A 57,671-nucleotide genomic window follows, 5' to 3' on the forward strand; every position below is an offset into this window, starting at 1 on the left:
CGATGGAGCGCAGATGGTCGAACAGGCCAGCGCCCTGTTCGACCCGCAGGTCGTCGGCGACCCTCTTGCACACGGGGCCCACGCTCTTCCAGTCGACGCGAGTCAGGGCCGACACGGCGCTTCTGGGCGCGTGCACGCTCAGCCACGCGACCTGCTGCTCGAAGTCATACGTGTACGCGCTCTTGCGTCTCGCCCACGGCACCATCGCGACCGTCACGCCATGCCCGGCGCAGGTCACGCGCCGAGGCGCGTACTCCAGGAAAAGCCTCGCGCAGCCGATGTCGAGATGCCGCCATCGTCGCGTGGGCAGACGGTCATACGGCCGGCCATGCCCGCCGCATTCAGCGCACCGGCCCATGACACTCGCATACGGGCGGACCGGGACGACGACGCTCTCACGGCCGGCGTGATCCCGTTCGACGCGGGGCGTGCCGATCACGACGTTGGCGGGCAGATGCAGCATGCGCTTGAGCGCGCCGGCTGATATGGTGGGCATAGGCGTTCCCCTGTTCTTCGGTTCCATTTCTTGGCGGAAACAAACCTAACAGGCGAACGCCCCTTCCATACCCGCACACGAAAAAGCCCCGGCCACGACGCCAAGGCTCAACACCCCACCACACAAACTGGCGAAGGCTCTTATTAATTCCCTACCCCTCAGACCCGCTTCGCGGGCCGGTTCCCCTAACAAGGGGAGCCAAAAATATAATCAACGAATTAATGACGCGGCATACTAGTATGCCACGTCAGAAGTTCGTTGATTAATTCACTACCCCCTCAAACCAGCTTCGCGGGCTAGCTCGTCCTGCAATCACGGACGCACTTCGCGCGTGTTCTGCTGGCTTGCCTGCCGGCTTGCATGTTGCCGGCAAATAGCTCCGCTGTCTGTTTCACGGCAACGTCCTGACGAAGGGAGCCAACGATATAATCAACGAACTTCTGACGTAGGCCACTAACAATCCGTCAATCACCAGTCGGGCTCTCGGACTCAAAGCACGGACGCACACCCTCAACGGAATAATCCCAGCGGAATGTCCCCAGTGCCACTACATGGCACCGCCCTGTGACCCACATCGCACCCGCATCGTGTATCGCCTCTGGCGAATGATGGCCCCTACAGACTACGCTGGGCACCATGAATGAATCCATTGCCTGGAGCAATCCACTGCGCGATTCGCGCGACCTGCGACTGCCCCGCATCGCCGGACCTTGCAGTCTCGTCATCTTCGGCGTCACGGGCGACCTGTCGCAGAAGAAACTGCTTCCCGCAGTCTACGATCTGGCCAACCGTGGCCTGCTGCCGCCCAGCTTCGGTCTGACCGGTTTCGCCCGCCGCGATTGGACGCAGGAGCATTTCATCGAATTCGTCAAAACCGCCGTACAGGCCCATTGCCGCACGCCATTCAAGGAATCGACCTGGAAGAACCTCGCGGCCGGCATCCGATTCGTTCGCGGCACCTTCGACGACGCTGAGGCCTTCGAACGTCTGAGCGCCACCGTGCAGGAGCTCGACCGCGACCGCGGCACGCGCGGCAACCACGCCTTCTACATGTCCGTGCCGCCGCGCGCCTTCCCGGTGGTGGCCAAGCAGCTCGCCGCCTCGGGACTGTCCCGTTCGTCCGAGGGCGCGTGGCGTCGCGTGATCATCGAGAAGCCGTTCGGTCACGACCTCGCCAGCGCCAAGGAGCTCGACCATGTGGTATCCGAGGTGTTCGACCCGAGCTCGGTGTTCCGCATCGACCACTACCTCGGCAAGGAGACCGTGCAGAACCTGCTGGCCCTGCGCTTCGCCAACGCGATGTACGAGCCGATCTGGAACGCGAACTACGTCGATCATGTGCAGATCACGATGGCCGAGGACATCGGCATCGGCGGCCGCGCCGGCTACTATGACGGCATCGGCGCCGCACGCGACGTGATCCAGAACCACCTGCTGCAGCTTATGGCCTTGACCGCCATGGAAGAGCCGGTGAGCTTCACCGCCAAGGATCTGACCGCCGAAAAGACCAAGGTGCTTTCCGCCGTCCGTCTGCCCAAGGATCTTTCGCTGCATACCGCGCGCGGCCAATACGCCAGAGGCTGGCAGGGCTCGCACGAAGTCGTCGGGTATCTGGAAGAAAAGGGCATCGATCCCAAGAGCACCACGGAAACGTATGCCGCCATCGAACTGGACATCGATACCCGCCGTTGGGCCGGCGTGCCGTTCTACCTGCGCACCGGTAAGCGCCTGGGCAAGCGCGTGACCGAGATCGCCGTGGTCTTCAAGCGCGCGCCGCATCTGCCGTTCGAGCAGACCGCCGTACGCGAGCTCGGCAAGAACGCCATCGTGATTCGCGTGCAGCCGGACGAGGGTGTAACCATGCGCTTCGGCGCCAAGGTGCCCGGCGGCACCACGATGGAGGTCCGTGACGTGAACATGGACTTCAGCTACGGCCGCTCCTTCACCGAGAACTCGCCGGAAGCCTACGAGCGACTGATTCTGGACGTGCTGCTCGGCGATCCGCCGCTGTTCCCGACCACCGAAGAGGTGAACCTGAGCTGGGAGATCCTCGATCCGATTGAAGAATTCTGGTCCACACTCGGCCAGCCGCAGCCCTATCGTTCGGGAACCTGGGGCCCGGCCGAAGCCGACGAGATGCTGGCGCGCGAAGGCCGTCACTGGAGGATGCCATGATCATCGATCTGCCCAATACCCGCACGCGCGAAATTGCGCATAAGATCGAACAGCTGCACGAGGAACGCGGCGAATCCGCCACCGGACGCGTGCTGACGCTGCTGATCGCCACGGATGACAGCGAACTCGAGCACGCGCTGGAAATCGCCAACGCTGCCAGCCGTGAGCACCCCTGCCGAGTCATCGCAATCGTGCCGGATACCGAACATCATGACGACGGCGACGCGAATGACGCCGACCATGCTGGCACGGAGGCTTCCGCCGACAGCACCGGCGCGAAGCCGATGGAGAAGACCGACAACCCGGCGATCGACCTTACCGACGGCCCTGCCGAGTCGAACCTCAACGCCCAGGTGCGTTTCGGCGCGGACGCCGGCGCTGGAGAAATCATCATTCTCCGCCCGCGCAACGGGCTGATCAACCACCCGGATACGCTGGTCATCCCACTGCTCGTGCCGGATGTGCCGGTGGTGGCGTGGTGGCCGACGAATCCGCCGTCCAACCCATCCAAGGATCTGATGGGCGCGATGGCCCGCAGCCGTCTCACCGATGCGATGCGCTCCAACAACCCGGAAGCCACCATCGAACGCCTGCGTCGCAATTGGACGGCAGAGGACGTCGATCTCTCATGGACGCGCCTGACCGTATGGCGTGGTCTACTGGCATCGATGCTCGACCAGCCGCCGCACCTGCCGATCACCGCCGTGAAGGTGAGCGGCCCCAAGGAATTCCTGCCGATGGATCTCCTGTGCGCATGGCTGCGGTTGAAGCTGGGCGTGAATGTGGACGTCGAGTATGTGGATGACGCTGAAGCCGTGACCGGCGTGTACCTGACTCGCTCGGACGGCGTGGTTTCGCTGGAACGCCCGTACGAGGATCAGGCGCTGATCTCGATGCCCGGCCAGACACCGCAGGCGATTTCCGTGCCCGTGCGCACCATCGAGGATTGCCTGACCGAGGAGCTGCGCCGCATCGACCCTGATGAGGTGTACGCCGAGGTCATCAATGAGGGATGGGATCTGATTCGGCATTGATTCGGCACTGATTCCATCGACTCTGCCGCAGATGAATCGGCCGCACAATCGGCAACTACGAGCCGGTTCGTGGGTATCTGTACTTGCAGGAAACCTCGCGGACCGGCTCTTCTGTTTCATGAGCATGGCGCAGCGCCAACAACCGTCATGACCGCTATGAGTCGCCACTGAGAGAGAAACTATCGAGTGGTTTAATGAAGGAGCATCACATGGCAAATCGCAGACTCATCGTCTATCCGAATACCGATCTGATGATTCAGGCCGGTGCGCAGCGCTTGGTATTGACGCTGCTCGACCTGCTCGCCGAGCGTCTGCCGGATGGGAAGCACCGCGAGCGCGTGGATGTTGCGCTTTCCGGCGGCTCGGCTGCGAAGCCACTGGGTTTGGTGCTTGACGACCCGCTGTCGGCTTCGATCGACTGGACGCGCGTGCATTTCTGGTTCAGCGACGAACGTTTCGTGCCGGCCGACAGCGCGGATCGCAACGCTGTGGCCGCTCGTCGGTTGCTGCTCGACCAATTGGTGGCTGAGGGTAAACTGCCCGAATCCAATATCCATGAGATGCCGGCCGATGTGCGCTCCGCTGATGATATTGCGGCTGCGACCGCCGCCGCATCCGGCGACGACGAGGAGGCGCGCGCGGCCGCAGACGTCGCCAACGATGCTCTGCTGGACGCCGCCGCCCGCTCCTATGAGTCCAAGCTCATTCGCGAACTCGGCCCTGAGCCGGTCATCGATCTGATGATTCTGGGCATGGGACCGGACGGTCATTACGCGTCGCTGTTCCCGGCCTCCTCCGGGCACCACGAGGTGCTGGTGCGCAATCGTCTGACGGTAGGCGTCAGCCACTCTCCCAAGATGCCGCCGTTGCGCGTGTCTCTCACCGCGCCGCTGATCGCCCGCTCCCGTCACACCTGGTTCTTCTCGGCAGGTGCGGGGAAGGCCGATTCCTTGGCGCATGTGTTCGCCGCGCCTACTGATGGCGATGGCCTCACTGGCGACCCGGAGTATCCGTCGTCGTTTGCCGGCGGCGTGGACGAGTTCGTCTGGTTCTCCACCGAAGAGACCGTGGTGAAGCTCTGAACCGACGAACTGAAGCGGCATGCCGAAGCCGCCGCATACCAAAAAAGGCTTAGGACGGCCCACTGGGCCGTCCTAGATTCTCTCCCGTTTGGCTATCGCCAAACCCGAACCGGCCGCCCGGTTCACCTCCGGCCCCAGCAATTATGGACTCGCTCTACGAGCGAGGCTCAACGTTGGCTCGGCGGCAAACCGCCTCGCACCGAAGAAGGCCGGACGGCCCACTGGGCCGTCCTAAGCCTGAGATTGAGGAGTATTACTCCTCAATCTCAGGCTTGCCTTCTTCGGCCCACAACGTGTGGAACACGCCGGGCTTGTCTACGCGGCCGTAGGTGTGGGCACCGAAGAGGTCGCGCTGGGACTGGGTCAGGGCGGTGGGCAGGCGCTTGGAGCGCAGGCCGTCGTAGTAGGCCAGCGAGCTGGAGAACACCGGGGTCGGAATGCCGGCCTCGACGGCCTTCACAATCACGCGACGCCATGCATCCTGGGATTCGCCGATGATCTTCTCGAAGTACGGATCGAACAGCAGGCTCTCCGGCGGGTTGTCGCCCTTGAAAGCCTCGGTGATGCGGTCGAGCAGGAACTGGGCGCGGATGATGCAGCCACCACGCCAAATACGGGCTACCTCGGACAGGTTGATGTCCCAGCCGTACTCCTTGGCACCGTCCTGAATCTCGTTAAGGCCCTGCGCGTAGGCCACCACCTTGGAAGCGAACAGCGCCTTGCGCACGTCCTCCACGAACACCGCGCGATCCTCGCCCTCCAGATCGATGGTCTTGTTCGGACCAGCCAGACCCTCGCGCTGGGCGGCCTCACGCAGCTCGCCGTGCGACGACAGGGCGCGGGCGAACACGGCCTCGCCGATGGAAGCCACCGGGGAACCGAACTCCAGACCAGTCTGCACGGTCCAAGTGCCGGTGCCCTTCATGCCAGCGTGGTCAACCACCACGTCCACGAACGGCTTGCCGGTCTCGGCGTCCTTGTGGTGCAGGATCTCGGCGGTGATCTCGATGAGGTAGGAATCAAGATCGCCCTTGTTCCACTCCTCGAACACGTCGCCGATCTCTTTGGCATCCATGCCCAAGCCGCGGCGCAGAATGTCGTACGCCTCGCCGATCACCTGCATATCGGCGTATTCGATGCCGTTGTGCACCATCTTGACGAAGTGGCCGGCGCCGTCGGTGCCGATGTGGGTCACGCACGGCTCGCCATTGACCTTCGCGGCGATCGACTCAAGAATCGGGCCGAGCGTCTTCCAGGACTCCACGGTGCCGCCGGGCATCAGGGACGGGCCGTTGAGCGCGCCCTCCTCGCCGCCGGACACGCCGCAGCCCACGAAGTGGAAGCCCTTGGCGCGCACTTCCTTCTCGCGCTTGATGGTGTCCTTGAAGAAGGAGTTGCCGCCATCCACGATGATGTCGCCCGGCTCGAACACTTCTTCAAGCTGCTCGATCACGGCGTCGGTCGGCGCACCGGCCTTGACCATGATGATGGCGGTGCGCGGGCGCTTCAGCGAAGCCGCGAACTCCTCCAACGTCTTGGTCGGCACGAAGTCGCCCTCGGTGCCGTGCTCCTCCATCAGCTTCTCGGTGCGGGAGTAGTGACGGTTGAACAGGGCCACCGTGTTGCCGTGGTGGGCCAGATTACGGGCCAGATTGGAGCCCATCGCAGCCAGTCCGATGACACCGATATTTGCAGTAGCTTCGGCCATATGCCTTGCCTTTCTTGACCGTAGGACGCCCGCGAGCGCCCTGTGAATCGGCGACGTGCGCGCAGATGGCCCGCCTGGCCGCCGACGTCCCCTTTCGGAGACCCGGATTTCGTTCAAACACTGCCAGTCTATCGTTCGGCATGACGCGATGCACGGCACGTCTTACGCTGCCCGCGTATTGGTCGCGCGGGATGAGGAATGAGGGATGAGACAGGCGACCTTGCATGCAGACGTCCGCCATGCAGGTGTCCGCCATGCAAGCGAGCCGGCATGCAGACAGCCAGTCCGCGGACGGCCCTCACCACCGATACCGTGCGCGCGACCGTAAGCACCGCGGACGACCATCACACTGGGGTCGCGCGCACGTCATCGCCGCGACAAAGATGGGCACCAGGGACGGGCCACCGCACTGGCGGCCACATACGCGACGCCCGACGCGCTCAGGGGCAACCTACCTCCGCTACATGCGGCCGGCCTTGGACGGGTCGATGTTCATGGTCTGGAAGCGCTCGGCCATGTAGTCGTTGCCGAAATGCTCGCCGAACCACATGGCGGCCGGGGAATCCTGCGGCTGGCCGGCGATGCGCCCGTACCAGCAGTCCAACGCCATCAGCGTGAATACGATGTCAATCACCATGAGCACGGCGCACACCGTGGTCAGCGAATAGCGCACCTTCCAAGGAATGCGGTTGATCAGCGCCAGCATGCGCGGCAGCAGCCATCGCACCCATACCACGCCGATCAATCCCCAGAAGAACATGTACTTGCCCGATGTGCGGCCGTCGATGGAGAGCCACTGGCCGGTGTAGTCCCATGCGGTGATGCCGAACGCCACCTCCATGAACCAGCTGGTGGCGTATTCGAACGCGCCGCCGATCACCGCGGAGGCGCAGAAGATCAGGAACGGGTTGGCCTTCCACAGTCGGTTCAGGCACACGGTCACCAACACCGCGCCACAGCCGTAGATCGGCGAGAACGGCCCCCACAGCAGTCCCGCGCGGTCCTGCAATTCGCCGTGGTACAACGCCATGTGGTAAATCGTCTCGATGGCGAGGCCACCCACCGACGCGATGGTGAACAGCCAGAAGATATTGAAGAAGTCCAGCTGTATGTAGCCTTTGCCGGATTGGTCGCGGCCCAGCATGCCCGCGGCCACCGCGGATTCGTAGTCGTCGCGTTCGTCCATGCGCCTGAGTGCCCGTTGCAGCCGGCGTTCCTCGCGCAGCGACGGGTCCGCCGTCACCGAAATCACGATGAGGATAATCATCTGGATGCCCGGCATCACGATGTTCCAGCCGAGGCCCTGCAGCGCCAGCGACAGCATGCCGTCGGCCAAGGTGAGCGGCATGAGCACGTAGGCCCAGCGAGCCGCGTATCGACGACGATTGCGTACCAACAGGATGCCGAACACCGTCAGGCACACGGCGTTGACGATAAGCACCACCGCATGCAGCGACGTGAGGATGAACGTCAGGCTCATGGCGTCGACGTGGACCCGCCCCTCGAGGATCTCGCGCAGGGAATACACGGTGGACAGTACGAGAATCGGCAACGTGGCGAGGCCGTCGAGCAGCACGAGCACGCCGTAGACCCGCGCAAGGATCGGCAAACGTTTGGCATCGAGGTCCAGATCCGCGCCGTCCAGCTCCGTGGCTGCGAGTTCCGCTTCGAGGGCCGATTCACTGCCCGGGTTGGCGCCAGCGGCACCGGCAGCGGCGTCAACAGCGTTATCGACGGCGACCGCTTCGGCGGCATGATCCTCGCCGAGTTTCCCGGACGTGTGATCGGTCATAGCGCACCCCTTCCAGTACGTACCCGTTCAGGCCTTTTCCATTGTGGCATGTCCCGTGGCTTGCAGCCTAACTCGCCCTGCGACACTCATGGCCGACACGCCCAAGACGACCGCCACTGGGCAAAACACCCGCAGCGCCCATCCATCCCAATCGCGGCCCCTTCGTATGCAACCGCTTTCAGGAAACATCCAAAAATCATCCAGAGACTCTTGCCGGAAGTCGCAGGGACCCTTTCGCACCACCCAAGGCCCCTTTGCAGCGGCGGCGGTGTACTTGAACCATCAACAAACCAGCGAACGCACGACAGGCGCCCACCGCAAGCGCGGGCCGTCTCCGTCATGCACTGCGAAAGGAACGGCCATGACCAGCGACAACACCAACATCCCCGGCACCAACAACAGCACGAACCGTAACCTTGCACAGGACACACCCGCTGCGCAGCCGCCGGTTTCCGGAAGCACCGCCCCCGCCACACCGTCGGCCACATCGGCGCCAGCCACCACTGCGCAGGGCGTTCCCGGCCCGTCCGCCAGCCGTCCCACCGCTCAAACCGCCGGTCAGGGAATCCCTGGAACGTACACTGCGCCGAGCCAGCCGAACAGCAATGCCAACGCGTACTGGCAATCTGCAGCGGCCACGGCGCCTGTGGCACCGGCCGTTCCGGGAAGCGGTGATGGCTCTGCCGGTGCGACGGCCGGCTTCTCCGGCAAGGCCATCGCACTGATTGTGGGCATCAGCTTGGCATGCGGATTGGTGGGCGGTCTCGGAGGCGGGCTGGCTTACGGCGCAATCGCCGGCACCGGCTCTTCCTCATCCAGCAACAGCCAGCAGATGCAGATGCCCGGCGGATCATCCTCAGGCCACGGCGGCATGGGTGGCCAGGGATTCGGCCAGTCCGGCAATGGCGGACAATCCGATGGGCAGAGCCTGCCGGGAGGCCAGTCCGGACAATCGGATGGCGACAACTCATCCGGAGAATCCACCGATTCGCAGTCCTCCGGCAGTGACGGCCAGTCCGGAACCATGCCGCAAGCTCCCGGCGGACAGTCGGGTTCCGGCTCGGGCTCGGGCTCCGGGGCTGCCAGCTCCTCAAACGGCCAATCGGACCAGTCCAGCCAGCTGGACGGCACCTCCACCGATTCCGACACCATCGAAAGCTGACCTCCAGCCGACCGGCGGCACAGCCCCACGGTGTAGGGGGCCGTCCACCGTGTAGGAATCACCCCACCATGTAGGGATTTGCCCACCGTGTAGGGAACACAATCTTCACATCCGCAGAATTCCGCCATTTTGCATCCCTACATCATGGGGAAATCCCTACACCGTGCAAAGTTCCCTACACGGTGGGACGTTCCCTACATGGTGGAGTGTCGTCCACACCGCGAAACGCCCCTACCGGCCATGACTTGACTGCCGCACGCCATGTGCAACACACCTCCGAACGCCCCGAACCAGCTCAGGTCGGTTTGCCGCGTATCGCATCACATCATTCACACCCCGTCGGCCCCATCCACAACCACAAATTAGTCAGACTGCCCAGCGGCGCACGATATGCGGCTGGGCAGTCTGCGTTTCCGCGCGCAATTTCCCGGCACCGCGCTACGCTACTTACGGCGTAGCGCTACGGTTATCGTATCGCTACGGAAAACGTAGCCCTTGACTGACAGGCATGGCACGAAGCCGGCCGCCACAAACACGACCGACCGAGCCAACCAGCCAAGCCAGCCCGCCAAACCGGTCAGGTCCGACAGACCAAGTCCACCAAGCCCGACTCGCCGAGCAGGCCAGGCCCGACAAGCCAGGTCCACCGGATCAGCCGCAGACCGGCCAGCCCGCCGAACCGGTCAGGTCCGACAGGCCAGGCCCGACAAGCCAGACCTGCCCCGCCGAACCGTTCAGGCCAGCCCGCAGACCGGCCAGGCCACCGAGCCAGGCCACCGCGAGCCAGCACGCGGGCCCACCACGCCAGCCAAGCCGCAACCGTCGCCAACCGCCGCCAACCAACCAACCAACACAAGCCGGGAGTATGCAGTGCGCAATATCTTCAAGGTCTTCAAGCGGGACGTCCTGCGCCTGCTCAAGGTGCCGACCGCATGGGTGATCCTGTTCGGCATGGTGTTCATCCCGCCGCTGTACTCCTGGTACAACATCGTGGGCTTCTGGAACCCCTACGGCAACACCAACGGCATCAAGGTGGCCATCGCCAATAACGACGCCGGCACCGACAACGCCCTCATCGGCAAGCAGAACCTCGGCGACCAGATCGTGGCCCAGATGAAGCAGAACACCCAGCTCGGCTGGACCTTCGTCGATCAGGCCGAAGCGATGGACATGGTGGAATCAGGCAAGGCCTACGCTGCCATCGTCATCCCCAAAAGCTTCTCCGACGACCTCGCCGGCGTGGTGACCGGCGGCAGCGACCGCCCCACGCTGGAGTACTACGTCAACGAAAAGGCCAACGCCGTGGCACCCAAGGTCACGGACGTGGGCGCCTCCACGCTGGACCGCACGGTCAACTCCACGTTCGTCTCCACCGTGTCCAAAGTGCTCACGGACACCATCAACCAAGCCGGCGACAAGGCCCTCGCCAGCACCGACCAGACCAAGGGCAAGGCGCTCAACGCCCTGAGCGAGGCCTCCGGCGACGTCCAGTCCACGCGCGACACCATCGCCAAGCTCAATACCGCGCTCGACAAGGCACCCACGCAGACACGCACGGCACGCGAGGCCATCGAGGACGCACGCAAACTCGGCCTCGACGCCGCACAGGGATTGGCCGGCACCTCCAAACTCATCGGCACCACGCAGAACAGCGTAACCGACTTCGTCGTGAACACCTCCGGCACCATCGACCAAGGCTCCAGCCTGCTCAGCCAGGCCGCGAACAAGGCCAACCAGAGCGTGGGCACGGTGACCGGCGCCATCAACTCGGCCAACCAGCAGGTGGGCGGACTGATCAATACCGCAACGGACATCAACGAAGCCAACGCCGAGATCATCGCCCAGCTGCAGGCACTGCCGGACGCGGACAAGGAGCCGCTCAAGTCGGTCATCGACAAGCTGGCGGACCGTAACAGCCGGCTGGCCGGCACGCTGGGCAATCTGAACAGCCTCAACACCACCATCGGCAACGCCGCGACGCACACACAGGGACTCGCCGACAACCTCAACAGCGCCACGCAGACCACCATCGGCGCGATGGGTGACGCCCGCAAGACGATGGTCTCCGGCGCGCTGCCGCAGCTCAACAGCGGACTCAACACGCTGAGCACCACCGCGGGCGTGCTGTCCAACGGCATCACCTCGCAGGACTCGCTCATCGACCAGTCAAAGAAGGTGCTGGACCAACTGGACAGCGCGGTTTCCTCCACCAAAACCGCGCTGAAAGACACGGACAACGCGCTGGCGAGCGTGCAGGACAAGCTCTCCACCCTTGCCACGGACATCAAGGCGCTGTCGATCTCCAGCACGTTCAGTGCGCTTATGGACACCGACGGCAAGCTGGATGCCGCCAAGATCTCCAATTTCATGCTCTCCCCCACCGTGATCAGCGAGAAGACGCTCTATCCGGTCAGCTCATACGGCTCGGGCATGGCGCCGCTGTTCACCGCGCTGGCGCTGTGGGTGGGCGCGTTCGTGCTGGTGGTGATTCCCAAGATCGAGACGGACAGCGAAGGCATCGACGGGCTCACCCCCACGCAGGGGTATCTGGGCCGTCTGATGCTGCTGTCCGTGCTGGCCGCCACGCAGGGCGTGGTCACGGGCATCGGCAATCTGGTGCTCGGCATGCAGTGCGCGAACATCCCCGTGTTCCTCCTCACCTGTCTGATCACCTCGCTGGTGGATATGTCATTCATCTTCGCGATGGCCACCACGTTCATGCATGTGGGCAAGGGCCTGTGCGTGGCTCTGGTGATCCTGCAGGTGCCGGGCGCGTCCGGACTGTACCCCATCGAAATGATGCCGGGCTTCTTCCGCGCCATCTACCCGCTGCTGCCGTTCACCTACGCGATCGACGCCATGCGCGAGGCCATCGCCGGCTTCTACGACGGCAACTGGTTCCACTACATCGGCAAGCTGCTCATCTTCGCGGTGCTCGCCTTCCTGCTGGGCTTGGTGGCACGCCCGCGCCTGGCGAACCTCAACCGCCTGTTCGCGCGGGAGATCGAGGAGAGCGACATCATCATCGGCGAGAAAGTGCATCTGCCCGGCAACGAATACCGCATCACGCAGGCCATCGCCGCACTGGCCGACCACGAGGACTACCGTCACGCCATCGAACGGCGTGCGGCAACGTTCCAGCGTCATTACCCGCGTCTGCTCACCGGCGCGCTGGTGGCCGGGTTCGTGGTGCCGGCCACGCTCATCATCGTGTTCTCGCTGACCGCCAGCGAGAAGATCGTGGTCATGGCCACCTGGCTCGCGTGGGTGATCATCATCATCGGATTCCTGATGGTCGTGGAGTTCATGCGTGACTCGATCCGACGCCAGACCGAGCTCGGCAACCTGTCCGACGAGTCGATTCGCGCGATGCTGTACGGGCACCGGGCAGGAGCCGGACATGCGGCGCGCAAGACCGTGGGGCTGGTCGGCGCAGCGGTGGCCGTAGGCGGGGCAGTCGCCGCGGCCGGCAATACCGCCGAAGCCGCTGACGCCAGCAACGCTGGCAATGAACCCGGCGACACGACCGGCGACATAAAAAGCAACGCCGCCGACGCCGCTGAAACCGTACGCATCACGCCATCGCCGCTGCATCAGAAGGAAGGAAGGCACGCACGATGAAGACGATCTGGAAGCTGTTCATCGGCGATATCAAACGACTGACCAGCAACGTGGTCTCCATCATCATCGTGATCGGACTGGTGATGATCCCGGGTCTGTTCACCTGGTTCAACGTGGCCGCCTGCTGGGACCCGTTCTCCAACATGAAGAATCTCAAGTTCGCGGTGGCGAACGTGGATGAGGGCTACAAATCCGACCTGATCCCCCTCAAGATGACCGTCGGCGACCAAGTGGTCAACGCCCTGCGCGCCAACAGCCAACTCGACTGGACGATCACCACCAAGGAAGACGCCATCGAGGGGGCGAAATCCGGCAAGTACTACGCGGCCATCGTGATTCCGAAGTCCTTCAGCAAAGACATGATGACCTTCTTCTCCAGCGATGCCAAGAACGCACAGCTCACCTACTACCGCAACGAGAAGAAGAACGCGCTGGCCCCGAACCTGCTCAACGAGGGCGCCGACGAGGTCGCGGCCGAGATCAACACCACGTTCGCCAAGACGATCACCTCCTCCGCCCTGGAGATCGCCTCTTCTCTGGCCGACCAGCTCGATGAGCCGGAGGCCAAGGAGAAGCTGGCCAACTTCAACACGAACATCACTGATTTCGCCGCCCGTCTCAACGACACGGCGGATATGCTCGGCACATACGATTCACTGGCCGAATCGGCGCAGCTGCTGCTGGACACCTCGAACGGCCTCATCGCGCAGGCCTCGGATTCGGCCGAGCAGGCGGGCAAGGACCTGTCCGGAGCCAAGGACGGCGTCACCGATGTGGCCGGCGCGCTGCAGACCACCACATCGGCCATGACCGAGGCGCTACAGACCAGCGCGGACAGCTTCGGCGCGGTCTCCGATTCCATCGACTCGCTGTACGATGACGCGGCCGCCGGCTCCTCCACCGCGGCCAGCGAGCTGGACAGTCAGGCGGCGGCCGTGGGCGAGCAGATCGCGCACTACACGGAAATCCGCAACACGCTGGCCGGCATTCTGGGCGACAACGCACTGACCGTGCGCATGCTGGACCGCTCGATCGCCCGTCAGACCAAGCTGCAGAACGCGCTGACCGGCGCTGCGGAGAAGATCCGTCAAGGCAACCAGAACGCGCAGGACCAGCGCGAGCAGGTCAAGGAGCTCGCCGCGCAGGCCAAGGAAAGCGTGGAGGGCGTCAAAACCGACTTCGCCGAGAACGTGAAGCCGCAGATCGAGTCGCTGTCGGGCTCGGTGAAGGACGCGGCCGGACTGCTGAACAACAACGCCGACCAGCTCAAAGGCACACTGGGCGAACTCAAGGATTCGTCCGCCGACGCGGGTTCCATGCTCAAGGACGCGCGCACCACGCTCGCCAAGGTGTCATCCAAGCTACGCACGGCAGCCGACGAACTGAACTCGTTCACCGGCAAGATGGGCGAAGCGCTCGACACCGGCGACATGAGCATGGTCAAGGATGTGCTGGGCTCCGACCCGGAGACGCTGGCCGGCACGCTGGCCGCACCGGTGCAGCTCAAACGCAAGGCCGTCTTCCCGGTGGCCGACTTCGGTTCGTCAATGGCACCGTTCTACACGCTCATCCCGCTGTGGGTGGGGTCCCTGCTCATGGTGGTGACCCTGAAGACCACCGTCTCGCGCCGCATCCGCCGCGAACTGGGCGACCCGCGCCCGCATCAGCTGTATCTGGGCCATTACGGGGTGTTCGGGCTGATCGCGCTCATCCAGGCCACGGTCTCGCTCGGCGGCGACCTGCTGTTCCTGCATGTGCAGGCCGTGCATCCGATGCTGTTCATGCTCTCGGGATGGCTGTCGGCGCTGGTGTACTCGTTCTTCATGTACACGATGGTGGTGAGCTTCGGCAACGTAGGCAAGGCCATAGGCGTGCTCATGCTCATCGTGCAGATCACCGGCGCGAACGCCGCCTACCCGGTGCAAATGCTGCCTGATTTCATCTCGAAGCTCACCCCCATGCTGCCGATGAGCGGTTCGGTCACGATGATGCGCGCGGCCATCGCCGGCATCTACGACATGGATTACTGGAAGGCCACCGGAATGCTGCTGGCGTTCATCCCGCCGCTGCTCCTGCTCGGCCTGCTGCTGCGCAAGCCGCTGGTCAAGTTCAACCAGTGGTATGTGGCCAAGGTGGAGAGCACGAAGGTGCTGAGCTAGTCGGACAAGCTACAGCCAACGACGGAATCACGAGAAGAGTACGAGAAGAAGGACATATGGATACGGCATCGGGTCTTCTGGCGAGCGTGGCCCCTCGCGCCAAGCGCAGGCGTGAGGCCACCGATCGGAAGCTTATGAAGGCCACCTTGCAGATTGCGGTGGAACGCGGTATCAGCGGCGTGACCATCGAGGAGGTGGCCCGGCGTTCGGGCGTGGCCAAGACCACCATCTATCGTCGGTATCACAATGCCAACGACCTGCTGCGCGAGATCAGCGCGCGATACCTCGTGCACGACATGCCCACGGAACCGCCAAGCCCCACGCGCGAGCACTTCACACAGATGCTGCGGCAGCTGGTCGATTGGGTGCAGGACAACGACATCGACATCAAAAGCGTGGGCATCGTGCTGTCGAGCGAAGCGGAATTCTTCCGGCATATCGTCGATCAGGTCGTCACGCCGTGGCTTGAGATGCTGACGGCGTTCCTTCGGCGCGGCGCCCGGGAGGGCGTGTTCCGGCAGGGTCTCGACGGACGGCTGCTGCTCTCCACCATCATCGGATCACTGGTGGCGTACGAGGCGATTGGGGAGACAGGTGCCGTCTCCTCCGATTGGATGCATGCACCGGTGGACGGCGCGACTAGCGCAACCGACGCAACCGACGTCAAGACTCTCTGGGCCGATCATATGGCCGACCTGCTGTGGCCCGCGCTGCTCAAGTAACGGGATAGACCGGCCCGCGCCGTGTTGCGGCCGCCTACCGGCAGTCCGGCAGTGACACAACGCTGGAACCCACTCGGCGTCGATAATCCGCCAACTATGGCCCCTACCGGCAACGAGACAACGCCCAGACGATCATTCCATAGGGGAACCCCGTGCCGCGTGCCGCTACTCCTGGATGGAGGCCTCCTGACGAGCGATCTCCAAAGCCTTGTTGAAGGCATCGGAGGTCCAGCTGGCACCGGCGACCTTATCCACTTTGAGGTCCTTCAGCGGCTTGCCATCCACCACACCGTTGATGGCCTTGGCGAAGTCGTCCTGATGGGTTTTGGAGATGGTGGTGAACGGGTGGCCGACGATGTCCACATGCTCGACATTGCCATCCTTGATGGTCAGATGCACGTCGATGGAATCCTCGCCAACCGGGCCGTACTGGCCGTTGATCGAGTAGTCGCCGTCCTTGTAGTTGCCCGTGTCCTTCTTGTCGGATGTGGTGGACGACGAGTCGGACGACCCGGAATCGGACTGGGACGCATCGGATGACGCATCGGAGCCACCGGACTGCGACTGCTCCTCCTGGGACTGCTGGGTCTCGCCCGAGTTGCCGGCATAGGAATCGTCCATCGGCGTGGCCTTGGATTCGCCGCAGCCGGCGAGCAATGCACCGGTCACCACCAATCCGGCGGCGGCCAGCGTGGCGGTCTTCCGCAATGTCTTGCTATCAGTCATATCCACCATCCTATTGAATCATGCGAATTACGTCCGGTACGGGGTACGGGACGGACGAAGTCAACCAGTGTGCTACGCCAGAAATTCATTGACGAAATGACTACCCCTCAGTCCCGCTTGGCGGGCCAGCTCCCCTGACAAGGGGAGCCAGAACATAATCAACGAACTTACGAAGACCACTAGTCCTCACCACCGGTTTTGGCGGCCTTGGTGGGGTCAGCGAAGCCGATGGCGGTCTCGCCGGTCTGTGCTCCTTCGACCTGGGCGCCGGTGGATGCAGGCTTGCCGCCGACCGCCTCGTACGCCGCACGGGCCTTCTCGTCGTTCCACTTCTCACCCACGAGCACGCCGTGGTTGAGCATGATCTCGCGCTCGGCGCAGCTGGCGACCAGCGCGTCATGCGTCACCACGATGATCGTCGTGCCCTGAGCATGCAGCTGGCGGAACAGGTCGAGGACGATCTTCTCGTTCTTCTCGTCCAAGTTGCCGGTCGGCTCGTCGGCCAGAATCAGTTTCGGCTCGTTGATGAGCGCACGGGCCACGCACACGCGCTGCTGCTCGCCACCGGACAGCTGACTGGGCAGGTGGTGGGCGCGGTCCTTGAGGCCCACGCGCTCCAGCGCGGCAAGCGCCTGCTTCTCATCGACGACCGAATGGTAGTACTGCGCCACCATCACGTTCTCGACGGCGGTCAGGTGCGGCACGAGGTAGAACTTCTGGAACACCAGACCGATCATGTTCTTGCGCACATCCGCCAGCTGGCCGGCGTTCAGGTCCTCCAGCTTGCGGCCTTCGAGCTTGACCGAGCCCTTGGACGGGGTGTCCATGCAGCCGATCATGTTCATCAGCGTGGTCTTGCCGGAGCCGGACGAGCCGACGATGGCGAGCCATTCGCCCTGCGGCACGGTCAAGCTCAGGTCGTCCACGGCATGCAGGTCGCCGTAGATCTTCGAGATGTGGTCGAGTTCAAGCAGCATATCCATGGCTGTTTCCTCTCCTGGGATTCATTATCAACTCACGTATTCAACCGGGATTGGGAGGAGACGTCCTCCGCCTGCTCCCGTGTGCGGGCCGTCGTCCGTCGTCCGTCGGCTGGCGGATGGCGGATGACGGATACGGCATCATTCCTCGCGCAGCACCACGGCGGGGTCGATGCGGGTGGCGCGGTGGACCGGCGGGATGGAGGCGACCACGGCGACGAGCGCGGCGAGCACCACGGAGGCGGCGCCGAGCCACCAGTTGAAGCCGATGGACCGTTCGAAGACGGCCACGCACAGCCATTGGGCCAGCCCGTAGCCGATTGCGGTGCCGATCAGGCCGCCGATCAGGCCGTACATGGCCGATTCGACGTAGAACTCGATGCCGATCGCCGAGGAGGACGCGCCGAGCGCCTTCCGCAGGCCGATCTCGTTGCGGCGCTGGGAGACGATCGAGCTGATCGTGGTGCCCACACCCACGAGCGTCAGCACGAGGACGACCAGCGAGACAATCCAGAACAGGGTCTGCAGCATGGTGATGATGCGGGTGTCGGACGAGGTGATCTTGGTGACCTGCTGCGCCTTGACGTGCATCGAGGTCATGTCGTTGATGCTCTGGACCAGACCGTTCAGGTCGTCCGTACCGGCCGAGTATTCGATGACGTCCACGCCGCGGGTCGTTCCGGTGAGCTTGTTGACGTCCTCGTTGGTGGCGTAGATGATCGAGTCCTCGCTGCCGCCGGTGTCGACGATGCCGGCCACGCGGAATTCAGTGCCGGAGGTGTCCATGATGTCGCTGGAAACGCGGCCGTCCTGCGTGGGCTGGTCGGAGGGGGTAGAGGAGGTGCCGGAGTTCTCGGAGGAGTTCTGCGGGTTGGCGTTGGCGGTGGCTCCCGTTCCTGCGGCGGTCTCTCCCTCAGTCTCCGCGGGCGCGGAGCCAGATCCCTCATCAGAGGGAGCCGATGTGGAGGACTCGGAGGAACCCGAGTTGGAACCTGCGGTGGAACCAGATGTGGAAGAGCCGGCGTTGTCGGAGGCGCGGTAGCCGATGGTGATGCCGCTGCCGACCTTGAGTCCCATCGCATCGGCCACGTCACGGCCGATGAGCACCTTGCCGGCGGACGGCCACGCACCATCCACCACCCAGTGATGGTTGAGGTTGCGCACTTCAGCGGTGTCGATGCCGGCCATCACGTACGGCGCGGCGTTCACACGCACGTTTTCGTACCGGTAGGCGGCGTGCTTCTCCGAGCCCTTCGCCGCCACCATCTCGGTGGTGTGCGTGACCATCGCCTCATCGATGCCAGCCTTGCCGTCGGCGCCGGCTTCGGTGGGGGTCACGATGAGGTTCGCGCCGTACGCGCGCATCTCCTCGTTCATCTGCTGCGGCACGGCGATGCAGATCATCGCCAGGCAGAACAGCGTGGCCGCACCCACCATCGAGGCGACCACGGCCATGACCGCGCGCGAACGACGGCGGAACACGGCGCTGAACAGCATTCTGAAGAACATGCCGGTATTGGTCATCGGCGGTCTCCTTTCTTGCATACGTTGGCGACGATTCCGAAGAAGGGCGGAAGGACGGCTTTAACCGAAGACGAAATCATGGCCGAGGACGAAATCGCGAGATCGCGAAATCCCCCGGCCGGCCGTGTCATCGCGACCTCCCACGCCAAGGAACCGGCGTAACCGGCACCGTGGAACTCAGCGGCCATGCAGCACCTCCGCAGGCTTCAAGCTCAGAATCGAGCGGATGGACGAGGCGGAGGCGACCAGCACGGTGACCGCGAGCAGCACGAACACCAAGACGAACACCATCGGCCGCATCGTGATGCCCGAACCGAACACCACCTGTCCGATGATCTGGGCCACTCCGGAGCCGAGGCCGGCGCCCACGATCGCGCCCAGCAGCGAGATCACCGCCGTCTCGGCCATCATCAGGCGGGAGACCGCGCCGTCCGTGGCACCGATGGCCTTGAGCAGCGCAAGCTCGGCGGACCGTTCGCCGATCGTGGCGACCATGAGGTTCGCCACAGCCACGGCCGCCGCGATGAGGCTCAGCACGGTCATCAGAATCATCACCGCCTGCGTCTTCTGCAGCACGTTGCCCTGCAGGGCGGCGACCTGACGCACCTGCTTGGCCACGGCGCCCGGAATCACCTCCTCGATCTGGTAGGCGATCGAGCTCGGATAGGCGGTGCAGTACCACGTCTCCCATTCGTCCTGGCTCAGCGCGGCCGGGTTCTTCGCGGCCTTGCGCGCGAGGTCGTTCTCCGGCGTGGTCAGCGCCTTGACCTCGATCTTGTCCACCGAATCGGGCAGATCGGCCAGCACCTGGGCGGTGGAGGACGGGATGTACAGCGAGCTGTTCTCGTCGTCGCCGGAATCGTAGATGCCGGTCAGCGTGATGTTCTGCTCGTGGTTCTCGCCGGACGCGGTCTTCTTGTGCAGCGTGATGGTGTCGCCGACCTTGGCACCGATCGAATCGGCCAGGGTTTTGCCAATCACGCCCTGATCGGAATCATCCTTGGGCCAGGCGCCCTCGAGCTTCCACCACGAGCGCATGCCCTCGACGCCCACCACAGTGGTCTCGCCGGACGGCAGCTTGAGGCTCTTGTTGAACCATGTGCCCACCACGGAGACGGGGACGGACGCGCACGATGAGCCGCCGCTGCAGCCGCTCGGGCTTGTGGTGGCGTGGATGTTGAGCTGCGGCGCGAAATTGGTGATGTTGAACGCCCAGAAGATGGTCTTGATTTTGACCGCGTCGGATTCCTTGAGGAACGCGGTCGGATCGGCCTCGCTGGCCGCGCCGGAGACCCCTTCGGTGTTGTACAGGTCGGAGACCACGGCGTCGGCCTTCGGCTGCACGGTGATGTTCGAGCCGTACGTGGACAGCTCGGCGTTGAGCTTGTCGCCCACGTCGAACACCACGCCCAGCATCGAGACGCTCACCGTGGCCGACAGACACACCGTCAGCGCGATGAGCAGACGCCTGCGCAGCTGCCGCGTGAACGAGCGCGCGATCATTCGCAGAAAGAACATGATTTGCCTCCCGCCTTACACTCACTGGAATCACTGGAAGTGGACGCTCAGGGCGTCCAGATCGGCGGTCTGGATGGTGATCTTGCCGTTGCCGGTCTTGTAGTTGAACGGAATCGGGTTGCATCCGCCCTTGAAGCCGATGGTCGCCAGATTGATGGCCACCTCGCACTTCTTGCAGATGATCTTGCCGTTCTTCTCGTAGTAGCCGGCGTCGCCGCAGTTCTCGCAGGCATCAAGGCCGATGCCGTACGCGCCGCCGTTCTTCTTGATGATGATGAAACGCATGACCGTGCCGTCCTTCGCCTTGTATTCGAAGCGGTGCAGGTGGCCGTCTTCGACCTGGCTGAATGGGATGGTGGCCACGCCGTCCTTGAGCGAATAGGCCTCGGGCGGCGACAGCGTGATGGTCTGATGGGTGGCGGCGACGCCCACGGTGAGGGTGACGGTGACGCCGATCATCGCGACCAGCGACCATACGGCCGCGGCGATGGCATGGCGGCGGAACGCCTTATGACGGCGCAGCGTGGCCTCGTTCGCGCCGGGCACGCCGCGCGTCTTCATGCGGAAGCCGGCCACCACGGAGGCCACGGCCGGCACGGCGAACACGATGGCCTGCGCCATAATCATCGCGGAATTGTGGTTGATGGACCATGCGAGGGCCACGAATCCCATGTGTCCGATCGGGAAGCCGCGGGCCTGAAGAATCTGCATGAGTCCGGTGAAGTGTTGGATGAGCAGGATGGCCATGACGGCCACCACCGCGATGGTGAAGGCCCATCGCACCGCCGTGGTGCGCATCGTGCGGAAGATGGCCGCCACCACGATGGACATGGTCAGACCGAGCACAAAACCGAGCGCACGCAGCAGCATGGCTGAGGTGAAGGCGGTCTCGCCCGGCTCCACCCAGATGGTGAGCTGCAGAATCACGTCCGGCAGGGCGTAGAAGACGGTGAGGGCGATCTGCACGGCGGCCACCGCATTGGCCACATGCATCCAGAGCGCATGCTTGGCCCAATTGTGGGTGATTCTGGGCGCGGCGAGCACCACCGCGAGTGCCAGCACATCCACAATCACGGCCGCGATGAGCACCGGATAATTGATGAACGTGCGCTGGTTGATGACGGCCGTGGCACGCAGGGCCGCGAACACCACCGCCGCGATAAGGCCAATGACGAGGCCCCACAGCCGCCAGTGGGCGCTGATCGGCTTGTCGCGGCCCTCGCCCACGGTGAGCATCACGCCCAGACACATGACCAGCAATGCAGGGGCCAGCGTCCCCGGCATCACCGCTACGAATTGCTCGAGCATTCGCGCCCTTTCCTGAGGTTTGATTTGTCCTGCGTCATCCCCTCACCAGCCATAGGGAGCTGGCCCGAAACAGGACTGAGGGGTAGTCAAATAGTGGGCTTCCGGACGCAGAATCCTACATGCCATAATCGGCCGAAAGCCCCCTCTGGGATGAGGGGGCTCTGTTGAGGTTTATTGACGGAGTCAGGTTACGTACGGCACTCGCCTAAAAACGCCTCTGGCGTTTTCTTAACGGCTCGGCCACTCCGCCGTGCACTGGAGGACGGCCTTCGACCGACTGTCCCGGGCGATGCTGTCGCATCGCCCATGAGTGCTACAAACAGCCCACCGGGCTGTTTGCTTTACGCACTCACCACTGACGCGGGGTGTAATCCCAGTTGTCGAAGGTGACCTCGATCGGCTCGGTCCAGAAGTGGCCCTTCACACCGGTCTCCGGGTCAACGTGCAGCATCCAGCCCTTCTTGGCCGGGGACTCGATGGAGAGCTTGAGCTGGTAGGTGCCGGCCTTGTCGAGCTTGACGTTGGCGCCGTAGTGCGGGCCATCGGAGGCGTTCATCTGCATGAAGGTACCGGAGGTGGCGGTGCCGCCCTCGACTTCCTTACCGGTGGACTTGTCGATGATGGTGTAGTTCACGGTCAGGTCCGGGATGAAGTCGCCCTTGCCGTAGCCCAGCTCGGTGGCCTTCTCGTTGCCGTGGATGTCGGCCTCGAGGTGGAAGGAGGCATCGGCGGCCTTGAGGCCCATGGAGGCGGGCTCCATGTCGATCGGCTGGAAGTACACGGCGCCGACGGTCAGCGGGCCGGCCTCCTGGTCCTGCTCCTCGGCGGTGCCGGACGGGCCCACCGGGACCTCCTCGAAGCCGGCGCCGGCATCGGAGGCGCCGGAGTCGGAGGATGCGTCGGAGCTGGAGGAGTCGGTGGACTGCGAGGAGGTGTCCGACTTGGTGTCGGAGGATGCGTTGTTGGTGGAACCGCAGGCGGCCATGGACAGGGTCATCGAGCCGGCAAGCAGCAGGCCGAGCAGGGCGGCCATCTTCTTGTTCTTCATCATTATTGTTCTCTTCCTTTATTTGGTTAGTGAATAGTATTCACAGATTGTTGAATTATGGATTATTCGGGGAAAGCTGGGTTGGCGCGGTCGGCTGCGGGCGATTCCGCGTGATGCGGCTCGCGAGGCGGACTCATGATGCGGGCTCGCGGCGGCGGACCGTCTCACCGCGTCTAGGCTTTGGCCTCGCCCGCCGTAGCGTCTGCGGTCTTGGCCGATGCGGTGGCGCCGGCCTTGAGTCTGCGTTGCTTTGCGAAGCCGACCACGAACAGCGCGATGACCGCGACGGCCGCAATCGCCTGGGCCACAATCGTCTCGACGTACGGGTAGAAGCCGAGCCAGTCGTTCGTGGGCACGCCCTGCAGGTAGTTGGCGGGGAGTGCGTCGCCCTCAATCAGCGCGTGCACGCCGCCGCCGGCGAAGACGACCACGAGCACGGACATCAGAATCGACGTGACGAGGAAGAACGGGCCAATCGGAATCTTCACGGAAGTGAAGCGGATGATCAGGAAGATGATCACGAGCACCACGGCCGCGGCGATGCCGCCGATCCACATGCCCTTGGAATCCTGGCTCATCGAGTAGATCGACTCGTAGAAGATCACGGTTTCGGCGCCCTCGCGGAACACGGCGAGGAAGCTCAGCATGGCGAGCGAGACGATCGTGCCGAACGCCACCTTCTCCCCTGATTCGACCTGCGAGGACATGGACTTCACCGCGGCCTCGGTCTTGGTGCGAATGTACCGGTTCCACGCCTCGACCGAGCTCTTGTTGAGCATCCAGTTGCTGGTCCACAGCAGCATGCCCATGGCGATCAGGGCGCACACGCCCTCCATGATCTCCTGCTGCGGGCCGGAGCCGCCGAACATCAGGCCGAAGATCACGGCGATGATGCCCGAACCGGCCAGACCGGCGAGCACACCCACGTAGATCCACTTGGTGAAGCGCTTGTTGCCGGACTTGACGAGGTAGGCGATCACGGCGGCGACCACCAGCAGCGCCTCGAGGCCCTCACGGATGAGGATGAGGAAGGCCTGACCGACCGAGCTGGTAATGAACTTGGTGAAACCGCCCTCCTGATCGGCGGCGCCACCGTCAAGGATGCCGGCGTCCTTGACCAGCATGGCCTTGAGGTCATCGATGAGCTGCTTGGTGTCCTTGAGCGGGGCGCCGGTGTTCATCGACTTGCGGCACATCTTGAACTGATATTCGACCTCGGAGACGCGGTTGCCGCTGATGGCGTTCATCACGTTCTTCTCGAAGCCGAGCTTTTCATAGTACTGGTAGTAGGCGGTGTTGACGAGCGTGGCGCCCTTCGCGCCGTCGCCGCTCTCGTACGCTTTGTAGGCGTTGTCGAGGATCGGGGTCATCTCGTTGGCCACGTCGGTCCACGAACGGTTGCCCTTGCCGGGGTTCTTCTTTTTCTTGGCGTCGAGCTCCTTGCGCTCCTTGTCGAGCTGCTTCTGGAGGGCTTCGGCGTAGGCCTTCGGCTTGGCGAGCTGGGTGTTGGCGTCCAGCTGCTGGGCGGTGGCGTCGAGGTCAGCGGAAAGCGCGTCGATCTGCTGGCTCATCTGATCGTCGTTGCCGGGCACGTAGGTGAGGTCCTGGATGGACTGGAAGGCCTGCTGCTGGGCGGTCTGCTTGTCCTGACCGATGGTGTCGCGCACCACGGCGGTGAAGTTGGAGGCCACGTAGATGGTGTTGTACGCGGACATGACCTCGGACGTGGAGCCGGCGGTGTTGCCGTCCTTGTAGGTCTTAAGGCCCTGCTTGAGCTGCTTGTCCATCGCCTTGGCCACGTCGGTCCATGAGGCGTAGTCTGCCGAGCTGCTGGAGCTCGAGTCGGAGGAGTCGGCGAAGGCCGCCTGCGGCGCGAGCGCGGCGGGTGCCACGGTGGCGACGATCATGGCGAACAAGAAGGCCAACGCGACGAATGCGCGCGGCACGGACCAGCGCGGCTGACGAAGCATGCCGAATTCCTCTCTCAAATGCATTTGCCTAATGGCTTGAAAACCATCTATGAAATGTAGAGAAAAAAATTCTTCAGCAACAGTCTTGATTTTTTGAGTCTGGTGCGGTAATATAAGCGCGATTTCGGCCTGTTTTACCCCTGAATCTGTCTCACCATGCGACCCAGCTACCGGACAGGCTCCGCACGACACGCCCGGGCGAACAGCAGGGCCGAGAACAGCGGCAACGTGAAGTACACCGGAATCGGATACCAGAACAGCGCCTCGGGTGAAGCGTACAGCGAGAGGATTGTAAAGAACAGCAGCCCGTATGCGGCGAGGGCCGAGGCCGGGCGGGGTGCGGTAGTGCGGGACGTGGCAGAATCGGCGGGGACGGGGGCGGCCGGGGGAATGTCGGCTGTGGCGATACCGGCCGAGGCAATGCCAGCCGAGGCAATGCCAGCCGAGGCGATACCAGCCGAGGCGATACCAGCCGAGGCGATACCAGCCGAGGCGATACCAGCCGGCACATCGTACGCGTATGACTGTCGAGCACGCGAAGATGGGTTAATTCGCCCGAGTTGGCCGGGCTGCTCGAGTTGCTCGAGTTGGGGCGAACGGCGTCGCCGAGTCATCCGGCGCCACGGCGTCATCCGCAGCAACAGAGCGGCGCCGATGATCAGCGGAATCCATGTGACGTATAGGCCCATGGCCGTCAATGGGTTGTCGTCGCGGACCCAATGGCGAACGTCATCGAGTACGGTCCGCTTCCAGTGCGGTTTGCGCGATGTACCCATAAGCGGCGCAAGGTCGTGCTCGATGGCGACGATGCGTTGCGCGGCGGCGATGTCGGCGTCATCATCGCCATTGGCGGCCGCATCAGCGCCCGTGCCGGCGCCGGAACCGGTGCCCGCATTCGGGTTCGTGCCGGCCGCCGAACCGCCGGCCGCGGACGCACCCGTCACGGTCTCCGGCAGGAAGGTGGACCATTGTTTGAGGTATCCGCGTGTGAACAGGTAATCGGAATCGGTGGGGTATGCAAAGTTCACGGACATGTCCCACCAGCCGCGGATCGGGCCCGCATAGGCTTTGGCATACTCGCCGGGATGGGCCACGCCGAGTTCCGCCCAGACGCGAAGTGCCGCGAGTTTCTGGGCCGTGGTCGGCTGCGGATGCTCACGCAGGGTCTGGAAGGTCTCGTTGGTGCGGTGCGGATTGATATCGGCGGCGGCCTGATCAAGGTTCATGATGGCGTTGAGGGAGCGGCGCTGGTCGGGCGTGATGGCGGTCCGGTCATTGGGATGGTCGTGCGCCACCTGCGCGACCGGCTGGGTGACGAGCCCCCAAACCTCACGTCCGGGCGAGAGATTGGCATGCGTGGCGGCTGCGGCGAGCGGGGCCCATACGCCCTGCGCGAGGATAACGGCGGCGGCCAGACACACGAAAGCGCGAAAGCGAGGACTCAGACGCAGGGGACGTCGCGGGCGTTGTTGCGCGCGGGGTTGGGGACGTTGCCGCGTGTTCTGGTCGCCACTTCGACCGCGAAGCTGGCTTTGCTGAACTTGCTGGTCCTGCTGGCCACGATATGACTCCGGGGATTGCCGACCGCACGTATGATCACGGGGCTGGTCGGAATCAGGATTACGCTCGAGATTGGAGACGAAAGGCCGGCCGTGACTCCGGGCGCCGTCCCTAAGCCGACTGGAATGGGCATCCTTATTCACTTTCCCGTCCGCGTCCCCATTCCCCGTATTTCCACGACATGCGGCGAGCAGACAGCATCCGGCACACAGCACGATGACGAGTGCCGTACGTTTGGATGCGATGACGGCGAAGGCAAGCGCAACGAACGTGATGGCGACCGGCTGGCGGGCCAGCACGGCACCCCGCGTGAGACACGCCTCCACAAACATCACCGCGAACGGCACGAAGAAGACGGTATGCAACGAATCCTTACCCATCGTGATGATGGAGCCGGCCACCACATAGCTGGTGGCGAGGTAGAGGAGCGACAGGATGACGAGCCAGCGGGGTGCACCGAGTTTGCGGATGTAGCACAGCGTGAACGCGGCCCCCGCGGCGAGAAGCACTGCCTGAATCACTATGTATGCGGCCTGGCCGGCGAGTGGCGTGCCGGCGACGGCGCTGCCCGCATGCCAGAACAAGCCGAAGATCAGGGTGTCGAAAAGCGGATGCTGCGTGTAGTACTGGTGAATGCCGGACACTTGAAGGTACTGGGCGAGCGTATCGTCGCGCATTGCACCGGGCCACGCGATGACGAGCCATGGCAGCCATGCGACGGCAATGAGTGCAAAGTATCGAAGGAATACCAATCTGAGCGATGCGGTCAACGTGGATGGACAGCGAGCGGCGAGGAATGACGCCATGCGGGCCGCCGTAGCGCGAAACCGGGATGAAACCCTGCGCAATATTGTCGCGCGCCCCAACGTCACGGGGAATCGCTCCGGGCGAAGCGGCAACACATGAGGCTGCGGTATGCGGGGGCGTGTCGATTGGGGTGTTGTCGCATGGAGTGGCGTCACATGAGATGACATCACATGGGATGGCGTCGCATGCGCAGCAAGGCGTAGGCCGGTCCCAGCGGTGCCGAGTCCGAACCTCGTATCCTCCGCAACGGCCACCGGCGCGTCCGCTGGCGATATTGGCTCCGCCTGCATTGCCGATACCGCCAGCGGACGCCACGCTTGGGGAGGAACCTTGTCGCACATGGTTGTACAGCCTAGGTTTCATTCGGCGCCGCGAGGCCGGGGACACCAACAATTCACGCGGACGGAGCAATGCGTTCATGCTCAAGGCGATTGGGACGCAGCCGCGTTACGAAGGCAGGACGGCGTCCTTCGCCCCGATGGAATACCGTGCGACGTATCAGCGTTACAGGGGCTGGTTCACACGCAGATTGAAGGTACACACTCAGGCGAGCGAGCTTGGCGACCGGCTGTGGTGGTTCATGCGCAGACCAAAGGCACAATCACCACGATTGCGACGCTGCGTGCAGGCATGAACGGATTAGGCAGCCCCTCGTAACGCAGATACGCACTATCCGGCCCTGTCAAGTCCTATCCGGCCCCTTCGGCCCCATCCGAGTGAGCTATCCGGCCCCATCTAGACCTATCCGGTCCCATCCGAGTGAGCCATCCGCGGGCTATCTGCGTTGCAAGGGGTACATTCACCGCTCTCCGGAGAGGTATCTGCTTTGCAAGGGGTACCCAATCGCGCATATTCCGAGTACAAGCATTGCAATGACGCCGCTGATACTCGACATATCAGCAATTAGGTACCCCTTGCAAAGCAGATACCTCTCCGCACATCCCCTGAAGTACCCCTCATAAAGCAGATAGCCGCGACACGCCGCATCGACGACGATGTGCGCTTTTCCATAACCTGTGATAGTTTATTCAAGTTGCCTGCGGAGCTTGCCTCAAGCAAACATTGCAAGCATGGAGGATTCGCCTAGTGGTCTATGGCGCACGCTTGGAAAGCGTGTTGGTGTAACAGCCTCACGAGTTCGAATCTCGTATCCTCCGCCATCGCCCTTTTCCCACCCAAAGGAAAAGGGCTTTTTCATTGCCAAAACGGCGGAATTGCAATGTTTTCAAGCCATTCCGACGATCTGCCCGTCTTCCGTTTTGACCCGTCTCGGCCCGTTTTCTGGGGTACCATAGTCGGTAAATTAAGCGGTACCGCTTAAGGCTTACCGCTCACCGCTCATCAGGGGAATCAACGACGATACGGCCATCGACAATCAGGAAGGCGCGCTGCATGGCAAGGACGACACGAAACCGCCGCCGCAAGTTCGGCAAGGTGGAGACGAAGACGAACAGGCACGGGCAGGTCTACTACGATGCCTCATACATCCCGCCCGTGGAAGCCCGCGAGCGCTACCCGTACCTTCCCGCGCGCATCCACCGTAATTTCGACGACGGCTATGAGCTTCAGGCCGACGCATGGCTGAGCGAGGCGAAGCGTCTCATCGATCTGGGCGCATGGGAACCTCCGGAGATGGCGGAGAACCGGAACGCCGGCAACACGGTGCTGTTCCGCGAGTACGCCGAACAGTTCGTGGAGAACCGCCGCAAGGGCGACAACCAGCCGATTCGTGAGACCACGAAGGACAAGTACCGTCAGTATGTGCGCGACTATCTGAACCCGGTACTCGGCGATCTGCCGATGGCGTCGATCAAGCCGGCGCATATCCGCGACTGGTACGACAGCATGAAGGTCACGAAGGACGGTCGGGGCGAGAGCATACGTCGGCACGTGTTCGAGCTGCTGAGCGCCATCATGGCCGAAGCGGCGAACGCCTCGCTGGATGATCAGGGCACGACGCTCATCAAGGTGAACCCGGTCCAGTTCAAGGTGCCTCGCCCGGCCACGAAGCATGTGTACGTGATCGCCACGCGCGAGCAGGTGCGCGCGCTCGCCGACGCCATGCCGCCGAATCTCGCCCTTGGCGTGCTGCTGTCCGGCACGCTGGGATTGCGCCAAGGCGAGGTGTTGGGACTGCAACGCCGTGATATCGAGCTGGAGGCGTCGCCGGTGCTGCTGCATGTGCGTCGCAGCGCCAAGGAAATCAGCGAGAACGGGCATAAGGTGGCCGTGCTGGGCGAGACGAAGACGCCGAGCAGCAAACGCGACATCGAGGTACCCGCTCCCCTAGTCGAGGAGATCACGCGCCATCTTGATACGTACGTGGAGGATAAGCCGACCGCGCTGCTGTTCACCGGCGTGCGCACGCGGGGCATCGTCCGCGCGCAGTCCATGCGCAACGCCTTCGCGAAGGCCATTGAGACGGTGAACGACCCGACGCTGAAGGGCATGGACTTCCACGATCTGCGTCACACCGGCCTGACGCATTACGCCGAGCAGGGCGCGACCGTCGGCCAGCTCATGCGCTTGGGCGGCCACACGAACATCAAGACCGTGGCTACCTATCAGCAGTCCAGCAAGGATGCGGACAAGCGACTGCTGGCGAAGGTGGAGGCGAGTATGAGTACCACGCCGGCGAGCGCCGGAACCTCCAAGAAGAATACTGACGGCGGGAAACCCACAAACGACACTGCAACGGCCAGGAACGGCGGTCAACAGCTGAGTTCACCCGGCAATCCGTCCGAAACGGCCCAAACGTCCGAACCGTCCGCAAGCGCAGGCGCAGACCATGCCGACCGCTCCGTCATGGAACCGACCGGCGCCACTGCCGATGCGGATGCCGAGCTGAAGGCGCTCGCCGGCGCACTTGGCGCACTGGATCTCCAGTCGCGTCTTGCGGTGCTGAAAGGACTGGACGAGGACAGACGCGGCCGGATACTCGCGTTGCTGCCGGCCTCGGTTCAGGTGGATACGATTCAGGAATTGATCAAGGCGGTGGCGTGATGGCAAGAAGGAACGGCAATTCCGCAAACAGGCCTGGCAAGTCCAGCGGGATCAGCAGGCCCGACCCGTACAAGACGATGGCTGATTCCGGCATGTGGGGCGAACGGTTCGATGCGGAGAAGGCGCGCAAGTTCGCCAAGCTGCTGGAGCGTATGACGGTGGACAATGACGCCGTTGCCGATCTGCTGATCGCCGCCGATGCGTGGATGTCGGGCTGGTGTGAGGAGTTCATACCGTGCCTGAAGGCCACGGTCAACGCCGGACGCGAGCTTGACGACGTATTCGCCAAGACGGTGGGAGCCACGCCTGAACCGGAGGATAGCGTAGCGCAACAGCATGCAGCAGATGCCTTCGCCTTGTTGTCGGCGACGCTCAACCGGTATCTGTCCAATCACACGGTGCCGGATGCCGTCATACGCGATGTGCTGCTGAGCTATACCGTGTCATATCAGAACGCGGCGAAGCAGACCGTCGATTCGTTCCTCGTCAAGTTCTGGAACCGGCATAACGATTGTGATGTGGCGGAGTTCATGTCGATGCTGCGCCGTTACGCCTTCGCGTTCGGGTACGCGGAGAAGATCAAGCATCTGATGGCGAAGGGCAAGTATGCAGCGCGCAACGATGCCGCATATAAGGACGAGCATGTAGCCTATCGCAATGCACTGGCGTTGACCGGCAAAGACGGCACACTGCCCGAATTGCCTGCCGGAACTCCGCGCCCGGAAGCGGCATGGTCAGTGCTTGACGCCTACCAGACCGGCATGAAAGTCAGGCCCGGTCTGATTCCGACGGAAATTTCTGGAGATTTCGACACGCCCATACACTGAATCACCGTCCATGAGCCTCGATGAAACTATTGGAACCGGCTCTATTGCAACGTTTTCAAGGTGCCGTTTCGGCACATATCTAGTCACAATGACCCGCATTGCAGGAAAATGTAAAACGCTGTAAAAATGATATCGTTGCAGTTTTCTACGGAAGTGGAAATCCGTCAGAATCCCGCGGCACACGACCCCTCAGCGTCGGTAACAACCTGAGCGCCACGCGCGGCGGATGCCGGTAAGTCCAAAGAAGAACTACCACCATGGGTACAGTGCATCTACGCCAGCTGCGCTTCCGCCCTCGGTGCGACCCGAGAGGGGTTAAATCCAATGCGAAATGACTACGTACAACTGACCGCCAAGCCCGCCCAAGTGGCGGAAATGCTGGGCTACTCGGACACGAAGACCGTGTACGGGCTCATCCGCTCCGGCAAGATTCGGGCGCGCAAGGTGGGTAACACCTATCTGGTGAACCTCACCAGCGTGCGCAAGTTCGCGGGAGAGGAGTAAGCATGCGCCTCACGTCGAGCACACCCATCGCGGACGCAGCGAACTCCATCCGCGACCTCGACAATGAATCGATCACCGTATCGGGCGAACGCTTCGACCCGAATGAGACCGGTTATGTGCTCCAAACGGTAGCCGACTATCTGATCGAGACCGCCTACGGTCTCCATCGGCTGACCGTCACCCGCGATGCCATCAGAACGGCCCGAGGTCTGGCCTTGTGCGTCTACGCGACGCACATTCGCCCGGCTTCCATCGCATTCAGCGCAGCCAACGGCGACCTGCCAGCCCTGCGGATGATGCAGGCCGCGCTGCTGCTGTGCGCCGATGCACGGATGACGCTGATCACCGGACCGTTTCCCTCGGTCGGCCATACATTCATCCGCACCGGCACGGTGGACACCGCGATTGGCGACCTGCTGGAGCGAGGACTGCTGCCAACCCGCGCACGCGGAGACCTGTATGCGATGAAGCATCGCATATCGGCGAGCGCCGCGCGATTCCACCGGAACCACGGCTCCGGCATTGAAGGCGGCAATAGGAACGAGAACATGCTGGCGCTCATCGCCAGTGACGCCGGCGAACCGTGGCGCGAAACCGCTGCGGCGCTCGCCGGCGAATGGAAGGTGGCCGCATGATCGCAACCATGAATCCGGCTGATCTGGGTAGCATGGGCCTGATTGCGGATGACCCGTTCATCTCCGACGATCCGGTCGGCATGCCCAGCCTGTCCAACGCGCTGTACGGCTTCGACCCCAGCGGTCTGGCCAATCGCATCTTCCGTCTGCTGAAGCGCTATATCGGCGCGACGGACGACGATCTGAAGATGCTGACCCTGTGGATTATGCACACATGGGTGTTCGCCAGCCTGTATACGACGCCGCGCCTGTTGGTGACGTCCATTCTTCCAGGAGCGGGCAAGACCACGCTGCTGGAGTGGATCGGGCACTTGGGCGCGAAGTCGGAGATGCTGAGCGCCATCAGCTCGGCGTCGCTGCTCGCCAATCTCGCCGATCAGGGGTACACGCTGCTGGTGGACGAGGCCGACCGGAGCCTGCGCAAGGACAATCCCCTTGCCGCCGACTTCATCGCCGTGGTGAACACCGGGTACAAGAAGGGCGGCAGTCGCACGATTCAGGAGCCAGACAAGAAGCACGGCTGGAAAGTGGTGCGCAAAAGCACGCATGCGCCGGCCGTGTTCGCGGGCAACAACCCCGATCTGCCGGCCGACACCCGGCAGCGCTGCATCCCCGTGTTCCTCTACCCGTCCGACGAGGTGGAGGAATCCGATTGGGAGATGATCGAGGAGAACGACGCGGAGTATCTGGACCTGCGGCACGATCTGCCCATATGGGCGGAAACGGCGGCGAGCGCCATCAAGCCACGTCCCACGCTGCCGGAATCGGTGAAAGGCCGTTACCGCGAGGTATGGCTGCCGCTGGCCCGCATCGCCCAGACGCAAAGCGGGGACTGGCTGGACACCGTGCGCCGGCTGTCCGCGGAGTTCGTCGAACAGGCCAAGACGGATGCCGATCTCGGCCTCGCCAACGACTCGCCGCACATCGTGCTGCTCAAGGACATCGCCGAACTGTGGGCCACACAGTGGCGGACGTGCACGTTCGTCGGCTCGCAGCAGATGTGCGACGCGCTCGCCTACGGCAATCCGACGCAGTGGGGAGACCAGCAGCCCGGCGGCTTCGGACGGTTGACCGCCAAGCGATTGGCGTCGATGCTCAAGAAGGCCGGTGTGGAAGCGAGCCGCAACCGCGAGCGCACCAAACGCGGATACCGGTTCACGGCGTTCGCGCAGGCGTGGAAGACGCTGAAGATCTGGGAGGCGTTGAAGCTCGAACCGCCCACACCGGGTACGGGCATGGGCGCCGACGCGGACGCTTCGGACGGCTCGGACACGTCGGACGCTTCCATAGGGAGCACCTTGGAAGGCATCTCAGCGAACATCTCTAAGAACGACTCGGAGCCGGAACGGCTGGAACACTGGGCAGCGACGCTCAGCACCACCGCCGACATCCCGGACTGGACGGCACTGTCCTCCGACCAGCTGCAAGCCATCCGCAAGGTGAAGCACACCGGCCTATGGCTCAACAAGACCACCACCGAACTCAGCAGACGAGGAATCACCGTATGAAGGACATCACCCTGAACGAACCCATGACCGTGCCTATGCCCACCGCCGCCGTGTCTGCTGCGAAAACGCAGACTAACGCATCCGCTGTCTCCGCTGATCAGCTGGTGCAGGCGCTCTACGAGCACGTCGATGCGCAGAATCGCGTCGCCGACCAGCTCGAAAAGATGAACGACCATCTCAGTGACATGAGTCAGATGCTGTACGCCTGCCTGCACTCGCACAGCATGAGTCTGAACGGCATCGACCGTTCGCTCGGCGAGATCGCCGAACAGGTCGAGAACACCCAAAGGCCGTTGCCGACCGACCATCAGCCGGCGACCGCCACGCGATGACCCGTCGCTGAACGACCGGCATTGATGACCGGTGAATGACCGGTAGAGGGAGAGACCCCGCCCCTACGCCTCCGGCGCTCCCCGAGGCATAGCGCCGCTCTCTCCCCCGATTTTCCCACAGCCAACCGTTGTTTTGCAATCCGGGGCCGAATCTGATATCCTGCCTCATACACAGGTCCGCAGTAATGTGAGACTTCCAAGAGCCGGGGGTAATCCCCCGGCATTTTTTATTTCAGGGGGCGTTATGGCCGAAATCTCGATTTTCGCTGACGAAAGCGGCGAACAGGGATTCCAGTCCAAGTACTACGCGCTGACATTGGTGTTCCACGACCAGTCCGATCCCGTCATCCCCATATTCGATGGTTATGAACAAACGATCCGCGACGCAGGCCTGCCGAACATTCCCATGCACGCCTCACCGCTGTTGAACGGCCATGACGCCTACCAACACCTCGGCATCAGCCAGCGCAAGCGCCTGCTCACCTACTTCCTGTCCATGCTGTTCAAACTGCCGGCACAATACGTGACGCTCATCTACCGAAAGGCCGATTACGCAACCTTGGAACAGCTGGGCGCACGCATCAAACGTGACATCGTCAACATCGTGTTCGACCATCTGGCGCTTTTCCAGAGCTTCGACACCATCAAGGTGTACTACGACGGCGGCCAGAGCCTCGTCACGCAGGCCATTCACGGCGCAATTAAATACGCGCTCTCGAAACAGGCCATCATCTACCGCAAAGGTTCGCCGACCGACTATCGGCTCGTGCAAGTGGCGGATTTCATCTGCACTATCGAACTGACCGCGCTCAAGTACGAGAACCACGAACAGACAGCGACCGACGAGCGCTTCTTCGGATCAGCACGCACCTTCAAGAAGAATTACCTCAAAAAGGTCCGTAAGCATCAGCTGACAGCTCGGTAGAGAGTTCTCCAATCCGACTCAATTCATCGCCATCGTGCTGGAGACCAGCTTGTTGGTCTTCGCCATGGCTCGGGTCACCGGCGTGTACAGCGTGAAGCCGATGAGCAAGGCGACCACGAGATAGATGCCCATGCGACCCATCTGCTCCCAGTAGACGTTGCCGTAGAATCCGCCGACGGTCTCCCTCAGCGCGGTGATGCCATGCGAGAACGGCAGGTAGGGGTACAGCTGCCTGAACCCGCTCGGGAGCATCTCCACCGGGAACGTGCCGCCGATGCCGGCGATCTGCGAGACCATGAGCGCGGCGCAGATCGCCTTGCCGACGGTGCTGAACACGGCCGACAGCGTATAGACGAGCGTCGAGCTCACCAGCGACGACCACCACAGGCACAGCATGAACAGGAACGGGTTCGTCGCCTGCGCGCGCAGGTACAGCAGGTCACCAAGCCCCAGCACGGTGGTTTGCGCCAGCGAGAACGCGACGAAGGTCAGGCCGCGGCCCAGATACAGTTGCCATGGCTTCGGATGGTCCAGGGTCGCGGCGATCTTGTCCGATACGTTCGCCTTGAGGACGATACCCAGGAACATCGCACCTACCCAGATGGCCAGCAGCGTGTAGAACGGGGTCATCGCGGAGCCGTTGTTCGCGATCGGGTACACGGCTATGCGCTTCGTCGTCACGGGCGTGGTCATGGCCAAGGCGATGGTGTCCGTGGGCTGGGAGAGCAGCTTGCGCGCCCCCTCCACTCCGCCGGATGCCATGGCCTCGTCCAGCTTGTCGGCGGTTTCGCCGAGCTTCTTCGATTGCTCGAGCAACGCGTCATGCGCCGTGTTGATGTTGGCCGTCAGCTCCTTGATATTGGCCAGAGCACCGGTCGAACCGCTGCCGTCGGTTCGACCGGTTACATCGACGAGCGCGGAGGTGGCGTCGTCGACCAGCGCCTTGGCGTCCGCCCCGGCCCGTTCGGCGGAGTCGGTCACGCCGGAGAGCGTGGCGACGACGTTGTCCTGATACGACTTGTTCAGATCGCGGATCGACTGCGCGCTGGCTTGCGCCTGCGCGGCGATATCCCCGCCGGCGTCGGTGATCGCCTGTCCCTTGGCTTCCGCCCGGTCCGCGGCGTCATTGATCTTCGCATCGGTGTCATTGAGGCGTTTGAGGGTGCGGTCCACGTCAGCGATGGCCCGGTCGATTGCAGCCTTGGCCGGTTCGGTGTGCAACGATTCCCTGATGGAGACCAGTGTGCCGCGGTATTGGGTCAGGCTCGCAATCATCGGCCTGATGCGGTTCGTGGAGATCGCGCGCAGGGACGCGGCGGTATTGTAGGCCCCGTTGGCGGGTTTGCCCAGCGCTTCCTGGACGTTACCGCCGACGGCGTCAAAGGCGTCCGCCGCGGAATCGAGTCCGTTGGTCATGTTCTCGTTGATGCGGTCGATCGACGTGGATGCGTCTCCGAGCTTGCCGGTGATGCCGTCCATGTCAACGGTGGAGGATTGCAGCGACCGCTTCGTCCGTTCCATCGACTTGCCGGATGCGTCGAGCAGGGATGCCGCGGAATCGGCGAGATCCGCGTAGCTCGAAGCGAGATCGGCAGCGTCGGCGAGATCGCTTGATTGCTGCCGCAGATTGGCACTCAATGCACTGATGGATCGTGTGCTCTGGTCCGTGTCGAGATAGGCGGACACGGAATCAAGCATGCCGGCGGCGGCCTGAGCAACGGCCGAGGTGAGGGTGTCGCTGATCTGCTGACGTACGGTGGAGGCGCCCTGATCGGTGACGGTGGAGCCGATGGGATTCTTCTTGGGGTTGGAGTAGTAGACGAGCTGAGCCTGCCGCACCTTGGTCTTGTCCGTTTTCCCGGAATCCGCGGTCCCCTCGCTCAGCAGGGAGAACAGGTCCGTGCTGAAGTCCTTGGGAATCACGATTGCCGCGTAGTATTCGCCTGATTCCACGCCGCTTTTGGCCTCATCTTCGCTCACGAACGTCCAGTCGAGGCTGTCGTTCGCCCTGAGAGCATTGGCGACCTGATCGCCCACGTTGACCTTCGCCGGCAGCAGGTCGCCCTGATAGCCCTTGTCCGAGTTGGCGACGGCGACCTTCATGCCGCCGGTGTTGCTGTATGGATCCCAGTTGGCGTAGATGTTGAACCATGCGTAGAACGACGGCATGAGGATCAGGCCGATGGCGATGATGAGCGCGATCACGCTGCTGCGGATGTGCCGCATATCGGTGCGGAATATGGTCCATACGTTCCTCATCAGTGAACATCCTTTCCACTGGCACCGATTCCATTGGCATCGTCACCGTCACCGGCGTTCCCCGCAGCATGCCGGGCGATGCTTCCGCCGGCGCTTCCCGTGACACCGCCAGCAATCACAGCACGTCCAGCGTCCACGACGGAACGCAGCAGGCTTTCGGCGCCCATCGTGCTGTCATGTGCCTGTCGCGGTAGGTGAAGGTGAATGTATTCGAGAATGATCAGCGCGACGTCCACCACGATTACCATCGCCAGCCAGACCACGAGGAATCCAATGCTCGGTCCGACGACCATCATGGCGATGAGGAACACGACGGGGATTATCCAGATGAGATGGAATCCGATGCGCACCAGATGTGGGTACAGCCGCTCGAACTTCCTCGCCCGGCGTCGTACGCCGGCTCCCCAGGTCGGATCGGCGAGCATCTTGCGCACGGTAATCATGATGTTGCGTTCGGAGCCGACAATCTCCAATCGCTGCGCGTTGACCAGATCGGTATCCGCCAGTTCACGGTTGAACAGATCGTTGAGATTGGCGAGCGCCGGACGGCACAGCATCGCCACGAGCAGGAACGCCACGGCGAACATGGAGGTCTGCCAGATGCGCGTCCAGAAGTCCGCGCCATAGAAGCCACCGATTGTCTCACGGAGCGCTTCGACGCCGTAGGTAAACGGCAGCATCGGGTACAGCAGTCGGTAGAAGTGGGGCATCATCTCGATTGGGTACATACCACCCGCGCCCGGCACCTGCACTATCAGGAAGATCACGCTCAATGCCATGCCGATGTACCGGAACATCATGACCAGACTGTAAGCGATTGATACGTAGGTCATCGAGCATACGATGGCGCCCAGATAGTACGCCCACGGCACATTGCACTGGATGCCGATGACGAGGTTGCCCGATGCGATGACGATGCCCTGCAGCACGGCGACGACCATGAGCAGCAGCCAGCGTCCAAGGAACGCCTGCTTGGGCGTGAGCGCGTCGATGCCTTCCGAATCGGTGTCGTTGCGCAATAGGGTGAGTGCCACGAAGGCGCCTGCCCAGCATGCCAGATTCGTGAAGAACGGGGCGATGGCAGTGCCGTAGTTCTTCATCGGATAGTATTCGCGGGTCTCCAGACCGACCGGGGAGGCGAGGAACGAGGACACCTGGTCGGTGTCCACATGCGCAAGGCCCTTGACGCCGGCCCACGCATCGCTCGCCCGAAGGACGGCGAAATCGGCTTGCGTGCGTTGCACCGATGCACTCACGCGATCGAGGGCCTTGCCCGTCTGCCCCATCACCTTGGACGCCGATTCGAGCGTCGTGTCGAGCTGCGCGAGATCGGCGTCGATGCGGCCAAGCGATTCGGCGGTCCCGCCCACGGTTCCGGACAGTCCGACGAGCTGGGTGGAGACACCTGTGAGAGTGGAATCAATCCTGCTCGAAGCGTCCGAGGACAGGCTGGAAAGCCCGTCGGCCTTGCCGTTCAATGCGTCCAGGGAATCAGAGAGCTTCTTGTCGCCCGCCTGCATCGCCGAGGGGATGCCATTGTTCAGCTGCCTCATCGCCTCGATCTGTGCGGCGAGGTCGTGCTGATGCTGTTTCGCCTGCGCAAGGGCGTCCGAGCCTGCGAGCTGCGGGTCGGATTCCATCGCCTCAATCGCGTCCCCCAGTGCGTCGTTCGCGGATTCGAGCGTGGACAGCGAGGCGTCGACGCGGCCGGAGATGTCCGCCGCATTGCCGTTGACGGTGTCCTTAATGCCGTCGATGCGGCCGGAAAGGGCGCCGGCCCCGGACTGCACCTGTCCGACGGTCGAGTTCATGGAGTGCTGGAACGCCGACAATCCACCACGTGCGGCGTCGACGGAGGATGCCGTGTCGTTGGCACTCGCGGAAAGGGCGTCGGCGCGACCGGCGATGCCCGTCATGTTTTGGCGGGCCCTCGTGATTGTCGCTCGCGCATCGGTGATGGAGGACTGCGCGTCATCTACTTTGCCGCGGGCCGCCACGATGCTGGATTGGGCTTCGCCCAGCTTGCCGTCCAGCTGGTTCGCCGTCCCGTCGAGCCGGTCGTTCATCTTGCCGGCCTCTTCGGAGAGCGTCTTCGTGACGGTCGCGCTGACGGTGGAGACGAACGATGCGTTGATCTGCCGTTCGAGGGCGGAGGCGCCGGATTGCGTCACACGCGGCGCGAGCGTGTTGACCTTCTCGTTGACATAGAAGGACAGTTCGGGGCGCGTGAAGTCGCCCTGTAGCACGCTGGTCAGATCCTTGCTGAAGTCCTCGGGGATCACGATGGCCGCATAGTATTCGCCGGACTCCACGCCGTTGACGGCGGCCGACTCGTCCACGAACCGCCATCCCAGATCGTGGTTGTCCTTCAGGGCGTCCATAGTCTGATCGCCCACATTCATTTCGGAGCCGTTCACCATGGTTCCCGCGTCGTTGTTGACCACCGCGATCGGCACATCTCCGGTATTCGCATATGGGTCCATGTTCGCTGCGACGTTGAGCCATGCATACAGTCCCGGCACGAAACATGACGCCAGAACGATGAACACGGCGAAGGGCACCGCGCAGATCCGCTTCACATCGCGAATGAAGACGCGCAACACGTTATGCATGATATCCGCCCATTCCCTCGTGAATTCACCTGCCGACCGTCACCATTGCGCCGGATGCGTGGGCCGCTGACGATTCGGAGACCGACACGCCAATATTCCTGGCGAGCATGGCCAGTCCGACTGCATGCGTGTTCCCGGCTGCGATCCTGACCACAAGATCAATGGGGTCCTTACGCCCACGCCGATACCATTCCTTGAGTGCGCCGACAATTCCGGCCGCCAGATACACGAAGTGGTAGTCCCTCACGGTTTCGGCGGCTTGGGTTCGGCCGTCGTCGGGCGCCAGGCTCGCGTGAGATGCGGAAATCGGATCGATGAGCTCGTTGCAGTACGCACCCATCGCGGCGATGAGATCACCTGAGAACGTATCTCCGGACCTGCCGGTCACCAACAGGGACATGGATTCGTTGGCCGTGGCGAACTCGAAAATCTCATGGATGAGAGGTTCGTAGTCGTCCTGGAGAATTTCCCCGCGATGACGAGTGATGATGTCCTTATACGAGTCGATGAGCTCGCGTTTGAGCTGATCGAACAGGGCGTAGATATCCGTGTAATGCACGTAGAACGTCGCCCGGTTGACGTCCGCAAGACGGGTGAGTTCCATCACCGAGATCTTGCTAAGCGGCTTGGTCTCCAGCAGTTTGACCAATGCACTCTGCAGCATCGCCCGCGTACGGCGCGACCGCCTGTCCATGGGCTTGACGGACCGCCCTTCGTCAGGTTCTCCGGCGCCCGTACGAGTGCCCGCTTCTGCCATTCCGCGCCTCCAATGCCTCGATTTTCTACGCCACGCCGGCCGAAAATGCTGGGATCTTCGTTGTTGCGCGTGGTCCGTTGTCTCGGCGACATCATAGCAGACACTATTCGACAACTGTCGATAAACAATGCAACTGTCGAAAATAGTGCGGGACGCAAGTGCATAACCAGCCGAAATGCGCGTGCGTCCCGGTAACACGCACGAAAAAACGCGCGCAGGGCAGCCAAGGTGTTACCAGCGCACGGAGATGCGTTCGCCGATGTGCGCGTCATCCGTCGCGGCGGACAGCTCGTCAACAATGGCGATGGCGCTTCCGGATTTGCCGTTGGCGGCGATAACTGCGATGTTCTTGGTCATGGTGAACTCCTTATCGGTCTGGCTAGTGGTCTGGTTATTGATCCATTTGTCCGTCTGATTACAGCGGCCTGACTACCGGCCGGTCGTCGCGTGCGCCTATTGACGCGCCCGCGATTCCCCGCTGACATGATTCACGATATTGAAGTACATCCCAAAAAGGAAGAAGACACTCTAAAGTGCTATAGTTACCCAAAAGGAACTATTGGATGATTCCAACGATTCAGGACGGCACAATTATGATTGATGTCAACACACTACCGGCGTGTCCCGTGGAGACGACACTGACGCTCATCTCCGATAAGTGGAAGATCCTGATTGTCCGCGATTTATTGGATGGCACCAAACGATTCAGCGAACTGCGCCGGTCAATCGGCAATATCTCGCAGAAGGTACTCACTTCGAACCTGCGTCAGATGGAGGCCGACGGCCTTGTGCATCGCGAAGTGTACGCCGAAGTGCCGCCGCGCGTCGAATACTCGCTGACCGACACCGGCCGCAGCCTCAAAACCGTCATCGACGCTCTCTGGAACTGGGGCGAGGGCTACAAGGCCGCACTCACGGCCTAATGGCCCGTTTCACTCATGCATTGGGGATTTCGGCTCCTGCCGCTCCCCTAGCCATCGCCGTCAACCCTTCGCCGGGGACCAATCATTCAGACGATTGCAGACGGACCGCTGACAGCAATCAAAAGCGATGACTTCTCGAAAAGGCCCATTGCCCGTAAGATTGCTGTGCGCTGACCGCCAAGTGCTGACCGCCGCGCCCTGACCACCACATTCCCACCACCTGCCATAAGGAACCGCCCACCCACCATGACATCCCATCTTTCCGAAGCCGGACGCACACTGATTCCCCGCAAGGACGACCGCTACGGGCTGCTCTCCCCGGCTCTGGTGATTCTGACGTTCGTTGCCGGACTGGTGGATGCGCTGAGTTATCTGGCATTGGGCCATGTTTTCGTGGCGAACGTGACCGGCAACATCGTCTTTCTGGGATTCTCCATTGCGCACGCGCAGGGATTCGTCTGGTGGACGTCGGCACTGACGTTGGTATCGTTCATGGTCGGGGCGCTGATCGGCGGGCGCATCATCCATTACTTTGGCAGGAACCGCGCCCGCCATCTGCTGGTGTCGACATGCGTGCAGATGACCTTCGTCGTCGCGGCGCTTGTCGGCATCTATCTACTGAATCGTTTCGTTCCGGAGCCGACGATGGGCGGAGCGGGAGCCGGAACCACATCGGCCGCGCAGACCGCCGGGCAAGTCGCCGGACAGCCGAGTTTGAACTTCCCCACCGGCAGTCACATCGATCTGCACATCATCATGCTTATCGTGCTGCTCGCCCCGGCGATGGGCATCCAGAACTCCACCGCGCGCAAACTGTCGGTTCCTGATCTGCCCACCACCGTACTCACCATGACGCTGACCGGCGTCGTCGCCGATACGTCGGCCCACGGCCATGAGCAGTCCAAACTCGGGCGCCGCGCAGTGGTGATGACCGCGCTGGCGCTGGGCGCGCTGACCGGGGCGCTGCTGCAAACCAATGGCCACGAGGACGTGATCCTGATGGTGATGGTCGTTTGTCTGCTGTCGGTCATCGCGATGATGATTCCGCACGTCCGCTCGGATGCGGCGTGGGTCACCGGGCGATGACCGACTGGACTGAACTGGCTGGTCGACCGGCCTCGGCGACCTGGCGGACGTGCGGATCGACGGACATGGTCATCGAGCGGAGCGTCGACTGACCGACCGGGCAGTGCCGACCAACCGGGCAGCGACAATCGTCGCTGCGCCGCGTGGTCATCAACGCGCAGCTCTTACCTGGACCTTATTTCTTGGAGGCGTTGACGGCGTCAACGGCCTTCTGCAGGGAGGCGGTGTGGGTCTTGTACCAGTCGATCTGCTCGTTGAGCTTGTCGGTCGCGGCCTGATAGCCCTTGGTGTCCTCGGCCATGCAACCCTCGTATTCCGGGGTTTCGGCACCCAGTTCCTTGTTCAGGGCGTCGAGCGTGGAGGAGTCCTTGACGTCCTTCCCGGTGAGGGCGGCAGCTGCGGACGCATCGCCGTTGACAAGGTTGTTGTAGTCGTTGGTGGCATTGCGCATCTCCTCGGAGGCGGTGGCGCAAGCGGCGACTGCGTTGTTGTACTGTGCGTCGGAGTAGGCCCGGTAGCCGAACACTGCAGCGATGGCGACCACGGCCACCACCACGACCACGATGACGGCGGCGGCCCACTTCGGCAGGCCCTTCTTCTTGGCGGTATCGGCGGCTTTGGCGGCAGCGTTGGACTGGGAGTTTTCGGCAGTGCTCTGCGCGGCATTCTGATTCTCAGCGGACATGTTCTTCTCCTTTGCTGTGCTCTGATGTTCAGTGGGATTGGCGCGAATCGGCGGCAACCCAGGCGGCAACCCGTTAGGCAACGGGCATCTACAGTAACGGAAACGCCGCAAAACGCGAATCCGAGCCAGCGAACGTGGCACAAATCATGTCACAGATTGAATGGAATGGATTGAATGGAGACGCTGGTTCCGCCTAACATGCCGTGGCATGCAAACGTGACGCCCGGCTACCCCTCAGTCCCGCTTCACAGGCCGAAGCCGCTGATCATGAAACCAAAGCTAGTGGTCTGCCTCGTTAATAACTGAGGTCTTCACCTTTTTCTTCCCCAGCCAGCTTCGCGGACAGCCCATCGTCAGAGAGAACCGATACCACTCAAGTAGCTGCGAGACAGACCATAGTATGTCAATTCTGGTTTGACAGAGCTAAAACAAAAACCCTCGCAAAACTTGCGAGGGTCATTGGCTGGGGTGCCTGGACTCGAACCAAGAATGGCTGAACCAGAATCAGCTGTGTTGCCAATTACACCACACCCCAATTTGGCTGGCGTAGCAACTCCGAAGAGTTGTTCGTCGTACCCCCAACCGGATTTGAACCGGTGTTGGCGCCGTGAGAGGGCGTAGTCCTAGACCGCTAGACGATGGGGGCATATTCAGTTTTCACTGGCTGCTCGGCGAACCGCGCAACAGGTGTATATATTACACGCCGAGCTCTTGAACGCAAGTCTCGGCGTGTCGCCCGTATTTGCAAGGATTTCCGCCAATCAGGTGCAGTGACCCAGGCGCTGCAAAAGTTCCTATAGCCCGAACCAAGAGCACCGCAAAATTCCTATAACCCTATGCCGGCGGAAAAACAAAAAGACCCCGGACGAACCGGGGTCCGAAGTCGTACCCCCAACCGGATTTGAACCGGTGTTGGCGCCGTGAGAGGGCGTAGTCCTAGACCGCTAGACGATGGGGGCATATTCAGTTTTCACTGGCCGCGGCGCAAACCACAACGACTGAATAATATACGGGAATCGTCCACAGCCGTCAACTACGGCGTGTCACATTGTGATTGCTCAGTTGACAAGGTGTGCGACGCATGGCAGCTCACAGCACAATCGCTCTTCAATCATGTCAGGCCATTTATTTGGTGGATTTGACGTTCATTTGGTAGGTAGCGTCCGAGAGGCACCCGCAGAAACCCGCCATATCAACGGTTGACACGGCGGGTCACCTACCGAATAAACGCCAAATTCACCAAACGAATGCATGCGTTCGGCATTTCAAGCGATAGAAGGGTAGAGCGACACATGCGGCGCTTCGAATATGCGAAAGGCGGGCATCCGCAATCGTACGGATGCCCGCCTTTAACTCCCCTCAGTCAGCCTTCGCCCGACAGCTCCCCTCGCAGAGAGGAGCCAAGGACAGGCGAAAGCCCATCGTACCTGCCGGATTCCAGCTCCCCTCAGGAGAGGGGAGCCAGGATGGGGCTCACAGATGAGCGCGCAGTCCCTTGAGACGTGCGACAGTGAGCGGCTTGCCCACGATCTCCATCGACTCGAACAGCGGCGGGGAGACGCGACGGCCAGACATGGCCACACGAACCGGGCCGAAGGCGAGACGCGGCTTGTAGCCACCGTCCTCCACCAAGGCCTTGTTCAGCGTTTCGTGCAGGTGGTCGGTCTTCCAGTCGGCCTCGTCCACGCCTTCGAGCGCGGCGATGGCGGCGTCGAGCACTTCGCCGGCGGAGTCCTTGAGCTGCTTGCGGGCATCGTCGGCGGGTTCCAGATATTCCTCGGTGGAGAGGAGCGACCCGACCATGCCGGCCACCTCGCCCAGCAGACGTACACGCGGCTGGACCAGCGGTGCGGCGGCGGTCAGAATCTCCTGCTCACGGGCGGTCAGGGCGTCCCAGTCGTCGGCGGAGACCACGCCGTCGCGCTTGAGGTACGGCACGGAACGGCGCAGGAAGTCGGCCGGGTCAAGCATACGGATGTGCTCGGCGTTGATGGAGATGGCCTTGTCAAGGTCGAAGCGGGCCGGGTTGGCCTTGACGTCGCGCACGTCGAACTTGGCGATCATCTCATCCATCGTGAACACGTCGCGGTCCGGAGCGATGGACCAGCCGAGCAGGGCCAGGTAGTTGAGCAGGCCCTCGCGGATGAAGCCGGCGTCGCGGTGGTTGAACAGGTTGGATTCCGGATCGCGCTTGGAGAGCTTCTTGTTGCCCTGGCCCATCACGTACGGCATGTGGCCGAACAGCGGGGTGGTCTTGGCGATGCCGAGCGCCTCGAGGTAACGGTAAAGCACGATCTGGCGCGGGGTGGAGCTGAGCAGGTCCTCGCCGCGCAGCACCACGTTGATGTCCATCATCGCGTCGTCCACCGGATTGGTGAGCGTGTACAGGGCGTCGCCGTTCGGGCGCACGATCACGTAGTCCGGCACGGAACCGGCCTTGAATTCGATGCGGCCACGGATGAGGTCGTCAAAAGCGATGTCCTCGTCGGGCATGCGGATACGCAGCGCAGGCTTGCGGCCCTCGGCGCGGAAGGCGGCCTTCTGCTCCTCGGTGAGGTCACGGTCGTAGCCGTCGTAGCCGAACTCGGCCGGGCGTCCGGCGGCGATGTTGCGCTCCTTGATTTCCTCCGGGGTGGAGAAGGACTCGTAGGCGTAGCCGGCCTCGAGCAGCTTGGCGGCAACGTCCTTGTAGATGTCGGTGCGCTCGGACTGGCGGTACGGGCCATGGGGGCCGCCCACGTCGATGCCCTCGTCCCAGTCGATGCCGAGCCAGCGCAGGGCCTCGAGGATCTGGTTGTAGCTTTCCTCGGAGTCGCGGGCGGCGTCGGTGTCCTCGATACGGAAGATCAGCTTGCCGCCGGTGGCGCGGGCCTCGGCCCAGTTGAACAGTGCGGTGCGGACCATGCCCACATGCGGGGTGCCGGTCGGCGACGGGCAGAAGCGGACGCGAACGTTCGCGGGGAGTTCGGGTTTGGTGTTTTCAGCATCAGTCATAAGCACCCACTTTAGAACTGCCCTTGGGCAGAATTCCGCCAATCCGTTGCGATGGCCGGGAAACGGCTTGGTGGAGCCGTTTTCTGGGGATGCAAGGGCGAGAGGCGAGGGGGCGAGGGGGCGAGACACCTTCTCTCAACCCTCCCCATACACGGAATGACCTGGATGTTGCCGATGGTAATGGCGCCGTCGTCTCAGCCCTCTCATACACGGGACGACCGGAATCCCACACCGAATGCAAGCCGATCCCGCGGGCATGTAGCCTAAGGCGACCGGACCTCCGTTTGGCTGCATGGCGGAGTTGAATGCCATGCCCTTGCCGCATGCCACCATCGTCGCCACCACTGCCGCCGGAACTTGCCGGAGCCGCCGCGGAACACTGTCGCCGGTGTCACCGCCATTGTTGGAGCCGCCGTGGATTCACGGGCAGCACATTCCGCAAACGGCGGGCACCGATTTCTCAATTCCCGCTCCGCAAATATGCCACAGCACCGTCGCAGCCAAGCCAACGTATGGCCGGATGAACGCGCTGACTCTCAATCCGCTATCGCCAACGAGCCAGCAGCTGGCTCTTTGGCACCGCTAACTCGCTTAGCGTCGCCAAAAAGCCAGACCCTGGCTCTTCTACGCCGAAAATCATGTTCTACGCATCGCCAAATAGCCACCGGATGGCCTCACAACGCCGCTCACTCACTCAGTGGCGTCAACAAGCCATTCCATGGCCAAACGGCAACGCCAAATATCATCCCAGAATCACCAAATAGCCACGCACTGGCTCGCCGGCACCGCTGACGCCCTCAGCGTCGCCAAAAAGCCAGACCTTGGCTCTCCCACACCGAAGCAATTGTCAGCAGGCCAGCCCGGCGAACAGGACGGCCCAATCCTGAGCCTGGGAATCGTCTTCGCGGGAGTCGTGTCGCTCGGTGTTGGTGTCAAGGTTCATGTTCATCGTCGTTCCTTACTACATCGTTGTTCTCTATCGGTCTGCGCCGAAAGCATCATCGGCTTCCTCGGCCCCGTCTCCGCGACCGTGCGCATATAAGATTGATGTTAGCGCAAACAGTCACAATAAGCATCATTGGTACGTCTCATTCTGTATCGTTTTGATAACGATTGCGCGAATAACGCACAAATCTCGGTGGAATTCATCAGGCGAGCCGTTATCGGCCCCGCCCATACAGACGAACCCAGACGACGTCTATGGCGGACGCCGAGCACCAGCCCTGCCCGGCACCAGCCCTACCCGGCGACAGCCCTACCCGACACCAGCACAGGCGAATCCCCGGCAATATTCAGACGATATTCACTGCATATGTTGGGTTTTGGTGAAAAAGCTGGAAGAATGGAGCAGGACGACACAGTCCTGATGAAAGGGGAATCAATGACTGATCCCAACAATGCGCCGAACATCCCGAACGTGCCGCTGCCCGCGGCTCCCAACGGCGCAGCACCGAACGCATCAAATAATCCAAGCACGAACGCACAAAACCCGGCTTATCCGAGCACCTACCCAAGCTACGGCTCAGCACCATCCTACGGTCAGGCCCAGGGACAGAACGGTGATCCATACGCGGCCCAGAACCAGCAGTATGCGTATGCGCCGCAATACGGCGCCCCCACAGACCCGCAGGCGCCCGCCGGTCAACCGCAGTATGGCGCTCCGGCATCGACGACTCCGGCGACCCCCGTACCGCCCACTCCGTCCGCACCGTACGGCCCGGCAGCAGGAGGCAATCCGTACGACGGACAGAATCCGTACGGCAACCAGAACATCTACAATCAGGCCCCGCCGTCCTACAACCAGTACTCCCAGTTCGCCGCGCCATCCGCCGGCATGACGACCGGCGTCATCCCACTGGACCAGCCCTACTACGGCTGTCCGTTCCCGGAGGCGTTCCTGCGCTTCTGGAAGAAGTACGTGGTGTTCACCGGCCGCGCCTCCCGCAGCGAATACTGGTGGTGGACCTTGGCCGCCCTGGGCATCAACATCGTTCTGGGCATCATCGCCGATGTCTCGGATGACAAGCTCGCTTTCCTGACCGGCATCTGGAGTCTGGCGGTCTTCATACCGGGACTCGCGGTGTCCGTACGACGTCTGCACGACATCAACAAATCCGGTTGGTGGCTTGCCGCGCTCTACGGTGTCATGGTCATCGGCGTCATCCTCATGATCGCGGGCGGCGGTGCCGCGCTGTTCGGCGGCTTCCTCGGCTTCTCGCACGGCGACTACAACAACGTCTATGGAGCGGCCGCCGCAGGAGGATTCGGCATCATGGTGATCGGGTGGCTGGCGATCATGATTGCCAGCATCGTGCTCCTCGTGTTCATGTGCCTGCCGAGCAAGCCGGAAGGCGCGCGCTTCGACGCGCAGCCCGGCGCCGGCAATGCCGCGTTCGGCGCTCCCGCTGCCCCCGCGTACGGCCAGCCGGCAGCCGCGGCTCCTTACGCGGCCCCGACCTCAACGCCGAACAACGGATATGACCCGAACTACGGTTCGACGGCCTCCGCATACAGCCAGCCGACCGCGCCGAGCCCGTTCGACGCCGCGCCGACTGGCGCACCGACGGCACCGGAGACCCCGGCCCCGGCATACGGCCAGCAGCCCTTCTCGACTCCCGCATATGGGCAGAACGCCGCACCGGTCTCGCCGTCCGCGACGCCGTCCGTTCCGTTCGGGTCAGGCACTCCGGACGCATCGTCCGCCCCGCTGCCGGAATACGGCCAGCCTGTCCCGCCGGCCCCGACGGTCCCGGCATCGGTAACGCCGCAATCCACCGCGACTCCGACGGTTCCGGCCTCCGCGACGTACAGTCCTTCCGCAGCACCGGCCGAGGAACCGGTCAGCGACGAGACCGTGCTGTCCCCGCATGCGCCGGTCTCCCCCGAGGATGACAACGCCGCCCAGAAGCCGTGGCAGGGCCAATAACGGCGGACCGCCAAACACCGTCGCACAACAATAAGCAACAAACAACAATTGGGGTCTGTATCAGTGCATCAATCGCAGGTACAGACCCCAATTGCATATCCATCTCAGCGGCATGAGCAGCGGCATGAGATTCTGCAAAAACCGCAACGTCAATCCACGCTCACGACACACACAAGCACAGGACACGCCAGCCGGTCAGCGTAGGCCCATCACCACTGGTCAATGCCAGTTGTGCTTGATGGCGAATCGGCGGCTCATGTCTCCAGTCCACCGCAAGTCAGGACCGGTATGGTCCGGCGCACAGAACAACGGCGCACAGAGCAACAGCGCACAGAGCAACAGCGCACAGAGCAACAGCGCACAGAGCAACAGCGCACAGAGCAACAGCGCACAGAGCAACAGCGCACAGAGCAACAGCGCACAGAGCAACGGTCACGAAGCCGCAAAGGTGCGGCGCAACCAAGCCTCAGCCAGTTGCGGCCAGCTTTGCACGCATTCGACGACGTGGGCGTACCTGCTGGCACCGGCCGTCTCCTCGTCGCCCAGCGACAGGCCGTGACTACCTTCGGGGAAGAGGTGCGCCTCAACGCTCACGTCGGCGTCGCGGCAGGCCCCAATGAGCATGAGCGTGTTCTCCACCGGCACGCTGGTATCCGTCATGGTGTGCCAGACGAACACCGGCGGCGTCTTGGCGTCGATATGCCGTTCGATGGACAGACGCTCCAGCAACTCCTCATCGTCCGCCCGCTCACCCAGCAGGCAACGGAAGCTGCCACGATGAGCCAGCGGACCGGAAGTGACCACCGGATAGGCCAGCATCAGCGCATCCGGCCGCACCTCATCCGGGTTCAGACCGTGCGCACGAAGATCCTCATCGCCGGCCGCGGTGGCGAGATTCGCTGCCAGATGACCGCCGGCCGAAAAGCCCAGCACCGCCACACGCTGAGGATCCACATGCCATTCGTCGGCATGGGCACGGATGAGTCGCATCGCCTCGCCCGCCTCGACCAGCGCCACCGGATACCGGCTGGGCCGGACCGAATACCGCAGTACGAACACGTTGAATCCCCGGCCAAGGAACCGCAGGGCCACCGGCTCGGACTCACGGTCGGAGGTCATCGCGTACCCGCCGCCGGGCAGAATCAGAATGGACGTGCGGCGCCGCGCCGGGTCCATTTCCGGGCTGTTGTCCGCCACATATCCGATGAACCGCGCCTCGCTGCCGTCAATGCCGGCGATCGTCCGCTCGATGTACTGCATGATTCCCTCCTCACCCTCAATCAGGAACGTATTCCCCTTCTCACCATCATCGTAACCGTTCCGCGAGTCGACTGACGGCGGAACCCCCAGCCGACCACGTCCATATGTCTACGCCGCGACCCGCAATGTATGGTCGGACAGCGCATGAATCGCGTCATTGATCGCCGCCCTACGTGCAAGCAACCACTGCGCATCATGCGGGTAATCCGCGAATGTCAGAGGACGATCCAATCCATCCCGCAGCAGCGTCAGCACGCGGTCTCGCCCCGCCAATGATTCCAACAGTCGGCATGCGCACAGGTCGTTCATCGCCTCCTCAAGCACCATGATGCGAACGGATTCCTCAGGCACACCCTTCGGGCCCGGATACAGCAGGAAGGCGTCGCCCGCAGCGAACCCCTCCGGCGTGCCCGCCTCGGTGTACGGGTTGATTGGCCTCATGGAATATTGAGAATTGTAGAAGTTAAGTCCCCAATGCAGGAACCCGGCCAAATCGTAGACATACAGCAGGAAACCGAGTATGCGGTTGCGATAGGACGGCATCGCCATAAACCGGTTGGGCACATCCGTGGTCTGCGAGCAGCAGTAGTAGGTCCACAGGCCCTTCACACCAGCTCGTACAAACGGCTCGATGGCATCGTCCGCCGGAATGGGATGCTCGCAGGCGCCACTTTCGTAGAATTCAACGTGACTCACCGCATCCATGATCCGGTAATCCTTGAGATATGGCACGACCACTGCCTTAGCCGCCAGATACGAGTCGAGGTTGTCGGAGACCGGCTCATCGGAGACATGGAACACTGTATCCCCAGCAATGTCCAAGCGGCGCAGCTCGCGATCCAGTTCCGGCAGGAACGCGGCAAGGAAGTCAGGATATCCATCGGCCGGGTCGGTGGCGGAGGCCGACCAACCGAACAACTTACGTTCGACGCCATCCACCCGAGCAATGACTTTCGGACAATGCGCCGCACCCCACTGCGTAAACAGATGACTCATCTCGAATTGTCTGACGCCCGCTGCCCGGCACATTGCCACCCACCGCTCAAGCCGGGCAAAATCAAAGCTCCATACGCCCCGCTCACGAGTGACGCCAATGAGCTGCGTGGTCAACCGTTCGCCACCGACCACCGTATCCAGCGGCGGAGTGAACAGCGGGGTGTACATCATGGTGACTCCGCGCTTGACTGCCGCACGCACAAACCGCTCCACAATGGTCCAGTGCTCATCACTCCAGACCGGTACGCCATACCATTGCGCCAGACAATCAGCATGCAGCCATTCGGTATGCTGCAACGTCAGCTCGGGCAGTTGCGCGGGGATGCGGTGAATCTCGACGGATGCACGCGCCACTTCAGCACCGCCGCGACGGGTGAAGGCGAATTCCAGCGTGCTCGTCCGCTCTTCCATCTCCTCATCAGTTTCCTCAACCGCAGACAGCTCTACGTCCACCCACAGCGAGCACCACTGTCCTGGCATAAAAGCCACCCATCCATCGGTGTCCTGCAGTAAATCTGGGTATGAACCGGAACGGTCGGATATGTAGGCGTCATCGACGGTACCGGGATAGGCCACGAAATCCGCATGCACCAGCCGCACCGCACGCACATGGGCGTGCGCTGAGAGCAGGCCGGAAACCGTCACGCGGGTGACGAATTGGTTGACGCAGGTATCGTTCACAGCACTTTCCGCAAGCGCCGACCGCCCGTCATCGCCGCAGACGCAGCCACGCGAATGTCCGTCCATGATCTTGGCGACCTTGGATGCACCCGCATCCACTGTATCCTCGACCCGATAGGCGAGCTGGAAGGAGACCGTCTCCCCTGCAAGCCCGGTCACCGTATCGATTCGTGCGGACGCCGGGTCGCCGCCCGGGAACGCCTTCTCCAGCGAATGAATGGGTATAACGTTGTATACAACCATGAGGCATGTTCCTTATCTTTCATATGGCAATCGGCCTTGTTATTTCGTCAAGTCCGTCGAAGCGGAAAGGTGCAAGTGCCGTTAGCAAACATAAAGATGCGTGGCGATGTGAATGAGGAATAGGAGATTAATTCACACCGCCACGCAAGTCTGTATCTCGTCTCGGGCATTCTTAACCGCAAAGGGCTTGGGAAGGTTCGATGCCTACGGCCCGAGAAAAAGGATGGCGACGCGGCGAAGGCAAGGGTATCGGTGAATCCGCGCCGCCAAGTGTCACATCTTGACCGCGCCGGAGGCGAGGCCCGACTTCCAGTACCGCTGGGTGAGCATGAAGATGACCACCAACGGAATCAGGGAGACGAACGCGCCGACCAGCGACAGCGTGCCCAACTGGGCCACGGATTTGGCCTGATTGCTCCAATCGACCAAGCCAACGGTCACCGGGAACATCTTCGGATCGTTGAGAATCATCAACGGCAGCATGTAGTTGTTCCAGCTGGCGGTGAACGCGAACAGGAACACCGTGGTAAGTCCGACACGCATCATCGGCACGGCAATCCGGAAGAAGATGCCGATCTCGCCGCAGCCATCCACGCGGGCGGCCTCGATGATCTCCATCGGAACCGAGGACTGGGCGGTAATCCAGGACAGCATCACGCCGAACGGGTACACCAGAGCGGGCAACAGCACGGCCAGCACATTATTGCTTAGTCCCATCTTCACCAGCAGCAGGTACTGCGGCTGGGTGAGGGCGGCCATCGGCACGAGGAAGCTTAACGTAACGGCCCCGAGCACCACGCCCCGTCCGCGGAATCGATATACCGCAAGACCGTAGCCGCACATGGCACTCACCAGCACGGTAAGCAACGAGCCGACCACCGAGTACAGCACCGAGTTGCCGATCCATCGCAAGAAGATGCCATCGTTATAGGTGAACACCTCCTTGAGATTCTCAAACAGGCGGAACCTTGCGAAGGAGAAGCTGGGCGTGGTATACAGGTCGCCGGCGCTTTTCGTCGACGCGATGAACAGCCAAATCACCGGCACCACGAAATAGACGAAGGCAGCGGCGAACAGCAGCAACGTCAGCATGCGCGCCCACCAAGGCGACAACGCGATACGTTGCCCCTGACGCGGAACCCCGTGCACGGCATTTCGTCCGAACTTGGCGGAACTCACTGTCGCACTCATGATTCAGTCCTTCTTCCTGCGCTGGGCAAGAGCCACCAGCGCCGACAACACGAACGCAACCACCGCCACGATGATGGACATGGCAGATCCCATATTCTGATTCTTCATCGTCATTGTGGTGTTGAGAACACTCATCATCGGTGTGAAGTCACTACTGACATTGGCCGTGATGCTTCGTAGCACCGTCGGTTCGTTGAACAGCTGGATTGTGCCGACGATGGACATGAACAGCGTCACCAGCAGCGACGGCAGCACCATGGGGATTTTGATGGACCAGGCGATGCGGAACTCGCTGGCGCCATCGATGCGGGCGGCTTCATACAAATCATGCGGGATGGATTGCAGGGACGAGAAGATGATCACCATGTTCACGCCGACGTACACCCATGTGGTGATGTTGGCCGCGGACCAGAGCACCGTGCCGGGGGCCAGAAAATCAGCGTTGACGCCGATGGCCTTCAGCCCTTTGACGATGGGGCTCACGCCCGGCTGGTACAAAAAGCCCCAGAGCAGGGCGGCCACCACGCTGGGCACCGCGTAAGGCAGGAACACCATGACCTGCGCGGTCTTCTTGAATCTGACCAGCGAAGAATCGATCAGCAGCGCAAACAGCAGGGACAGACCGAGCATAACCGGCACCTGCACCACACCGAACAGCAGCATGCGGCCGAAGCCGGACATGAATGCCTGATTATGCAATGCCTCGATGTAGTTGTTCAGTCCCACGAACCGGGCTTCACGACCACCTCCGCCGAAGCCGAGTCCGGAACGTTTGACAGCGAACAACGAATCCCAAATGGCCATACCGAGCGGCACCAAAATGAACACCACAAAGGCTACGACGAATGGACCCACGAAGAAGTACGGGACGGCGCTAGGCCCGCGCTTGCCGGCACGGGCGATGCGCTTGGAATGACCGGCCGTGGCGCTGGGGACGGCACCACGGGATACGGTCTTCGCAGAGGCCGTGCGGCCGGCGGCGGTTTGTTCACCGTCGGCCGCACTACGAACGGACATCGCGGACGTCATGGCGATCACTTCACGTTCAGGCCCTTGTCGGCCGCGGCCTTCTTCAGCTTCGCAGCGGCGTTGGTCAGGGCTTCCTTGAAGGTCTCATCGCCATTGACAACCTTGGCGAACTCCTCCTGCAGGGCCGTTTGACCAGCGGTGATGGCCGGACCATTGATGCCACCGTCGGAGTTCAGGTTATTCGCGGACTTGATGAATTCGTCATAGATGGGCTGGCCGGAGAAGTAGTCGCTCGGGGCCGACATGGCTTCGCTCTCGAATCCGGCCTTGGCGGCGGGGAACAGGCCTCCCTTGCCGATCAGCACTTCGAGTGAATCGGGGTCGGAATTGAGCCACACGATGAACTTGGCGGCCTGCTCCGGGTACTTGCAGTTCTTGGTCACCACGTTGATGCCACCACCATCGTCGCTCCAGGGACCGTTGCCGTCATCGGAGATGGCTTGGGAGATGGCCCACTTGCCGGACAGGTCGGGCGCATTCTCTTTGAGAATCGTGGTGAACCAAGCGAGGTAATTGAAGGATGCGATTTCTCCGTTGTTGACCGCGGTCCAGAACTCCGGCGTGAAGATCTCGACCGGTTTGACCAGTCCTTCATCAAGCAGGGTCTGGTAGCGTTCGGCGACCTTCTGGTTCGCCTCGCTGTCCAGCGTCACCTTCCAAGAGTCACCATCGGTCTTGAACCATGAACCTCCGTACTGCAGGAAGTCGGTCTCAAACGGAGCGGTGTCGTTGGGAGTGAACGCCGCGATATATACGTTCGGATCCGCTGCGTGCAGCTTGCGGGCCGCATCCAGGTACTCATCCCACGTCTTCGGTACCTCGACGCCGTACTTCTCGAAGATATCCTTACGGTACATGAACGCGGTGGGAGCGGAGTCCTGCGGGACACCGTAAATGCCGTCTCCGAGCACCGCCGTGGACCATGCACCGTCGGTGAACAGGTCCTTGTCGTCGGAAACATACTGGCTGATGTCCTGAATCTGGCCATCGATCACATAATCGACCATGTCGAAGGCCGGCATCTGCAGGATGTCCCCGGACGTGCCGGCATCGATTTGCGTGGAGTAGTTCTTGCGGGCGTCGCTAGCGATGCGCTTGAACTCGACCTGGATGTCCGGGTTCTCCTTGTTCCACAGATCCACGGCCTCCTCGATGCCAGGCACCCAGCCGGTGAAGGTCAGTTTGACCTTGCCATCCGCGGGAGCCGCGGAATCACCGGAACCGGAATCGGACGTCGAACCGCATGCAGTGACCACGAGCATGGATGCCGCCACCGCTAGGGCGGCCGCCGACTTCATCGATTTGTTGATGTTCATGGGAAGGTCCTTTCTCTTCCTGTTCACGGTTCCCGCTCGATGTTGAGAGGAATCATTATGGCGACGTCATCATCGCATTATGAACAACGATTGTTATCGTATAGGTATTTTTTGGTGACGTCAACATTTCGGGCGTGTTGACGTCACCATTTTATTGTTACGCAATCGCCTTATACTCCGACCCGCACACGCATTCAGCGGTATTTCGCCGTCGAGCCGTGCATGACCAGCTCGGGCACCACCTCCAGCCTGCTGCCGCGCTTGTCGGCATCCTTCATCATCGACAGCAACAGACGCACGGCCCCGGAGCCGGCAGCCACGAAATCCCTGCGCACGGACGTCAGCACGTTGCCAGGCACGAAGTACCCCAACACGTCATCCACACCGACGATGGACACGTCACGCGAAATCTCAAGTCCACGCTCGCGGCACGCCTTCATGGCACCACTGGCGATGGCGTCATCCGACGCGAACACCGCAGTGCAGTCCGGATACATATCCAGCAGCCGCACCGCGGCTCGATACCCCTCGTCCGGCATCCAATCCTCCGATTCCACATACTGCGGCACCGGCGCGCCATGCCTTTCGAGCGCGGCGCGCCACGCCTCCACGCGGCGTACAGACGCAGGGAACGAGAGCGGGCCTGCAATATGACAGACCGTACGATGCCCCAGCGAAAGCAGGTGATCTACCACCAGTTCGCTGATGCGCCCCTCAAGCATGTCCACGTACGACCACCAAGCCGGGAACCGTGTCAATGCGCCCATCACCACCGTGGGAATATGCGACAGTTCCTCGGCGGACTCATCCGATATGTCGTCGTCCGAGAAAACGATCATGCCGTCCAGGTTGAGACTCAAAATGTACCGCGCGTTCCCGGACAGCGTTTCGGATGCGTCGTTGTCCACAGGAATCATCATGATGCCATAGCCCAGCTTGGAAACCTGCCTGGAGACGCCCTCCAGCACATCGGCCAAATCGTTGTTGCGGTAGAACTTGACGACCATGCCAATCATTTTCGAGCGCCCGACACGCAACGCGCGCGCCTGCAGGTTCGGCGTATATCCAAGCTCCTTCATCGCCGCACGGACCTTGCGCCGGGTGGTCTCCTTGACCAGATCGCTGCCGTTGGCCACACGCGAGACCGTCTGCTGCGAAACCCCGGCCAACTTGGCCACATCGATGATGGACACGGTCTTCTTGACGGACCCCGACATGTCTTGCACTCCTTGATCGCCGCTTATTACGCTGTCTATCAGACCACTATCCATCGATACTGCGATCCCTCGATTCCGCAGACCGGCACGCCGCACATGGCATCTTCGCCACCAAAGGCGACGACTCTCAAGAAAATCTGATGACGTCAACATCAAACTGTAGCAAAGCGTGCAAACACGCGACACCCTGTTGTTCTCCTCAAACTAGGACTATAGTTATGATGACGTCATCATTTTATAGGCAGCAATATCACCGCCGATCTTGCACCGCCACGGCAATCGGTCGGCCACGCCACAAAGGAGCATCATCATGGCACAGCCCACGGGGTATGCCACCGCATACGAGGAATTTCTGTTTCCGGACCAAGAG

The 57,671-nt window shown here is 62.3% G+C and carries 40 protein-coding genes, 4 tRNA genes and 1 pseudogene (1 of these 45 running past the window's edge); 19 read left to right on the forward strand and 26 right to left on the reverse strand.

The window, feature by feature from the left end:
- Positions 1-496: helix-turn-helix domain-containing protein (locus BMYO_RS07320; RefSeq protein WP_211276834.1), on the reverse strand; the 496-nt coding region annotated here is incomplete at its 3' end.
- Between the two features lie 636 nt (positions 497-1,132).
- Here BMYO_RS07320 and zwf point away from each other — a divergent pair.
- The 3 genes from zwf to pgl all read left to right on the forward strand — a co-directional run bounded on the left by zwf (position 1,133) and on the right by pgl (position 4,787).
- Positions 1,133-2,671, forward strand: coding sequence for a glucose-6-phosphate dehydrogenase (zwf, locus tag BMYO_RS07325; RefSeq protein WP_094667847.1), 1,539 nt, complete (start codon positions 1,133-1,135; stop codon positions 2,669-2,671).
- Positions 2,668-3,705 carry a glucose-6-phosphate dehydrogenase assembly protein OpcA gene (locus tag BMYO_RS07330; RefSeq protein ID WP_094667848.1) on the forward strand — a complete coding sequence of 346 codons (1,038 nt, stop codon included), beginning with the start codon at positions 2,668-2,670 and terminating at the stop codon, positions 3,703-3,705. The genes zwf and BMYO_RS07330 overlap by 4 nt, the downstream gene beginning before the upstream one ends.
- 209 nt (positions 3,706-3,914) lie before the next feature.
- Positions 3,915-4,787 carry a 6-phosphogluconolactonase gene (gene pgl, locus BMYO_RS07335; protein ID WP_094667849.1) on the forward strand — a complete coding sequence of 291 codons (873 nt, stop codon included), beginning with the start codon at positions 3,915-3,917 and terminating at the stop codon, positions 4,785-4,787.
- Between the two features lie 253 nt (positions 4,788-5,040).
- Here the strand turns inward: pgl and gndA are convergent, their stop codons facing one another.
- Both gndA and BMYO_RS07345 read right to left on the reverse strand, forming a co-directional pair.
- Positions 5,041-6,495, reverse strand: a complete 1,455-nt coding sequence (gene gndA, locus BMYO_RS07340) for an NADP-dependent phosphogluconate dehydrogenase (protein WP_094667850.1) — start codon at positions 6,493-6,495, stop codon at positions 5,041-5,043.
- A gap of 460 nt (positions 6,496-6,955) precedes the next feature.
- Complete coding sequence (locus BMYO_RS07345) at positions 6,956-8,287, reverse strand: putative ABC transporter permease (protein WP_094667851.1); 1,332 nt, start codon at positions 8,285-8,287, stop codon at positions 6,956-6,958.
- Positions 8,288-8,648: 361 nt separating this feature from the next.
- Here BMYO_RS07345 and BMYO_RS07350 point away from each other — a divergent pair, with 361 nt between their 5' ends.
- The 4 genes and pseudogenes from BMYO_RS07350 (at position 8,649) to BMYO_RS07365 (ending at position 15,951) form a co-directional block, all read left to right on the forward strand.
- On the forward strand, positions 8,649-9,449 hold the full coding sequence (locus tag BMYO_RS07350) for a hypothetical protein (RefSeq protein WP_094667852.1): 801 nt from the start codon (positions 8,649-8,651) through the stop codon (positions 9,447-9,449).
- 870 nt (positions 9,450-10,319) lie between these two features.
- A pseudogene (locus tag BMYO_RS07355) lies at positions 10,320-12,840 on the forward strand (YhgE/Pip family protein); the annotation flags it as partial.
- Between the two features lie 226 nt (positions 12,841-13,066).
- A complete protein-coding gene (locus tag BMYO_RS07360) occupies positions 13,067-15,229 on the forward strand; it encodes a YhgE/Pip domain-containing protein (RefSeq protein ID WP_094667854.1) in 2,163 nt (720 codons plus the stop codon).
- A gap of 56 nt (positions 15,230-15,285) precedes the next feature.
- Positions 15,286-15,951, forward strand: a complete 666-nt coding sequence (locus BMYO_RS07365) for a TetR/AcrR family transcriptional regulator (RefSeq protein WP_233428208.1) — start codon at positions 15,286-15,288, stop codon at positions 15,949-15,951.
- A gap of 165 nt (positions 15,952-16,116) precedes the next feature.
- Here the strand turns inward: BMYO_RS07365 and BMYO_RS07370 are convergent, their stop codons facing one another.
- The 8 genes from BMYO_RS07370 to BMYO_RS11535 form a co-directional block, all read right to left on the reverse strand.
- Positions 16,117-16,677, reverse strand: a complete 561-nt coding sequence (locus tag BMYO_RS07370) for an FMN-binding protein (protein WP_094667855.1) — start codon at positions 16,675-16,677, stop codon at positions 16,117-16,119.
- Between the two features lie 179 nt (positions 16,678-16,856).
- Complete coding sequence (locus BMYO_RS07375; RefSeq protein ID WP_094667896.1) at positions 16,857-17,654, reverse strand: ABC transporter ATP-binding protein; 798 nt, start codon at positions 17,652-17,654, stop codon at positions 16,857-16,859.
- Positions 17,655-17,798: 144 nt separating this feature from the next.
- On the reverse strand, positions 17,799-19,181 hold the full coding sequence (locus BMYO_RS07380; protein WP_169834090.1) for an ABC transporter permease: 1,383 nt from the start codon (positions 19,179-19,181) through the stop codon (positions 17,799-17,801).
- Between the two features lie 177 nt (positions 19,182-19,358).
- A complete protein-coding gene (locus BMYO_RS07390) occupies positions 19,359-20,699 on the reverse strand; it encodes an ABC transporter permease (RefSeq protein ID WP_094667857.1) in 1,341 nt (446 codons plus the stop codon).
- 30 nt (positions 20,700-20,729) lie between these two features.
- Entirely contained in the window at positions 20,730-22,007 is a 1,278-nt protein-coding gene (locus BMYO_RS07395; protein ID WP_094667858.1) for a DUF2318 domain-containing protein, read from the reverse strand.
- A gap of 349 nt (positions 22,008-22,356) precedes the next feature.
- The gene (locus tag BMYO_RS07400; protein WP_094667859.1) at positions 22,357-23,058 is read right to left on the reverse strand and encodes an iron transporter; all 702 of its coding nucleotides are present in this window, start codon (positions 23,056-23,058) and stop codon (positions 22,357-22,359) included.
- Between the two features lie 170 nt (positions 23,059-23,228).
- On the reverse strand, positions 23,229-24,962 hold the full coding sequence (locus tag BMYO_RS07405; RefSeq protein WP_169834091.1) for an FTR1 family iron permease: 1,734 nt from the start codon (positions 24,960-24,962) through the stop codon (positions 23,229-23,231).
- 230 nt (positions 24,963-25,192) lie between these two features.
- Positions 25,193-27,262: a DUF6020 family protein gene (locus BMYO_RS11535; RefSeq protein ID WP_143249141.1), complete on the reverse strand. Its 2,070-nt coding sequence runs from the start codon at positions 27,260-27,262 to the stop codon at positions 25,193-25,195.
- Positions 27,263-28,464: 1,202 nt separating this feature from the next.
- Here BMYO_RS11535 and BMYO_RS07425 point away from each other — a divergent pair.
- The 8 genes from BMYO_RS07425 to BMYO_RS07460 all read left to right on the forward strand — a co-directional run bounded on the left by BMYO_RS07425 (position 28,465) and on the right by BMYO_RS07460 (position 35,126).
- Positions 28,465-28,552 (forward strand) — tRNA-Ser (locus BMYO_RS07425).
- Positions 28,553-28,784: 232 nt separating this feature from the next.
- A complete protein-coding gene (locus BMYO_RS07430) occupies positions 28,785-30,395 on the forward strand; it encodes a tyrosine-type recombinase/integrase (protein ID WP_094667864.1) in 1,611 nt (536 codons plus the stop codon).
- Positions 30,395-31,222, forward strand: a complete 828-nt coding sequence (locus tag BMYO_RS07435; protein WP_094667865.1) for a hypothetical protein — start codon at positions 30,395-30,397, stop codon at positions 31,220-31,222. The genes BMYO_RS07430 and BMYO_RS07435 overlap by 1 nt, the downstream gene beginning before the upstream one ends.
- 324 nt (positions 31,223-31,546) lie before the next feature.
- Positions 31,547-31,726 carry a helix-turn-helix domain-containing protein gene (locus BMYO_RS07440; RefSeq protein ID WP_094667866.1) on the forward strand — a complete coding sequence of 60 codons (180 nt, stop codon included), beginning with the start codon at positions 31,547-31,549 and terminating at the stop codon, positions 31,724-31,726.
- 2 nt (positions 31,727-31,728) lie between these two features.
- A complete protein-coding gene (locus BMYO_RS07445; RefSeq protein ID WP_094667867.1) occupies positions 31,729-32,361 on the forward strand; it encodes a hypothetical protein in 633 nt (210 codons plus the stop codon).
- Positions 32,358-33,869, forward strand: a complete 1,512-nt coding sequence (locus BMYO_RS07450) for a DUF3631 domain-containing protein (RefSeq protein WP_158216964.1) — start codon at positions 32,358-32,360, stop codon at positions 33,867-33,869. Before BMYO_RS07445 ends, BMYO_RS07450 begins: the two co-directional genes overlap by 4 nt.
- Entirely contained in the window at positions 33,866-34,201 is a 336-nt protein-coding gene (locus tag BMYO_RS07455; protein ID WP_094667869.1) for a hypothetical protein, read from the forward strand. Before BMYO_RS07450 ends, BMYO_RS07455 begins: the two co-directional genes overlap by 4 nt.
- 244 nt (positions 34,202-34,445) lie before the next feature.
- Entirely contained in the window at positions 34,446-35,126 is a 681-nt protein-coding gene (locus BMYO_RS07460; protein WP_094667870.1) for a DUF3800 domain-containing protein, read from the forward strand.
- Between the two features lie 18 nt (positions 35,127-35,144).
- Here BMYO_RS07460 and BMYO_RS07465 read toward each other — a convergent pair whose 3' ends face one another.
- The 4 genes from BMYO_RS07465 to BMYO_RS12350 all read right to left on the reverse strand — a co-directional run bounded on the left by BMYO_RS07465 (position 35,145) and on the right by BMYO_RS12350 (position 41,111).
- Complete coding sequence (locus tag BMYO_RS07465) at positions 35,145-37,385, reverse strand: YhgE/Pip domain-containing protein (RefSeq protein WP_094667871.1); 2,241 nt, start codon at positions 37,383-37,385, stop codon at positions 35,145-35,147.
- Positions 37,385-39,997 (reverse strand): YhgE/Pip domain-containing protein, encoded by a 2,613-nt coding sequence (locus BMYO_RS07470; protein ID WP_094667872.1) that lies wholly within the window; start codon positions 39,995-39,997, stop codon positions 37,385-37,387. Before BMYO_RS07470 ends, BMYO_RS07465 begins: the two co-directional genes overlap by 1 nt.
- A gap of 25 nt (positions 39,998-40,022) precedes the next feature.
- Positions 40,023-40,754, reverse strand: coding sequence for a TetR/AcrR family transcriptional regulator (locus BMYO_RS07475; RefSeq protein ID WP_143249142.1), 732 nt, complete (start codon positions 40,752-40,754; stop codon positions 40,023-40,025).
- Positions 40,755-40,985: 231 nt separating this feature from the next.
- A complete protein-coding gene (locus BMYO_RS12350; RefSeq protein ID WP_267889621.1) occupies positions 40,986-41,111 on the reverse strand; it encodes a hypothetical protein in 126 nt (41 codons plus the stop codon).
- Positions 41,112-41,317: 206 nt separating this feature from the next.
- Here BMYO_RS12350 and BMYO_RS07480 point away from each other — a divergent pair, with 206 nt between their 5' ends.
- Together BMYO_RS07480 and BMYO_RS07485 are read left to right on the forward strand one after the other, a co-directional pair.
- Positions 41,318-41,677: a winged helix-turn-helix transcriptional regulator gene (locus BMYO_RS07480; protein ID WP_094667874.1), complete on the forward strand. Its 360-nt coding sequence runs from the start codon at positions 41,318-41,320 to the stop codon at positions 41,675-41,677.
- A 246-nt stretch (positions 41,678-41,923) separates the two neighbouring features.
- On the forward strand, positions 41,924-42,763 hold the full coding sequence (locus BMYO_RS07485) for a YoaK family protein (RefSeq protein WP_094667875.1): 840 nt from the start codon (positions 41,924-41,926) through the stop codon (positions 42,761-42,763).
- A gap of 175 nt (positions 42,764-42,938) precedes the next feature.
- Here BMYO_RS07485 and BMYO_RS07490 read toward each other — a convergent pair whose 3' ends face one another.
- The 5 genes from BMYO_RS07490 to gltX form a co-directional block, all read right to left on the reverse strand.
- Positions 42,939-43,448, reverse strand: coding sequence for a hypothetical protein (locus BMYO_RS07490; protein WP_233428210.1), 510 nt, complete (start codon positions 43,446-43,448; stop codon positions 42,939-42,941).
- A gap of 460 nt (positions 43,449-43,908) precedes the next feature.
- A tRNA-Gln gene (locus tag BMYO_RS07495) sits at positions 43,909-43,983 on the reverse strand.
- A gap of 38 nt (positions 43,984-44,021) precedes the next feature.
- Positions 44,022-44,094 (reverse strand) — tRNA-Glu (locus BMYO_RS07500).
- A 240-nt stretch (positions 44,095-44,334) separates the two neighbouring features.
- A tRNA-Glu gene (locus BMYO_RS07505) sits at positions 44,335-44,407 on the reverse strand.
- Positions 44,408-44,921: 514 nt separating this feature from the next.
- On the reverse strand, positions 44,922-46,442 hold the full coding sequence (gene gltX / locus BMYO_RS07510; protein WP_094667876.1) for a glutamate--tRNA ligase: 1,521 nt from the start codon (positions 46,440-46,442) through the stop codon (positions 44,922-44,924).
- A 1,381-nt stretch (positions 46,443-47,823) separates the two neighbouring features.
- On the opposite strand from gltX, the gene BMYO_RS07515 reads away from it, so the two are divergent.
- Entirely contained in the window at positions 47,824-49,368 is a 1,545-nt protein-coding gene (locus tag BMYO_RS07515) for a DUF805 domain-containing protein (protein WP_233428211.1), read from the forward strand.
- Between the two features lie 432 nt (positions 49,369-49,800).
- Here BMYO_RS07515 and BMYO_RS07520 read toward each other — a convergent pair whose 3' ends face one another.
- The 6 genes from BMYO_RS07520 to BMYO_RS07545 all read right to left on the reverse strand — a co-directional run bounded on the left by BMYO_RS07520 (position 49,801) and on the right by BMYO_RS07545 (position 57,301).
- Positions 49,801-50,628 (reverse strand): alpha/beta hydrolase, encoded by an 828-nt coding sequence (locus tag BMYO_RS07520; RefSeq protein ID WP_094667878.1) that lies wholly within the window; start codon positions 50,626-50,628, stop codon positions 49,801-49,803.
- Positions 50,629-50,736: 108 nt separating this feature from the next.
- Complete coding sequence (locus BMYO_RS07525) at positions 50,737-52,464, reverse strand: DUF4091 domain-containing protein (protein WP_158216965.1); 1,728 nt, start codon at positions 52,462-52,464, stop codon at positions 50,737-50,739.
- A gap of 357 nt (positions 52,465-52,821) precedes the next feature.
- A complete protein-coding gene (locus tag BMYO_RS07530; RefSeq protein WP_211276835.1) occupies positions 52,822-53,739 on the reverse strand; it encodes a carbohydrate ABC transporter permease in 918 nt (305 codons plus the stop codon).
- Between the two features lie 3 nt (positions 53,740-53,742).
- The gene (locus BMYO_RS07535) at positions 53,743-54,768 is read right to left on the reverse strand and encodes a carbohydrate ABC transporter permease (RefSeq protein ID WP_211276836.1); all 1,026 of its coding nucleotides are present in this window, start codon (positions 54,766-54,768) and stop codon (positions 53,743-53,745) included.
- Positions 54,769-54,773: 5 nt separating this feature from the next.
- Entirely contained in the window at positions 54,774-56,084 is a 1,311-nt protein-coding gene (locus BMYO_RS07540) for an ABC transporter substrate-binding protein (RefSeq protein ID WP_094667881.1), read from the reverse strand.
- Between the two features lie 194 nt (positions 56,085-56,278).
- Positions 56,279-57,301 (reverse strand): LacI family DNA-binding transcriptional regulator, encoded by a 1,023-nt coding sequence (locus tag BMYO_RS07545; protein WP_158216966.1) that lies wholly within the window; start codon positions 57,299-57,301, stop codon positions 56,279-56,281.
- A gap of 310 nt (positions 57,302-57,611) precedes the next feature.
- On the opposite strand from BMYO_RS07545, the gene BMYO_RS07550 reads away from it, so the two are divergent.
- A protein-coding gene (locus BMYO_RS07550) for a DUF4091 domain-containing protein (RefSeq protein WP_094667883.1) crosses the window boundary here: on the forward strand, positions 57,612-57,671 show its start. It continues 1,830 nt past the right edge of the window; 60 of the gene's 1,890 nt are visible here — the first part of the coding sequence; the start codon lies at positions 57,612-57,614; the stop codon falls past the right edge of the window.

Source organism: Bifidobacterium myosotis (assembly GCF_002259745.1).
Lineage (GTDB): Bacteria > Actinomycetota > Actinomycetes > Actinomycetales > Bifidobacteriaceae > Bifidobacterium > Bifidobacterium myosotis.

What these genes read in the sequence shown, in the direction of transcription:
- BMYO_RS07460 (WP_094667870.1), top strand. Translation starts at nt 34,446, where the DNA reads ATGGCCGAAATCTCGATTTTCGCTGACGAAAGCGGCGAACAGGGATTC.
- BMYO_RS12350 (WP_267889621.1), bottom strand. Translation starts at nt 41,111, where the DNA reads ATGACCAAGAACATCGCAGTTATCGCCGCCAACGGCAAATCCGGAAGC.
- BMYO_RS07455 (WP_094667869.1), top strand. Translation starts at nt 33,866, where the DNA reads ATGAAGGACATCACCCTGAACGAACCCATGACCGTGCCTATGCCCACC.
- BMYO_RS07370 (WP_094667855.1), bottom strand. Translation starts at nt 16,677, where the DNA reads ATGACTGATAGCAAGACATTGCGGAAGACCGCCACGCTGGCCGCCGCC.
- BMYO_RS07515 (WP_233428211.1), top strand. Translation starts at nt 47,824, where the DNA reads ATGACTGATCCCAACAATGCGCCGAACATCCCGAACGTGCCGCTGCCC.
- BMYO_RS07440 (WP_094667866.1), top strand. Translation starts at nt 31,547, where the DNA reads ATGCGAAATGACTACGTACAACTGACCGCCAAGCCCGCCCAAGTGGCG.
- BMYO_RS11535 (WP_143249141.1), bottom strand. Translation starts at nt 27,262, where the DNA reads ATGCGCGACGATACGCTCGCCCAGTACCTTCAAGTGTCCGGCATTCAC.
- BMYO_RS07470 (WP_094667872.1), bottom strand. Translation starts at nt 39,997, where the DNA reads ATGCATAACGTGTTGCGCGTCTTCATTCGCGATGTGAAGCGGATCTGC.
- zwf (WP_094667847.1), top strand. Translation starts at nt 1,133, where the DNA reads ATGAATGAATCCATTGCCTGGAGCAATCCACTGCGCGATTCGCGCGAC.
- BMYO_RS07485 (WP_094667875.1), top strand. Translation starts at nt 41,924, where the DNA reads ATGACATCCCATCTTTCCGAAGCCGGACGCACACTGATTCCCCGCAAG.
- BMYO_RS07365 (WP_233428208.1), top strand. Translation starts at nt 15,286, where the DNA reads ATGGATACGGCATCGGGTCTTCTGGCGAGCGTGGCCCCTCGCGCCAAG.
- BMYO_RS07390 (WP_094667857.1), bottom strand. Translation starts at nt 20,699, where the DNA reads ATGTTCTTTCTGCGAATGATCGCGCGCTCGTTCACGCGGCAGCTGCGC.
- BMYO_RS07465 (WP_094667871.1), bottom strand. Translation starts at nt 37,385, where the DNA reads ATGAGGAACGTATGGACCATATTCCGCACCGATATGCGGCACATCCGC.
- BMYO_RS07545 (WP_158216966.1), bottom strand. Translation starts at nt 57,301, where the DNA reads ATGTCGGGGTCCGTCAAGAAGACCGTGTCCATCATCGATGTGGCCAAG.
- gltX (WP_094667876.1), bottom strand. Translation starts at nt 46,442, where the DNA reads ATGACTGATGCTGAAAACACCAAACCCGAACTCCCCGCGAACGTTCGC.
- gndA (WP_094667850.1), bottom strand. Translation starts at nt 6,495, where the DNA reads ATGGCCGAAGCTACTGCAAATATCGGTGTCATCGGACTGGCTGCGATG.
- pgl (WP_094667849.1), top strand. Translation starts at nt 3,915, where the DNA reads ATGGCAAATCGCAGACTCATCGTCTATCCGAATACCGATCTGATGATT.
- BMYO_RS07430 (WP_094667864.1), top strand. Translation starts at nt 28,785, where the DNA reads ATGGCAAGGACGACACGAAACCGCCGCCGCAAGTTCGGCAAGGTGGAG.
- BMYO_RS07435 (WP_094667865.1), top strand. Translation starts at nt 30,395, where the DNA reads ATGGCAAGAAGGAACGGCAATTCCGCAAACAGGCCTGGCAAGTCCAGC.
- BMYO_RS07530 (WP_211276835.1), bottom strand. Translation starts at nt 53,739, where the DNA reads ATGAGTGCGACAGTGAGTTCCGCCAAGTTCGGACGAAATGCCGTGCAC.
- BMYO_RS07400 (WP_094667859.1), bottom strand. Translation starts at nt 23,058, where the DNA reads ATGATGAAGAACAAGAAGATGGCCGCCCTGCTCGGCCTGCTGCTTGCC.
- BMYO_RS07540 (WP_094667881.1), bottom strand. Translation starts at nt 56,084, where the DNA reads ATGAACATCAACAAATCGATGAAGTCGGCGGCCGCCCTAGCGGTGGCG.
- BMYO_RS07395 (WP_094667858.1), bottom strand. Translation starts at nt 22,007, where the DNA reads ATGCTCGAGCAATTCGTAGCGGTGATGCCGGGGACGCTGGCCCCTGCA.
- BMYO_RS07450 (WP_158216964.1), top strand. Translation starts at nt 32,358, where the DNA reads ATGATCGCAACCATGAATCCGGCTGATCTGGGTAGCATGGGCCTGATT.
- BMYO_RS07475 (WP_143249142.1), bottom strand. Translation starts at nt 40,754, where the DNA reads ATGGCAGAAGCGGGCACTCGTACGGGCGCCGGAGAACCTGACGAAGGG.
- BMYO_RS07405 (WP_169834091.1), bottom strand. Translation starts at nt 24,962, where the DNA reads ATGATCGTCGCCACCGTGGCACCCGCCGCGCTCGCGCCGCAGGCGGCC.
- BMYO_RS07445 (WP_094667867.1), top strand. Translation starts at nt 31,729, where the DNA reads ATGCGCCTCACGTCGAGCACACCCATCGCGGACGCAGCGAACTCCATC.
- BMYO_RS07360 (WP_094667854.1), top strand. Translation starts at nt 13,067, where the DNA reads ATGAAGACGATCTGGAAGCTGTTCATCGGCGATATCAAACGACTGACC.
- BMYO_RS07345 (WP_094667851.1), bottom strand. Translation starts at nt 8,287, where the DNA reads ATGACCGATCACACGTCCGGGAAACTCGGCGAGGATCATGCCGCCGAA.
- BMYO_RS07380 (WP_169834090.1), bottom strand. Translation starts at nt 19,181, where the DNA reads ATGACCAATACCGGCATGTTCTTCAGAATGCTGTTCAGCGCCGTGTTC.
- BMYO_RS07490 (WP_233428210.1), bottom strand. Translation starts at nt 43,448, where the DNA reads ATGTCCGCTGAGAATCAGAATGCCGCGCAGAGCACTGCCGAAAACTCC.
- BMYO_RS07375 (WP_094667896.1), bottom strand. Translation starts at nt 17,654, where the DNA reads ATGCTGCTTGAACTCGACCACATCTCGAAGATCTACGGCGACCTGCAT.
- BMYO_RS07535 (WP_211276836.1), bottom strand. Translation starts at nt 54,768, where the DNA reads ATGACGTCCGCGATGTCCGTTCGTAGTGCGGCCGACGGTGAACAAACC.
- BMYO_RS07330 (WP_094667848.1), top strand. Translation starts at nt 2,668, where the DNA reads ATGATCATCGATCTGCCCAATACCCGCACGCGCGAAATTGCGCATAAG.
- BMYO_RS07480 (WP_094667874.1), top strand. Translation starts at nt 41,318, where the DNA reads ATGATTCCAACGATTCAGGACGGCACAATTATGATTGATGTCAACACA.
- BMYO_RS07350 (WP_094667852.1), top strand. Translation starts at nt 8,649, where the DNA reads ATGACCAGCGACAACACCAACATCCCCGGCACCAACAACAGCACGAAC.
- BMYO_RS07520 (WP_094667878.1), bottom strand. Translation starts at nt 50,628, where the DNA reads ATGCAGTACATCGAGCGGACGATCGCCGGCATTGACGGCAGCGAGGCG.